The following is a 57,671-nucleotide window of genomic DNA, read 5'->3' on the forward strand; positions in this document are numbered from 1 at the left end:
TCTTCGGCAACCGAGCGGACTTCCTTCAGGTGCTCGGTGACCTCATCGCAGGTCTCGTGAATTGAATGCAGGGGCGCGCCGGAGAGCTCCAGCTGCCCGGCCGGCTCCAGGGTGATGTTGGCCATGCCCTTGGTCAGCGCGACCGGCGTCTCGCCTTCACGGGCGACGTCCCACCCGAAACGCGTGGCCAGCGTCTCGAGCAACTGGCGGATACCCGGACGGTCACCGTCGAAGGGCGGAGGGGTCAGGTCATCCGTATAGAACCCGAATTTCTCGTGCTCGGTCCCGATGCGCCATTTATCACGCGTCTTCTCGCCCGCGGCGAGGTAGGCGACCAGATCGTTACGGTCGCCGATAGGCGTGCTCTTGGCGGCGCTGGGTATGGACACGGACTTTCCTTGGACTAGGGGGCGGCGGTAACCGGATGCCGCACACATGGGGGCGCATGCCTGCCGGGAAAAGGTGCCATGCCCGGCGGCGCAGGTTAGCAAATGACTCGGGGGCCTGCTGAGGATGTCACCTTTGATGTTGTAGGTGGCCTGTTGGAGTGGCCGGGATATCCCCTGCGCGAATCGCCGCAAATGCCTTGCAGGCTCTCGGTCGCAGCTTTTCTACAATTTCTGCATCGACGTGGGTCGACGGCTCCAGGGCGAGGCAGCGATACCGATGACCGAGCGTGCGTCCGGCGGGCCGGAAGAAATCCAAGGGCTTGAGGCCAACCTTGCTTTACGCACCTCCGGGCGGCGGTTCAGTAATTACGTTGTCTACGTCGACGAGAGCGGAGACCACGGTCTCGAGTCGCTGGATCTTCAATATCCCATCTTCGTACTCGCGTTCTGTGTTTTGCAGAAAGATCACTATGCACGACGGGTCGTTCCCGAAATCGACTTACTCAAGTTCAGGTACTTCGGACATGACATCGTCGTGCTGCACGAGCGTGAAATCCGCAAGGAGCAAGGTGTCTTTCTGTTCAAAGATCGCAAAAGAAAGGAGGGTTTCCTGAATGACCTTACGAAAATAATCGATGCCAGCAACTTCGTCCTGATCAGTTGCGTGATCCACAAAACGAGGCTAAAGGAGCGCGCTGCGCTGGGACTCAATCCTTATCACCTGGCCCTCGGCGTTTGTCTCGAAACGCTGTTCGAATTCGTTCGAGAGATGCGGCAGCACGCATACCCGACGCATGTTGTCGTCGAGTGCCGCGGCAAGAAGGAAGATCACGAGCTTGAGCGCGAGTTCGGCCGGATCTGCGACGGTGCTAACCGTTGGGGCAGGAAGCTTCCTTTTGCGCTCAAGTTCGCCCATAAGAAGACGAACTCTTCAGGCTTGCAACTCGCCGATCTGGTCGCCCGGCCGATAGGACTCTCTGTACTGCGGCCGGAAAGCACCAATCGGGCATTCGAGATACTGAAGCGCAAATTCTTTTGCGGTGGCAGTGGCAGTTGCCGGAAGCTGGGCTCCGACGGCCGGGGCCCGGCGGTTCTTCCTGGCCCAGAAAGCGAAAAGCCCCGGTGAACTCACCGAGGCTATAGCGCCGACCGGGAACCCCCAATCCACTTGGACGTAGTTTAGGTCGGGCCGCAACGCCTCACAAGCGTCGTCTCTTGTCACACCACGTAGGGATAAGACTCTTGTGCTGATGAATTCGTCAGCACAGGTCCCAACAAGAAAGGCCGCCCGGAGGCGGCCTTTCGCTGGACTCGATGGGGCGCGCTTAGCGCTTCATCGAATTGAAGAACTCGTCGTTGGACTTCGTGTTCTTCATCTTGTCGAGCATGAACTCCATGGCGCTGAGTTCGTCCATCGGGTGGAGGAGCTTGCGCAGGATCCAGATCTTGGCGAGCAGGTCCGGTTCGATGAGCAGGTCTTCGCGACGGGTGCCCGAGCGGTTGATGTCGATGGCCGGGTAGACGCGCTTCTCGGAGATACGACGGGACAGGTGCACTTCCATGTTGCCGGTGCCCTTGAACTCCTCGTAGATCACTTCGTCCATCTTCGAGCCGGTGTCGGTCAGCGCGGTGGCGATGATCGTCAGGCTGCCGCCTTCCTCGACGTTACGCGCCGCGCCGAAGAAGCGCTTGGGGCGCTGCAGGGCGTTGGCATCCACACCACCGGTGAGGACCTTGCCGGAGCTCGGAACCACGGTGTTGTAGGCACGGGCCAGGCGGGTGATCGAGTCGAGCAGGATCACCACGTCCTTCTTGTGCTCGACCAGGCGCTTCGCGCGTTCGATCACCATCTCGGCGACCTGCACGTGACGCACTGCCGGCTCGTCGAAGGTGGAGCTGATGACTTCGCCGCGAACGGTGCGGGCGATTTCCGTGACTTCCTCGGGGCGTTCATCGATCAACAGCATGATCAGATGGACGTCCGGATGGTTGTACTGGATGGCCTGGGCGATGTTCTGCAACATCATCGTCTTACCCGACTTGGGCTGGGAGACGATGAGGCCGCGCTGGCCGCGGCCGATGGGTGCAACCAGGTCCAGGATGCGGCCCGTGATGTCCTCGGTCGAACCGTTGCCACGCTCGAGCTTGAACGACTTGCGCGGGAACAGCGGAGTCAGGTTCTCGAACAGCAGCTTGTTCTTCGACGCCTCCGGCGGATCGCCGTTGATGTCGTCGACCTTGAGCATCGCGAAATAGCGCTCGCCTTCCTTCGGATGGCGGACGCGACCGGTGATGTAGTCGCCGGTACGCAGGTTGAAGCGGCGGATCTGGCTGGGCGAGACGTAGATGTCGTCAGGGCCGGCCAGGTAGGACTCGTCGGCCGAGCGCAAGAAGCCGAAGCCGTCCTGCAGGATCTCGAGCACGCCTTCCGCCCAGATGCCGCCGCCCGAACGGGCGTGGGCCTTGAGGATATTGAAGACCACGTCCTGCTTGCGCTGGCGGGCGACGCCCTCGCGGACACCGAGCGACTCGGCGAACTCGAGCAGCTGGATGGCATTCTTGCGCTTGAGTTCGGTCAGGTTGATCAGGCGATCGTTGCTGCCGGCGTCGGCGTTCTCGTCGTCGTCGACCGGGTAGCCGTTGTTGTTGCGCTGGCTCTGGTAGTTGTTACCGCCGCCATTGCCACCACCCGTGTTACCCGGATTGCCACCACCGCCACCCGGGCGCTGCTGGTTGCGCTCGTTGCGCCGGCGTCGGCCGCGGCCCTCGCGCTCGACGTTGTTGGCGTTGTTCGGGTTGTTGGGGTTGTTCGGATTGGTATGACGGTTCTGCGGCTGGTTCGGGTTTTCGACCCGGCTCATCTGCTGGTTCTGGCCGCCCTGGGGCTGGCCGTTGCCATTGCCGCTGTTGCCGTCACGAGCTTCGCCAGGCGCGGGACGCGCCTCGTTGCCCTGTTGCGGGCTGCCCTGCTGGCTGGCGGGCGGCTGGTTGTTGAGCTGGAGCTCAGCCTGCGGCGCCGGCGACGGGCTGGGTGCCGGTGTCGGGGTGGGCAGGGGAGGAAGCGGCGGCACCGGCGCTGGCGGACGAGCCGCCACGGGTGCGGGAGCCGGCGCGGGAGCGCTCTTCTCTACCGCAGGTGCTTCAGCGGCGGGGGCCTTGCGGCGGGTACGGGGACGCGGTTCGGTCGCAGGCGTGTCGCCGGCGCCCTTGGCGTCAATGGGATTTTTAGTTTCGATATCAGACACGGGCAAACCTCACGGGGCGCCGTTGAAGAAAGAATGGGAGAGGGTTCGCAGCATGGGGGACAAGGCATGTCCCGGCGAACCTCTGAAGCCTAGCATCGCGTGAGGCGCGGCGTAAAGCGCCTCACGCGGCGGCTTAAGTGAAACGTACAGCTAAAGCGATCAGATCGAGGCGTCGATGAACTTGGCCAGCTGGCCCTTGCCCACGGCGCCGATCTGCGTGCCGGCGACCTTGCCGTCCTTGAAGATCATGAGGGTCGGGATGCCGCGAACGCCGAACTGGCGCGGGGTCTGCTGGTTCTCGTCGATGTTGATCTTGACGATCTTCAGCTTGCCCTCGTACTCGCCGGCGAGCTCATCGAGCACCGGGGCGATGGATTTGCAGGGACCGCACCATTCCGCCCAGAAGTCGAGCAGGACGGGGGTGTCGGAATCGAGAACTTCTGCCTGGAACGCAGAGTCGCTCGTGTGGGTGATCTTGTCGCTCACCGTGATCTCCAAAAGGGGGTGAAAGGGGGTTGGCGACCGTGACGCCAGCATCGGCTACACTAAGGAGCCCCATGTCGCGGGTCCAACCGGAACCGAAGGTCTAGGCTATTGCAGCCGGTGGCCCTCATTCCAACGCAACTAGGGGCGCGATACAAGCGATTCAAGGGCGCCGACGGGATGGTTCTCGTTGACATAGGTGAACAGGCTCCGTTCCAGAGCCCCTTCACCTATGCCAGCGGGAGCCGTCGGGTCGCGCGCCGCCGCCTCCGGCCATCGTGCGCCGGGCGCGTCGTACGGCCGCCGGCATGGCACCGGCCGCCCCCGACTCTCCCGTGACGCCGGCCGGATCACCCACCGTCCCGCGGCTCTTTCAGCTGCCGGGCCGCTGCCGCGCATTTGCGGCGCGAGACTCCAGGTCACCCACCCACCATGTCCCAAACCGTTCTCACCGACGTCTTCTACGAAAATTTCGACCTTCATCCGCTGCTTCAGCAGGGCCTCGCCGCCGCCGGCATCACCCGCACCACCCCGATCCAGGCGCTGACCCTCCCGGTCGCCCTGCTTGGTCGCGACGTGGCCGGCCAGGCGCAGACGGGTACTGGCAAGACCTTCGCGTTCCTGGTCGCGCTGATGAACCGCCTGCTCAACAACCCGGCCGCCCCGGACCGCAAGGACGCCGATCCGCGCGCCCTGATCATCGCGCCGACACGCGAGCTGGCGATCCAGATCGAGAAGGACTTTCAGGTCATCGGCAAGGCTACCGGCCTGCGCAGCGCGCTGATCTATGGCGGCGTCGACTACGACAAGCAGCGCCAGCAGCTGCGCGACGGCTGCGACATCATCATCGCCACCCCGGGGCGCCTGCTCGATTACTACAAGCAGGACGTCTTCGGCTTCGGCAGTGTTGAAGTCATGGTCATCGACGAAGCCGATCGCATGTTCGATCTCGGCTTCATCAAGGACGTGCGCTTCATCTTCCGCCGCCTGCCGGCTCGCGAGAAGCGCCAGGTCCTGCTGTTCTCGGCCACGTTGAGCCATCGTGTTCTGGAGCTCGCCTACGAGCACATGCACGAGGCCGAGAAGATGGTCGTCGAGACGGAGAATGTCACCGCCGACCGTGTTCGCCAGGTGGTCTACTTCCCCTCCAAGGAGGAGAAGCTGCCGCTGCTGCTCAACCTGCTCGAGGAGAGCAAAACCGAGCGCAGCATCATCTTCGTCAACACCAAGGCCGCGGCCGAGCGCGTCACGGACCGTCTGAAGCGCCACAATTTCCGAGTCGGTGCGATCTCCGGCGACGTGCCGCAGGTGAAGCGCCAGAAGCTGCTGCAGCGCTTCCAGGAAGGCCAGATCGACCTGCTCGTCGCGACCGACGTCGCCGCACGCGGTCTGCACATCCCCGCCGTCAGCCACGTCTTCAACTACGACCTGCCGCAGGATGCCGAGGACTACGTCCATCGCATCGGCCGTACGGCGCGCCTGGGTGCCGAGGGTGACGCGGTCAGCTTCGCTTGCGATCTTTACGCCATGGGTCTGCCGGACATCGAGACCTACATCAACCAGAAGATCCCGACCGCCTCGATCGAAGCCCGGATGCTGGTCATGCCGGCTCCGCGTCCGCGCGCCGACGGCGTGCAGGACGAGATCGACGATCCGAACGACAACGACGGCCACATCCCGACCCGCGGTGCACCGCCGGAGAAGGGTGGCCGCAGCGGCAGCCGTGATGGTCGAAGCGGTCCCCGCACCGGCGAGCGTTCCGGCAGCCGCGAGCGCTCGGGCACCGGTGAGCGCCGTCCGCGCACACCGCGTCCGGATGTTCCCGCCGTTGCCGCTTCGGTCGAAGTGCCCGTGAAGACCGTCATCGTCGCCGAAACGGTTGCCGACCTCCCGGCCGCTGCAGAGGCCATGGCCGCCGATGGCGCCCCGAAGAAGCGTCGTCGTCGTGGTGGGCGAGGTCGCGGCCCGCGCGAGGGTGTCGAGAACGGCAATGGCACAACGACTCAGTCGGAGAGCCCGAAGTCGTCGTCGGCGCCGCGCCAGGCTGACAGCCAGGCCAACCCGAACCGCCGTCCGTCGCGTCAGGTGGCAGCCAATCGCCCGTCGGCAAGCGCATCTGCCCCGGCCCCTGCCAAGTCAGGTGGTCAGGAGAAGGTCGGTTTCTTCCGCCGCATCGGTCGTTTGTTCGGCGGAAGCTGAAAGCATCGCCGATGAATCGGCTTGTGTCTTAGGACCGGCGTAGGCTTAGGGGTGAGAGCGGAGTGCGGCAAGCCCGTCATCGGCGGTGCTGCGAGCACGTGTGGGAGCTGGGGCTGCCGCACTCCCTCCACCAATAGCCCGAACAGTTGCCCGAGTCGTACCTCGAATTCACAAGCCGGGGCATGGTGGAGGTGCTCTCACTTCCGATCGTACTCCGGAGTGAAGTCATGAGCATCCATGTAGGAATCGACACCGGTAAATCCATGCTGGACGTGGGTTTTTTTCCTGGGGAGCGCTGCGAGCGCTTCGCTAATACGGCCGAAGGCCACCGTGCTTTACTGCACGTTCTGGCGCCTTTGGACGTGCCGCATATCGCGATCGAAGCGACGGGCGGTTACGAGCGAGGCATCGTCGATGCCTTGGCGCAAGCGGGTTATTGCGTCACCCGGCTGGCATCGCATCGCGCCACGGCTTACGCAAGAGCGATGGGGCGTTTCGCCAAGAACGACTCGCTCGACGCGCAGATCCTGGCGCGGATGGCCGCGCATATCACGCCGCAGCCTTATCAGACGCCGGCACCCGAGCGCGCCGACCTGGCCGAGCTGGTACGTTGCCGTTTGCAGATGGTGAGCCAGCGCGACGATAACTTCCGGCGGCTGAAGCAGACGAGGCTGACGGCGGCTCGCCAAGCGTTACAGGCCATGATCGATGCGGCCAGCATGCAAATCCGCGACCTGGACCGACAGATTGCAACGGCGACGAAGGACGTTGATCCGGCATCGCGATTGCGCGAGGTGCCGGGCGTCGGACCCGTCGTGCAAGCGACGCTGATCGCGTATTTACCCGAACTGGGCCAGCTGACACGGCAGCAGATTGCCGCCCTGGTCGGTGTGGCGCCTTACGTCGACCAGAGCGGTCGCCGCGACGGCGCCCGGCATGTGCGTGCCGGCCGCTGGATCGTGCGGCGCGCGCTGTATATGGCGGCTTGGGGAGCCATCCGAACCAAAGGCAGCGCCCTCGGAGAGCGCTACCGCGCCCTACGGGCGCGAGGAAAAGTGGCCAAGGTGGCTCTCGTCGCCTGCATGCGATGGCTGATCACGGCGATCAATGCGATGGTCCGTGACCAGGTCGGCTGGCGGCATGAGGCGGCTGTCTGAAAAAGACAGTTGCTCCCACACCGAGCCCGGTTGCCCGGGCAGCCCGAGTTGCTCAGGCAACACCGAGCCCGAGCAGCTCAGGTAACCGGGCTTCCTGTGGGAGCCGCTTCAGCGGCGATGCCCCTGTAGTAGCCGATTTATCGGCGATCAGCGCGAACCGCGACCCACCCACCGCAAAACCCACACCACTTCCCTTATCCTCTGGGGTTCAACGGGCCAACGGGTAACGCGGTGATCGGTTTCGATCTGGTGAGTAAACGGTACGAGGGCGATCACCAGGCCCTTACCGATGTGTCGTTTAGCGTCGAAGCCGGCGAGATGGCCTTTGTCACCGGCCATTCCGGTGCCGGCAAGAGCACCTTGCTCAAGCTGTTGGCCATGATCGAGCGTCCGACCAACGGCGTCGTCACCCTCGACGGCCAGAAGCTCAATACCGTACGTCCCTCCGATATTCCGCGTATCCGTCGAAAGCTCGGCATGGTCTTCCAGGATCACCGGCTACTGATGGATCGCAGCGTCTTCGCCAATGTGGAGCTGCCGCTGGTGATCGCTGGCGTGGCGCCGGCCGACCGCGGGCGCCGTGTGCGTGCTGCCCTGGAGAAGGTCGGTCTGCTCAGTTACGAGAAACAGCTGCCCGGCTCCCTCTCCACGGGTGAGCAGCAGCGTGTCGGCATTGCCCGCGCCATCGTTGCCAAGCCCGCCGTACTCATCGCGGACGAACCCACCGGCAACCTCGATCCGCAACTGGCCATGGAGATCATGGGTCTGTTTGCCGAGTTCCAGCAGGTCGGGACTGCCGTTCTCGTCGCCAGCCACGATCTGATGCTGATAAAGCGAATGAAAAAACGCGTCGTCGTCCTCGACCACGGCAAGCTCGTTGCCGATGTCCCCGCCACGGAGGTGGTATGAACGCCGTTCGCGAACAGCGCCGTCAGCCCGAGCCGGAGAAGACACGTCGCAGCGGCCCTCGTCACGTGAGCGCCTGGCGCGAGCACCACGTGTGGAGCCTGTCTATCAGCCTGCGTCGCCTGGGTGCCCGGCCGCTTGGCACCTTGCTGACGGTCGCCGTCATGGGCGTGGCGCTGGCCCTGCCGTTGGCCTTCTACCTGCTGCTGGGCAATGTTCAGCGGATGGGCGATGCCCTCGGCCGGAACCAGTCCATCAGTGCGTTCATGAAGCCCGGACAGAACGGTGCCATGGCGGAGACCGCCGCCTCGGCCCTGCGTGGCCGCCCCGAAGTCGCCGAAATCGTCGTGCGCACGCCGAAGGATGGCCTCGACGAGCTGGCGGAAGTGCAGGGGTTCTCCGGATCGCTGCAGTCGCTCGATGTGAATCCGCTTCCGTACGTTCTATCGGTGCAGCCGAAGCCGGGTCTGCCGGTCGAGCAGGTCGACCGCCTGGTCGAGGCCATGAAGGCGACACCGGGTGTCGACATGGTCCAGGACACGGGCGCCTGGCGACAGCGCCTCGATGCGCTGCTCGGCGTGGGAAGCCGGGCGGTTTCCCTGCTGGCCCTGCTCCTGGGTATTGCCGCTCTCCTGGTGGTCGGCAACACCATTCGTGTGGATATCCAGAGCCGTAGCGCCGAAATCGGCGTGCTGCTCCTCATCGGCGCCAGTCGCCCCTTCGTTCGTCGACCGTATCTTTATGCAGGCATCTGGCTCGGCTTGCTCGCGGGGATACTGGCCGTGGTCCTGGCCGTCGTCCTCGAACTGGCCATGGCCGGTCCAGTGGGGCGCCTCACCGCTGCCTACGACGGCAGTGTCAGTTTCGGCGGACTCCCCGCATGGCTGCTGCTTTCGGTACCCTTCGCTTCGGCGTTGCTCGGGTGGCTGGGCGCGCGGCTCGTCAGCGCTCGGCAAATTCGCCGCGCGGCGATGGCCTGAAGGGGAGACAGGGGTGGGATCTCACATCGGTTCGGGTGTTGCCGGCGCTGCGCCGCGAATCCTGCTGGTCGACGGCTCGAAAGTCGTCCGCCAGCTGATTTCGCGCGTGGTCGCGGCTGAAGTGCCAGGTGTGGAGATCGTCGGTGTTTCCACCGGCGCCGAGGCCCAGTCCGAACTGCAGCGCGGCGTCTTCGACTTTGTCACTGTCGCCCTGCGCCTGCCCGACATGGACGGGCTGGACGTGGCACGCTTCGTCCGCGAATCCGCCCCGCAGATCTACATGCCCATCGTGGTCGTCTCGGGTGATGTCGAAGCTCGCCTGCACCGGCGCGAACTGGGTGAGTACGTCACCGACTATTTCGACAAGTCGCTTGGCTTTGGCGCGCTCGCCGAATTCATCCGTGGCTACGTGCGACCCGAAGGCGGTGCCGAAGGCGAAGTGCTCTACGTGGAAGACAGCCGCGTGGTCGCGCTGGCCACGCGCCGCATGATGGAAAAATACGGACTCACGGTCCGGCATGTCATCAGTGCCGAGGACGCGATCGACTACCTGCGCGAAGCAAAGACGCGCGGTGAAGTCGGCGCGGACATCGTGCTGACCGACGTGAGCCTGAAAGGTGAACTCACCGGCGGCGATCTGGTGGAGTGCATTCGCAACGAGTTCGGATACGGAAAGGGCTTGTTGCCGACACTCATCATGACCGGCGATGAGAATCCGGCGAACCAGGCCGCGCTGCTGCGCGCCGGCGCCAACGATCTGGTCGAAAAGCCGGTGGAAGAGAAGTTGCTGATTACCAAGCTACTCTTCCAGCTGCGTGTTGCGCTGCACCTTCGCGAAAGGGCGGAAGGTTGAACGATCGCGTGCGGTTGGAAGCCTCGTGGAAGCAGCGTGTCGGCGATTACCTCGATCGGCCGGAGATGCTGGCGTTGTCGCAATTTCTCCGCGATGAGAAAGCGCAGGGCAAGGAGATTTATCCACCCGGCCCCGACATCTTCAACGCGTTCGGGCACACGCCTTTCGACAAAGTGCGCATGGTGATCCTCGGCCAGGATCCGTACCACGGCCCGGGGCAGGCGCATGGCCTGAGCTTCTCGGTGCTTCCTGGCGTGCGCGTGCCGCCGTCACTGCAGAACATGTTCAAGGAGATCGAGGGCTCCCTCGGTATTCCCCGCCCCGACCATGGCTGCCTCACGCCGTGGGCCGACCGCGGCGTGCTCCTGCTCAATGCGGTGCTCACCGTGGAAGCAGGGCAGGCCGCGTCACATCAGGGTAAGGGCTGGGAAGGCTTCACCGACGCTGCGATCGATGCGTTGAACCGTGAGCGCGAGGGCCTTGTGTTCCTGCTGTGGGGAAGCCACGCACAGAAGAAGGGTCGGCTGATCGACGAAACGCGCCACCTTGTGTTGCGCAGCGTGCATCCCTCACCGCTTTCGGCACATCGCGGCTTCCTGGGCTGCGGGCATTTCGCCAAGGCGAATGCGTATCTCGAGTCGCGGGGTGAGGCGCCTGTCGACTGGTCGCTGCCGCCGCGCTCCGAGCTCTGAAGTCCCCCAGATGTGACAAAGCCCGCGAGCCGAAGCTCGCGGGCCAGTTTAGGATCCGAGGCGCTTGTCATCGCGCATTCGGCCTGCCGCGGCTGCCACCCGAAGGTCTCACCGAGGTCTTGAGATCGGCTGTTGCCGACGGACAAGTGCACTTAGTTGTTGGGCGCACAACACGCAACGCGTTTGGCTCAAAAATCCATATTTTTCAGAAAAGTTCGAAGATGTAGGCGATCGCTCGACGAATGCTTTCCATCGTTGCAGCGTCCACACGATCCTGGCCGAACTTGCGATGCCCGCTACGACGAGCCGGGGCCCCCAAGCTCAGGCGCGGTCATGCTTATGGGAACCACATTTACTAGCCCGCGCCGCCCCTCCAGGGGTCGTCCAACGACCACAGCTGGTCGGATCTTGACCATCTCGGCACCCGCGACCATTCCCGCCGCAGGGAAGCGGCAGATAACAACGGTGCCGGGATCAGGCGGGAACGCGAGGGCCATCGGCCTATGGTAGGACGCGCCTCACCCCTTTAAAGCCAGTCCTCAACCCCAATAACTGTAGGTGCGACGGCCACATAGCATCGTCGACGACCTTTCCGCCGCGTCTTCCGCGGCCAAGGAACCGTCTGCCTCCTGAACCCTCTGAGACCCCCTCTGGACATCCTGGGGGTATTTCTGTACCATAGCGTACAGTTAACCGATATGAACTTCGGCATGACTTAGCACTCTCACTTCGGGACTGCTAATCTGCACACCAGTTTTCAGGAGGTTCCACACATGTCTCAGGTCCTCGCTACCCGTAACTACGGGCTCCCGAGCGTCGTTGGCAGTCTGGATTCCTACATCTCGGCGGTCCATCGCATCCCGGTGCTCAGCCTTGACGAGGAGCAGTCGCTGGCGCGCCGCTTCCGCGACGACGCCGATCTCGACGCCGCCAAGCAGCTCGTAATGTCCCATCTTCGTTTCGTGGTCCACGTGGCCCGCGGCTACAACGGCTACGGTCTGCAGCTCTCGGACCTCATCCAGGAAGGCAACATCGGCCTGATGAAGGCCGTGAAGCGCTTCGACCCGGATCAGGGCGTTCGCCTCGTCAGCTTCGCGGTGCACTGGATCCGTGCCGAAATGCACGAGTTCATCCTGCGCAACTGGCGCATCGTGAAGGTCGCTACCACCAAGGCCCAGCGCAAGCTGTTCTTCAACCTGCGCAAGAGCAAGAAGCGCCTGGGTTGGATGAACGCCGAGGAAGTCCGCGTGGTTGCCCAGGATCTGGGCGTGCCCGAGGCGACGGTCCGCGAGATGGAGTCGCGCCTGTCCGGCCGCGACGTTGGTTTCGAGGCCCCGGCTGACGCCGACGATGACGACAAGCCGGCTCCGGCTGCCTTCCTCGTCGACGAAGGTGCGGATCCGTACGACAACCTCGCCGAGGAAGACGCGAGCAAGAACTCGATGGGTGCGCTGTCGTCGGCCCTCGGTAACCTGGATGCACGCTCGCGCGACATCATCCAGCGCCGCTGGCTCGCTGAAGACAACAAGGCCACGCTGCAGGATCTCGCGGACGAATACGGCGTTTCCGCCGAACGCATCCGTCAGATCGAAGCGAACGCCATGAAGAAGATGCGCGTCGCCATCGCCGCCTGAGTGCGTCGTTGGGCGTAAGATCCGGAACGGCCCCCTTCGTGGGGCCGTTTTCCGTTGTTTCTCCTACGGAGTACAGAGGATGCCCAGGGCCCTGGTCATCGAAGATGACGAAGTCACCGCACGCGACATTGTCGCGGAGCTGGGCGCGCACGGCCTCACGGCCGAGTGGGTCGCCAACGGAACCGACGGGCTCGCCCGTGCGCTCGAAGACGGCTTCGACATCATCACCCTCGACCGCATGCTCCCGGGCATGGACGGCATCGATGTCGTGCTCGCCCTGCGCGAGCGCTCCGTGGACACGCCGGTGCTGATGATCAGCGCGCTGTCCGACGTGGATGAGCGCGTCCGCGGCCTTCGCGCGGGCGGCGATGACTACCTGACGAAACCCTTCTCGCCTGACGAACTCGCCGCGCGTGCCGAGGTGCTCCTGCGCCGGCGCCAGCCGAATGCCAACAGCAACCGGTTGCGCGTTTCCGATCTCGAGCTCGACCTGGTTCGCCACAACGCCCTGCGCAACGGCCAGCCACTGACCTTGTTGCCTACCGAATTCCGCCTTCTCGAATTCCTGATGCGTAACGCCGGCCAGGTGGTGACGCGCCAGATGATCTTCGAACACGTGTGGGGTTTTCATTTCGATCCGGGTACCAACGTGATCGACGTTCATATCGGCCGCCTCCGTCGAAAGATCGACGGCGCCGGCCAGGTGCCGCTCATCCGTACGGTGCGCGGCTCGGGGTATGTCATTGCGCCCGCTGATTGACGCCTGGCGTTCCGCCACCTCGCGCCTGATTCTCATCTACGGCGCGCTCTTCGCCATCTGGTGCGTGGTGCTGCTGGGCGTTGTCCAGTGGGAAGCGTCGCGCTACCTCTCGAACGTCGTGGACGGCATGCTTGCCGCGCGCATCCATTACCTCGAAGGCACCGATCCTCAGCGGCTTCCCGCTACGGTGGAAGCGGCCAGTCAGATCGACGTACAAGGCTTCATGTGGGTCGGCCTGTTCGACCCGCAGGGTAAGCGGCTGGCGGGTAATATTGCGGCGGTGCCGCAGGACCTCGCCGAGGAAGGTGTCGTCAAGTCGATCCGCGCCAGTCTCGTCGACCCCACACGCAATACGCCGACGCGCGTGCGGGGCGTCACTCGCGTCCTGCCCGACGGCGACCGGCTGGTCGTTGCCAAGGAAAGCGCGACGATCGATGGCGTCGGCGCGATCATTCGTCGCGGCCTGCTCTGGGGTCTTTCCCTGACCCTCATCCCTGGCGTGCTCGGCGGCATCCTGATTGCGCGAGGCCCCGCGCGGCGCATCCGCGCGATCCAGCGGGCCATGGAACCGATCCGCGAGGGCGACCTCAGTGTGCGCCTTCCGGTGACGCGAGGTGGCGACGAGGTCGACCTGCTTGCCTCCACGGTAAACACGACACTGGGGGAAATCGAACGCCTGCTGGGCGAAGTCAAGGGAGTGACGGACAACATCGCGCACGACCTCCGTACGCCGCTGACACGGATGCGCACGCGGCTCTACCGTCTGCAACAGCAGTTCGACGGCAAGCCGGAAGGCGACCAGCTGGACGCCTGCGTGGCCGAGATCGACACCGTGTTGTCCCGTTTCAAGGCCTTGCTGCGGGTCTCCGAACTGGAAGACCGCCAGCGCAGCGCCTGCTTCGAGACCCTCGATCTGGGCGATGTCCTGCGTAACGTCCATGAGTTCTACGCCCCGCTGGCCGAAGACCGCAGCCAGGTGTTCGAGCTCGAGGTCGGCAGATTGCCTCCGTTGCGCGGCGATCCGCAGCTCATGTTCGAGGCGTTCGCCAATCTCGTGGGCAATGCCATCAAGTTCACCCCCGATGGCGGTGCCGTGCGCCTTGTAGCCAGCACCGATCCGACGGGCGATGCGCGTGTCGATATCGCCGATACGGGCCCGGGCATTCCGCCGAACGAGCGCGAGGCGGTATTCCGCCGGTTCTATCGCAGCGACGAGACGCGGACCAAGCCGGGGTGTGGCCTCGGGCTGGCGATCGTCAGCGCCATCGTGCGCCTGCACGGCTTCTCGCTTTCGGTCGGTGGTACCGAGAAAGGCGCGGTCTTCTCCGTGGTGTGTCCGGCCACCTAAATAAATCTTAACTACGCCGCAGGAAGGTACGGGCGCAAAATTCGCCGCGACGCAACATCGCGCTCGGAATCCGTCCCTCATGATTGGCATCGTCCGGATCGCACTCTCGCGACCGTATACATTTGTCGTTCTCGCTCTGCTGATCCTCATCGTGGGGCCGCTTGCGGCCATGCGTACGCCGACCGATATCTTCCCCGACATCAAGATCCCCGTGATCGCCGTGGTATGGCAGTACAACGGCCTGCCGCCCGACCAGATGGCGGGCCGCGTGTCCTCTCCGTTCGAGCGTGTGCTGACCACCACGGTGAACGACGTGGAGCACATCGAAGCCAGTTCGATCAACGGCTTCGGCATCATCAAGATCTTCTTCCAGCCCACCGTGGACATCCGGACGGCCAACGCGCAGGTCACCGCCGTGGCACAGACGCTCCTGCGTCAGCTGCCCGCCGGCACCACGCCGCCGCTGATCCTGAACTACAACGCGTCGACGGTACCGATCATCCAGCTGGCGCTATCGGGTGAAGGGCTGACCGAGCAGAACCTCGGCGACCTGGGCCTCAACATCATCCGCCCGCAGCTCACCTCGGTAGCGGGTGCGGCGATCCCGTTCCCGTTCGGCGGCAAGGTCCGCCAGGTCCAGATCGATCTCGATCCGCCAGCCATGCAGGCGCGCGGGTTATCGGCGCAGGACGTGGCCAATGCGCTCGCGGCGCAGAACCTGATCACGCCGGTCGGTACGCAGAAGATCGGCCAGTACGAGTACACGCTTCAGCTCAACAACTCGCCTTCGGTGGTGGAGGAGCTGGGCAACCTGCCGATCAAGAGCGTCAACGGCGCCACCGTGTTCATTCGCGACGTAGCTCACGTGCGCGATGGCTCGCCGCCGCAGACCAATATCGTGCACGTCAACGGTGACCGTTCGGTGCTGATGACGGTGCTGAAGAACGGTTCCGCGTCGACGCTGGCGATCATCGCGGGTATCAAGGAGCGCGTGGTGGCGATGAAGGATTCGCTGCCGCCGAACCTGAAGATCGCACCCATCGGCGATCAGTCGCTCTTTGTAAGCGCGGCGATCGAAGGCGTGGCGCGCGAAGGCATCATCGCCGCAGCGCTCACCAGCCTGATGATCCTGCTTTTCCTCGGTAGCTGGCGCTCGACGGTGATCATCGCCACGTCGATCCCGCTGGCGATCCTCGGCTCGATCGCCGCGTTGTCGGCGTTCGGCGAGACGATGAACATCATGACGCTCGGCGGCCTGGCGTTGGCCGTGGGTATCCTCGTCGACGACGCGACGGTGACCATCGAGAACATCAACTGGCATCTCGAGCAGGGCAAGGACGTCGAAACCTCGATCCTCGATGGTGCGGCGCAGATCGTCACCCCGGCCTTCGTCTCGCTGCTGTGTATCTGCATCGTGTTCGTGCCGATGTTCTTCCTCAACGGCGTGGCGCGCTTCCTCTTCGTGCCGATGGCCGAAGCCGTGATGTTCGCCATGATCGCCTCGTTCATCCTCTCGCGCACCCTGGTGCCGACGATGGCGAAGTACCTGCTTCATCCGCATTCGCACGACGATCCGCATGGCGAGGGCAAGAAGCCGTCGCGGAATCCGCTGGTTCGTTTCCAGCGTGGGTTCGAAAAGCGTTTCGAGGCGATTCGCGCCAGCTACCATGGTCTTCTCGAGCTGGCACTTCAGCATCGCAAGGTATTCACGATCGGCTTCATGGCCTTCGTGGTCCTCACCTTTGCGCTGGTGCCGATGCTGGGTCGTAACTTCTTCCCGGCCGTCGACTCCGGCCAGATTCTGATGCATGTCCGGGCACCGGTCGGCACGCGTGTGGAAGAAAGCGCGCGCATCTTCGCCCAGGTGACGAACTCCGTGCGACGCATCATCCCCAAGGAGGAACTGGGCACCATCGTCGACAACATGGGCCTTTCGTCGTCGGGCATCAACAACACCTACAACAACACCGGCACTATCGGCTCGCAGGATGGCGACATCCAGATTGCGCTGAATGAAGGCCACGCGCCGACGGCGGATTACGTTCGCCAGTTGCGCGAGAAGCTCCCGCGCGAATATCCGGGCACGACGTTCTCGTTCCCGCCGGCGGACATCATCAGCCAGATCCTCAACTTCGGTTCACCTGCCCCGATCGATCTGCAGGTGCGTGGCCCGAACCTCGCTGCCAATTTCACCTATGCCGATCGCTTGCTGCGGGAAATCCGTCGCGTGCCCGGCGTGGCCGACGCACGTATCCAGCAGTCGCAGGCGAGCCCCGGCTTCAATGTGGACGTGGACCGCAGTCGTGCGCAGGAAGTGGGTATCACCGAGCGTGACGTGACCAACAGCCTCGGCGTGAACCTCGCGGGCTCGAGCCAGATCGCACCGACCTTCTGGCTGAATCCGAAGAACGGCGTGTCGTATCCCATCGTCATGCAGACGCCGCAGTACAGCCTCGATACCTTGCCCGATCTTGAGAACGTGCCGATCAGCGCGAGCGCGGGGCAGGCCGGGTCGCAGATCCTCGGTGGTATTGCACACGTATCGCGGACGTCGACCAATGCCGTCGTAAGCCAGTACAACATCCAGTCCATGGTCGAAATCTACGCGACCACGCAGGATCGCGACCTCGGCGCCGTCGCTGCAGACATCCAGAAGATCATCGAAGCGAACAAGAAGTTCCTGCCAAAGGCATCCACTACAGCGCTGCTTGGCCAGGTGCAGACGATGAACGATGCCTTCTCGGGACTGATCTTCGGTCTGCTCGGTGCGATCGTGCTGATCTACCTGCTGATCGTGGTCAACTTCCAGTCCTGGAGCGATCCGTTCGTCATCGTGACGGCGTTGCCCGCCGCCATCGCGGGGATCATCTGGATGTTGTTCGCCACGCATACCACCTTGTCCGTTCCGGCCCTCACCGGCGCGATCATGTGCATGGGCGTGGCAACGGCCAACTCCATCCTCGTGGTGAGCTTCTGCCGCGAGCGCCTTGCCGAACTGGGCGATGCGACCGCTGCGGCACTGGAAGGCGGATTCGTCCGTTTCCGTCCGGTGCTGATGACCGCCCTGGCGATGATCATCGGTATGGCACCCATGGCCCTCGGCCTGGGTGAGGGCGGCGAGCAGAACGCGCCGCTCGGCCGTGCCGTCATTGGTGGCCTGATCTTCGCCACCACGGCCACGCTGTTCTTCGTCCCGATTGTTTTCAGCATGATTCACGCCCGTCGTGACCACCCGTCCAACAGCCCGGCGCATCCCGGGGAGCCTGTCCATGTCGCATGAACCCTTGCACACTCCGCCGCCGCGCCGACTCCGTCTGGCCGGCATCATCGCCGGCGTCGTGGTCCTCGCGATCGTCGTAGCCGGTGTCGCCACGCGCGCCAACGACTCGCGCAAACTTCGCGAATGGACCGACGACCAGGCCACGCCGACGGTTAACGTGGTCTCGCCGCAGGGCGGTCAGGGCGGTGGCGATCTCAATCTGCCCGGCCGTTTGCAGGCCTATGCCCGTGCGCCGATCTTCGCTCGCACCAGCGGCTACCTGAAGTACTGGAAGGCTGACATTGGCCAGAAAGTGAAGGCGGGCGAAGTCCTCGGCGAGATCGAAACACCCGACCTCGACCAGCAGCTGCTTCAGGCCAAGGCGGACCTGGCCAGCGCGCGTGCCAACGAGTCACTGGCGCAGACGACCGCCAAGCGCTGGAAGGACATGCGCGACTCCGATTCGGTTTCCAAGCAGGAAGTCGACGAGAAAACCGGTGACTACGATGCCAAGCACGCGCTCGCCACGGCGGCGCAGGCCAACCTCGAACGCATCCAGGCACTGAAGGGCTTTGCCAAGCTCACGGCACCCTTCGATGGCACGGTGACGGCGCGCGAGACCGATGTGGGCGCCCTGATCAATGCTGGTGGCGGCGGGCAGGAGCTCTTCGTGGTGTCGGATACGCGCAAGCTGCGCATGTACGTCAACGTGCCGCAGAACTACGCGCCGGCGATCAAGGCGGGTGAGTCGGTGAAGCTCACGGTGCCGGAGTATCCGGGACAGACCTTCACGGGCAACATCGAAACCTCGTCCGCGGCGATCAATGCCGCCTCCGGCACGACGCTTGTGCAGGTCGCGGTGGACAACGCGGATGGCAAGCTGCTTCCGGGCAGCTACGCCAGCGTTACCTTCGATCTTCCGGCGAACGCGACGTTGTTCAGCGTACCGGCCAGTGCGCTGGTCTATGACGAGAAGGGCCTCCGTGTCGCTCTTGTCGACCAGGCGAACAAGGTCAAGTTCAAGGATGTCACGATCACCCGCGACTTCGGCAAGACGATCCAGTTGGGGTCGGGACTCGCCGCCGGTGACCGCCTGATCGAGAGCCCGCCCGATGGCCTGGCCGACGGTGACACCGTGCGCATCAATGCGCCGAAGAAGAAGGCGGAAGACGACCATGCTCCGAAGGCCTGATTCCGCAAGCGGCCTGCGCACGCTCAGGGCCGGCACGCTGGCTGCGCTGGTGTCGGTGGGTATCTCCGCTTGCTCGCTCGCACCGACCTATAAGGTGCCCGAGGTGCCGGCTGCCGAGCAGTACGCGAACGCCAACTCCCCGTGGACGGAAGCGAAGCCTGCGGATCACCTCGACCGCGACGCCTGGTGGAAACTCTACGGCGACTCGCGGCTGGATGACCTGCAGACGAAGCTGATCGCGAACAATGCGAGCCTCGCCGCGGCGCTGGCGCACTACGAGCAGTCCGAGGCGTTTACCCGGCAGGTGCGCTCCGCGCTCTTTCCCACACTCGGGTTGAACGGGAACGGGCAGCGCGATCGTGAGTCGGATACGCGTCCGCTGCGTGGCACCACCTCGCCTGCCGTGTACAGCTCGTACACGATTGGCGTGCAGGCGGATTACGAAGTCGACCTCTGGGGTCGGGTGCGTGACACCGTTGCTGCCGGAACGGCTGAGCAGGCGGCTGCCGCGGGCGACCTCGCCTCGGTGCGCCTGAGCCTGCAGGCGCAACTCGCCGATAGCTATCTGCAGCTCAACGGGCTCGACCGCCAGGTCAAGGTGCTCAACGACAGCATCGTTGCCTTCAGTCGCGCCCTCGAGCTGACCCAGTCGCGGCATGAAGGTGGTATCTCGTCCGGCCTCGATGTTGCGCGCGCCCAGACGCAGCTTTCCAACGCGCGTTCCCAGCTCACGCAGGCACAGGCGCAGCGTGCGCTGATCCAGCACGCCATCGCGGTTCTGGTTGGCGACTCGGCTTCCACGTTCACTCTCGCGACCAATGACGCAAAGGTGACGGTGCCGACCATCCCGCTCGACGTGCCGTCGGTCATCCTCCAGCGTCGTCCCGACGTGGCGGCGGCGGAGCGGCGTACCGCCGAGGCGAACGCGCGCGTGGGTGTGGCTCGCTCCGCGTACTTCCCGCAGCTCACGCTGGACGCGCAGGGTGGCTGGCAGAGTTCGGCATGGGGAAGCATCGCCACCGCGCCGAATCGCTTCTGGTCGATTGGTCCCACCCTGCTACTGAGCGTGTTCGATGGCGGTCGTCGCAAGGCCGTCGTCGATGCCGCCAAGGCAGCGACGGACGAGGCGGGCGCGAAGTACCGCGACGTGGTGCTCAACGCCTTCGCCCAGGTGGAAGACAACCTTGTCCTGCTGCGCGACCTGGGCACGGCACTGACCGACCAGCGTGCCGCGGCCGACGCGGCGCAGCGCTCCGTCGATCTGTCCCTCGACCGATACCGCAATGGCGCCGTCGGGTACCTCGACGTGGTGCAGGCGCAGACGGCGGCCCTCGACGCGCAGCGCAGCGTGATCGACCTCGAGACCCGCCAGTTGCGCGCCAGTGTCCAGCTCATCCGCGCCCTCGGCGGCGGCTGGTCACAAGCCTGACTGTGGGAGCCGATTCAGCGGCGACTAGGAAATGTGGGAGCCGCTTCAGCGGCGATCAGGACATGTGGGAGCCGCTTCAGCGGCGAAAAGCCAACGAAGCGGCGACGCGGCAATCGCCAATCGCCGCTAAAGCGGCTCCCACACGAGCCCTCCGCGGGCGCCGTACACTCGGCGCCATGCTCACCATCCTCGAACGACAGAAGCTCGCCCAGCTGACCGACGGCTCGCCGTCGGCGTCGGTTCGTATCGATCGCCTCGATCGTGCCATCGGTCTGCTGGTCGACCACGCAGGTGAGATTGCCGAAGCATTGCGCGAAGACTTCGGGCACCGTTCGGTGCAGGGCTCCCTCATTACCGACGTCGTCGGCGCCATCGAGCCACTCAAGCACGCGAAGAAGCATGTGCGGCGCTGGATGCGACGCGACGCGCGCAGCGTCTCCCCTGCCGCGCTCGCCTTGCTGGGCGCACGCGCCTGGGTCGACTACCAGCCCAAGGGCGTGGTTGGCCTGATCTCGCCGTGGAACTTCCCGTTCAACCTCACCTTCTCGCCGCTCGCCGGCATTCTCGCCGCTGGTAATCGCGCGATGATCAAGCCGTCGGAGTTCACGCCGCAGTGTTCGGCGTTGATGCGGAAAATGATCGCCAGCGCATTCGATGAGAACGAGCTCGCGGTGGTCACGGGCGGCAGCGATGTCGGCGAGCGGTTCTCGGCCCTCCCTTTCGATCACCTCCTCTTTACCGGCGCGACGTCCGTTGCGAAGCATGTCATGCGTGCGGCGGCGGAGAACCTCGTACCCGTCACGCTGGAACTCGGTGGTAAGTCGCCCGCCATCATCGGTCGCGACGCCGACCTCGATCTTGCCGCGAAGCGGCTGATGTTCGGCAAGACACTCAACGCGGGGCAGGTATGCATCGCGCCCGACTATGCACTGGTGCCACGGGATCGCGTTGAAGCCTTCGTCGACGCCTTGCAGCGCGCAGTGACTGGCATGTTCCCGACAGTGGACGGTAACCCCGACTACACGGCCATCATCAATGCTCGTCATCACGAGCGCCTGCTCGGTTATCTCGACGATGCAAAGACAAAAGGCGCGGTACTGCGCTCCCTGGGCCCCGTTGGCGAGACCATCGGCGACCGGCGCATCGCACCGACGATTGTCCTTGGCGCCAACGACACGATGAGCGTGATGCAGGACGAGATATTCGGGCCCATTCTTCCGTTGGTCCCCTATGACGGCATCGATGCCGCCATCGCGCACATCAATGCGCACGCGCGTCCCCTCAGTCTTTATTACTTCGGTAACGACCACGCTGAACAGGAAAACGTACTCGCGCACACCGTCGTCGGTGGCGTGACCCTCAACGACACGATTCTCCACCTGACCATGGACGATCTGCCGTTTGGCGGTATCGGCTCCTCAGGCATGGGGGCGTATCACGGTGTCGATGGTTTTCGCATCTTCAGTCACGCGCGCTCGGTCTACAAGCAATCCCGCTTCGACATCTCGGCGATGCTGCGCCCGCCGTACGGCAAGACGATCGAACGGCTACTGAGCGTCAAGCTCCGCCGCTGAAGCGGCTCCTACAGAAAGAAAAAGGGGCCGTGAGGCCCCTTTTTCGTAACACCCTGGAAAGCGAGCCTTACAGCTTCGCGCCCAGCAGTTCTTCAAGCTTGCGCTGGTCGACCGCGAACTTGCGGATACCTTCGCCGAGCTTGTCGGTGGCCATCGCGTTCTCGTTGTGGCCCCAGCGGAACTTGGCTTCGTCGAGCTTCGCGGGCTTGTCTTCCTTCGCGCCGGAGTCCTTCAGGGCGACCGGCAGGTCGTCGGTGTTCTCGTCCAGTTCCTTCAGCAGTTCCGGTGCGATCGTCAGGCGGTCGCAGCCGGCGAGGGCCTGGATCTGGCCGAGATTGCGGAAGCTGGCGCCCATGACGACGGTCTCGTAGCCATGCAGCTTGTACCAGTCGTAGATGCGACGCACCGACTGCACGCCCGGATCTTCAGCCGGCGCGTAGGTCTTCTTGTCGGTGTTGGCGACATACCAGTCGAAGATGCGACCGACGAACGGCGAGATGAGGAACACGCCGGCTTCGGCGCAGGCCACAGCCTGTTCGAAGCTGAAGAGCAGGGTAAGGTTGCAGTTGATGCCTTCCTTCTGCAGCTTCTCCGCGGCGCGGATGCCTTCCCACGTGGAGGCGAGCTTGATCAGGATGCGTTCTTTCTTGATGCCGAGTTCGTCGTAGAAGCCGATCAGGCGCTTGGCCTTGTCGATCGAGGCATTCGTGTCGAACGAGAGGCGTGCATCCACTTCGGTGGACACCTTGCCCGGGACGATCTTCAGGATCTCGCGGCCGACCAGAACGGCGAGGCGATCGCCGGCGTCGACCAGCTGCTGTTCGCGGTTGTTGCTCTGACCCTTGGCCCACTGCACGGCCTCGTCGATGTAGCCCGAATAGGTCGGGATACCGGCTGCCTTCAGCAGCAGCGACGGGTTGGTGGTCGCGTCTTCCGGCTTGTACTTGGCAATGGCCGAGATGTCGCCGGTATCGGCTACGACGGTGGTGATCTTGCGCAGTTGTTCGAGCTGAGTGGTCACGTTGGGGTTTCCGTTACCTGGGAGACCCCTATTGTCGCGCCGATTGCCCCTCGCGTGTAGGCATCCAAAGGTTTCGGTTCAGCAACGCGGCTTTCTGTCAGTAAAGATCGATGGGATCGACGTCGAGCGACCAGCGCACCTTGCGTGCTTCGGGCAGGCCGATGAGCGCGTGCTGCCACGGCCGCAGGAACGCATGGAGGCGGGCGCGCGAGCTCGCCTCGACCAGTAACTGGCCCCGGTGGCGGCCGGCGCGTAGCGGCATGGGTGCGGGCATGGGGCCGGCAATGCGCAGGTCGCCGGGTGGTCCGATGGCGATGTGCGCCTGGCCCAGGAAAGCATCGACCTCGGCACGGCCCAGCGCGTCGGCGCGAAGCAGCACCTGGTGGGCGAAGGGCGGCAGGTCCAGCAGCCTGCGCTCCTCGAGCAGCTCGGTCGCCACCGCGCCGTAGCCGCCGCGCAGTAGTGAGTGCAGCATTGGGTGATCCGGGTGGTGCGTCTGCAGCAGGACGCTGCCCGGCTTGCTTGCGCGCCCGGCGCGTCCCGCCACCTGGACCACAAGCTGGGCAAGGCGCTCGCTGGCGCGGAAATCCACGCTGTGAAGGCCTTCGTCGACACCGACAATGGCTACCAGGGTGAGATTGGGCAGGTCGTGTCCCTTCGCCAGCATCTGCGTGCCGACGAGGATCGCCGGTTTGTCTTCGCGAAGACCATCGAGGATCTCGCCGAAGGCATCGCGTCGGCGCGTGGTCTCACGGTCGATCCGGACCACGGGCACCTCGGGGAAACGAGCCGTAAGCGCTTCTTCAAGACGCTCCGTGCCCTGGCCCTGCGGGCTGATGTTGGCCGACCCGCACGACGGGCAGGCGGCCGGCACCGCCATCGTGTTCTCGCAGTGGTGGCAGATGAGCCGACGTCGCCCGGCATGCAGGGTCATGGGCCGGTCGCAGCGCGGGCAGTCCGCGTGCCAGCCGCAGTCATAGCAAAGGAGCACCGGGGCGTAGCCACGGCGGTTGCGGAACACCAATGCCTGTTCGCCGCGTCCGACACACGCGGCCACCGCGTTCATCAAGGTGGGCGACATGCCGTGGTCGAGACGCTGGGCCCGCATGTCGACGATCTGCACGCGGGTGGACTGGGTGGCGCCGGGCCGTCCTCGCAGAACCAGTCGCTGATAGCGACCCGCTTCCACGTTGCCCAGCGTCTCCAGCGACGGCGTGGCCGAGCCCAGCACGACGGGCACGCCGTGGGCGCGCGCACGAACCAGGGCGAGATCGCGGGCGTGGTAGCGAAAACCTTCCTGCTGTTTATACGAGGCGTCGTGCTCCTCGTCGACGATGATCAGGCCGGCATGGGGCAGGGGCGTGAACACGGCAGAGCGCGTGCCGAGCACGACCTTGGCGCTTCCATTTCGTGCCCGTAGCCACGCGCGGGCACGATCGCCCTCGGCAAGGTTGGAATGCAGCACCTCGATGGTCACGCCGAGACGCTCGCGAAGACGGCGTACCGTCTGCGGCGCCAGGCCGATCTCGGGAACCAGCAGCAAGGTCTGCTTGCCGTCCGCCAACGCGCGCTCGATCAGGGCCAGGTAAACCTCGGTCTTGCCGCTACCGGTGACCCCGTCCAGCACGTAAGGCTGAAACCGACCGAACCCTTCGCCCATGGCGGCGACCGCGGCGGCTTGCTCGTCGCTGAGCGCCGGACCGGGCGCCGGGCTGGCGGGCAGGGACGTCTCTTCCAGCTCCATCTTCTCGACCAGCCCCGCCTCGACCAGGCGGCGCGCCGCTGCGCGCCATTCGGGCAGGGCGAAGCCGAGTTCGTCGGCAGCGCGCGGGCCATCGACGAGTGCCTCGAGCAAGGCCGCCGAGCCACCTTTGCGGCTGCGGGCATCGCGTGCGCTGCGACCCTGCGTGGTCAGGGCCCAAACCTCCCGGCCGGTCGCAGGCAAGGGTCGGGGCTCACGCAGCGCCAGGGGCAGGGCATTGGCGAACGCCTCACCGGGGGCGCCGGCCCAGTAATCCGCCGCCCAGGCCAGGGTGGCCAGCAATTCAGCATCGAGCAGGGGCGCGTCGTCGAGCACCTCGCTCACCCGCTTCAGGCGCTTCACGCCCACGGCCGCCTCGGCGTCCGGATCGATCACCACGCCGACCATCTCGCCACGCCCGAACGGGACGCGCACGCGCGACCCGGCCTGCGCGATACCTGACTCGGGCGGCAGGTAATCGAACAGGGTCAGGAGAGGCACCGGTAGGGCGACACGGAAGACGGCGGTCATGCGACCCCTAGTTTAACGACCTATGCCGATTTCGCTGGTCAATGATTGACCAGCCCACCATAGGCTTGGGCTGATATGAGATCCCCCAAAAGAGGAATCGGCGGTAAGTGCCCGCCCCGAAGGGGGTTTCCGTGTTATCCACAAGTCCTGTGGATAAGTCTGTGGATGAGCTCCGGATGGAGGGCATCCAAGGCGCATGGTTGGGCCCTTCGCCTTAGCTTGGGTAGATTTTAACCAGACTGAAATATAACGCTAAATCAATTACTTAAAAATGCGTCGCCGACTCCGTTCATCTGCCGTCTATAAAACCTTGACAAAAGCGAAGGGCTCCTCCGGCCTGTGCACAACCCGCTGTCGGCTAGGAAAAAATCTTAGTGAGTCATGCCGATGACGAAGGCCATGGCGATGGCGGCAATAAGCAGCCAGAAATAGACGCTGCCTATCAGCCAATACTTCAGGATAGTCATCGGCCATCCCTGTCGATAGATGCGCTTCTGCATGACCAGCAGGTAGATCGGTATCCACACCCACATGGCGAACTGCACGAAACCAATGGCGGTTGCCGCGAAGGCGACATGGGGACGAAGGGCCTCCCGGGCAAAGCTCAGCAGCATCAGGGCCAGCAACGAGATGAAGATAAAGGCATGGCTGTGCAGGCTGACGATGAGATGTTCCATGTACAGGCGGCGCCGGAACACATAGAAGAGCTTCAGCACCAGGGCGAACACCGGGATCATGAAGAACATGGCCTGCGGCAGCACCGAGAAAAAGCTGTCCAGGATGTGCCGGAAAGCTTCGGCCTTTCCCGGGCCGCCATTGAGGACGGGAATCAGGTTGGCCCTGAAATGCTCAAAGGCAAGGTTGAGCCGGTTGTTCAGCGCATCGGGCAGCCAGCCGATGTCGATCTTCGGATGCTCGCCGAACCAGCGGTTCACGTGTTCCTCGCCCCGGCCCAGTTCCTCCTTCGGCGCCGCTTCGTCTGCCTCCGCCGTGATCGGCGGCGCTTTCAGCTGCGTGAGGCGGGCGTTCGCCGCCTCGCGAATCAAGCCCGCCGCTGCGCCCAGTCCCGCCTTGGCGGCGCCCGGTAGGGCCGGATCCTTGCGGGCCGTGCGAACTTCGCGAATCTGGTCGTCATAGAGCGTATGGACGTCGTCGGCGTCCTCGGCGCTCGCGAAGGCGTCGATCGAGTCGCGTGGCGCCACGCCATCGTGCGTGCCGACCTTGAAGTCGCCAATGGCCAGGTGCATGAAAAAGAAGGCGAGCAGGCAGAACACGAACATGAGGCGGAACGGCGCGATATAGCGCACGCGCCGCCCGGAGAAATATTCGAGGGTGAGAAATCCCGGCTTCGTATAGAGCGGCGGCAGGGTATGCACGATGCGTTCGTCGAGGTGGAAGAACAGGTCCCCCGCGTCCTCCAGCATGTGCGACACCGGCTGGATTACGCTTTTCACGGACTGACCGCAGTCGTGACAGAAGGCGCCCTGGAGTGCCGATGTGCAATTGGCGCACAGCAGAACGGGCGACGGCTTCAGTTCGTTCATCCTTACAACCCCGTGTTTTCCCCTTACGAATTCGGATGATGGCATGGGAGGTGGCTACAATGGGCGGCCCTCCCTGCGTGTCCTTCCCATGTCCTTCGACCGTGCCCGCGCGCGTCGCGAGATCGGCGCCACCGTCCGGCTGGCCCTTCCGATGATCTTCGCGCAGCTTTCCGCCATGGCGCCCAACGTCGTCGACGCGGTCCTCGCCGGGCATCAGGGCGCGCATACGCAGGCCTCGGTGGTCACCGGCGTGAACATCTGGGTGCTCGCGCTCGTCTTCGGCCTTGGCACGATGATGTCGGTGCCGCCGACCGTGGCGCAGCTCGACGGCGCGGGTCGCCGCGGTGAGGTCGGCGCGATCTTCCACCAGGCCCTCTATATTGCCTGGGTGCTCGGTGCCCTCATGACGTTCGCCGTGTGGCACGCCTCGCCGTTGATGGCGCTGTTCGGTGTCGTCGAGTCGATGCGCGCCGACGTGACAGCCTTCCTGCACGCGATCTGCTTCGCGGCGCCGGCGCTGACGACCTATTTCGCCCTGCGTGGCCTCTCCGAAGGCCTCTCGATGCCGCGCCCTTCGATGTACTTCAGTTTCGGCGGGCTGCTCATCCTTGCCCCGCTGGGCTACGTGCTCATGTACGGCAAGCTGGGTTTCCCGGTGATGGGCGCGCGTGGCAGCGGCATCGCGACGGCCATCGTGCTGTGGCTGGAGACGATCGGCTTCGCTATCTACGTGTTCAACCATCGCAATTACCGCGACCTCAACCTGCGCCAGCGCATGGCAAGACCGGATGCGAAGAAGATCGGCCAGCTCCTCAACATCGGCCTGCCCATGGCGGTCACCCTGTTGATGGAGGCGGGCATGTTCGTCGCCGTGGCCCTGATGATCGGCCGCCTCGGCGAAACGGTGACGGCGAGCCACCACGTGGCGCTCAACGTCGCATCGGTCGCCTTCATGGTTCCGCTGGGCCTGTCCATGGCCATCACGGTTCGGGTCGGTAACGCGGCCGGCCGGCGGGACATCAAGGGCGTGCGCTACGCCGGCATGTCGGGCATCGCCCTGGTCCTGGTCACGCAGTTCGTCTCCTCGGGCACCATGCTGTTGCTGCCAGGTCCGATCGCCAGCCTCTACACGAACGACCCGGCCGTGGTTGCCATGGCCTCCCAGCTTTTGATCCTGGCCGGCTTCTTCCAGTTTTCCGATGGGATCCAGGTCGCCTCCAACGGTGCGCTGCGCGGCCTGAAGGACACCCGCGTGCCGATGGGTATCACCATGTTCGCGTACTGGGGCGTGGGCGTGCCTGTGGGCTGGTGGCTGGCCTTCCCGCGCGACCTGGGTGCGCGCGGCATGTGGATGGGCCTGATTGCCGGACTGAGCATGGCGGCTGTCCTCCTTTTCCTGCGTTTCTGGCGGAGCAGCGCCACGGGCCGGTGGCCGGAAGACGCCGGAACCGGGCCCCTGCCAATCCACACGTGATGCCGTCGCCCCGACGCGCTACGCTCGACACAACCTTCGAGGAACCCGCTTAGATGCCGGACCGTCACGACGTCACGCCGCCACCCCTGCCTTATCGTTCGCAGCCCGTTCCGCCGCCCCGGCGCGGGGGCGGGTTCGGCCGGTTCATGCGCGGCCTTGGCCGGGGAATCAACATCACCCGGCTGGTCATCATCAATGCGATCTTCTTCGGCATTCTTGCGATCTTCCTGATCGCGGTTCTCGTCGGCGGCCATGTCAACGCGGTCGACGACAAGACGGTGCTGGTGCTGGCGCCCGAAGGGGCCCTGGTCGAGCAGTACAGCGCGGACGCGCTATCGCGAGCCTTTGCGAAGATGTCCGGCGACGGCGTGAAACAGGTCCAGGTGCGCGACCTGGTGCGCGCCATCGATGCGGCCGCGAAAGACACCCGGATCAGCCAGATCGTGCTGCGTACCGACAAACTTCAGGCGGGCGGCTTTGCCGCGCTGCGCGAAGTGGGTGCGGCACTGGATCGCTTCCGCGCCGCTGGCAAGCCGGTGCTCGCGTGGGGCGTGAGCCTGGACCAGGGTCAGTACTACCTCGCCGCCCACGCAGACAAGCTTTACATCGACCCCCAGGGCGGCGTGATGGCCACGGGTCTCGCCAATTACCGTCTGTTCTACAAAGACCTGCTCGACAAGCTCGGCATCGACGTCCACCTGTTCCGCGTCGGTCAGTTCAAGAGTGCAGCGGAGCCGTTCATCCTCGATCATGCCTCGCCCGAGTCGAAGGAAGCCGATGCGTACTGGCTCGGCGGTTTGTGGACGACGTGGATAGAAGAAGTGGCGAAGATGCGCCATATCGTCCCAGCCACCCTGCGCACCGATGTGGACGGTCTTGCCGAACGCGTGCGCGATGCCAACGGCAGCCTCGCGGATCTGTCCGTGCAGGAGAAGCTTGTCGACGGCATCGCCACGGAGCAGCAGTTCGTGAACATGCTGCGCGAGAGTGGCGTGCCGGCGGGCAAGAAGGACCAGGGCTTCCGCCAGGTCCAGCTTGACCGCTATCTTGCCGACCGCGGACTCTCCACGGCCGACATGTTGCAGACCGGCAAGGGCGTCACCGTCGTCGTGGCCGAAGGCGAGATCACCGGCGGCAAGCAGGCTCAGGGAAGCATCGGTGGCGATACTACGGCGGCATTGATCCGCACCGTGCGTTCCGACCCCCGCACCAGCGCGCTCGTCCTGCGTGTCAACTCGCCCGGTGGCGAGGTGTACGCCGCCGAACAGATCCGTCGCGAAGTCGAACTCACACGCGCGGCAGGTATTCCGGTGATCGTCTCGATGGGCGATGTCGCCGCTAGCGGTGGTTACTGGATTTCGATGAATGCCAACCGCATTTATGCGGAGCCCAACACCATCACCGGTTCGATCGGCATCTTTGGCATGTTCTATACGGTGCCGGATACCCTCGCAAAGATTGGCGTAAAGAGCGATGGTGTCGCGACAAGTTCGCTTGCCGGGGCGTTCGACATCACGCGTCCCCTCGATCCGAAAGTCAGCATTCTCATCCAGAGCATCATCGACAAGGGCTACCGCGATTTCGTCGGCAACGTGGCCAAGGCTCGCGGCAAGAATTTCGCGGCGATCGACGCGATCGCCCAGGGCCGCGTATGGACGGGCCAGCAGGCGCTCGACCGCGGCCTTGTCGACAAGATCGGCAGCCTCGACGACGCCATTCGCGACGCTGCACAGGAAGCGAAGCTCGGTACGGACTTCAAGGTGCGCTATGCCGAAAAGCCGATGGGTGCCTTCGAGCGCTTCCTGACCAATGTCGGCGACAGCACGGAAACCCACGTGGCGTTGTCGTGGGGTCTGCGTCTACCGAGCTGGGTCGCCGAGCTGCCGCGCCTTGCGCCGGAGTTCGCACTGTTCCGCACGGCTGAGGCAGGCAAGCCGCACGTTTACGCGTATTGCTTCTGCTCACCGCGTTGAGGCAGCGGCAACGATGAAGCGTGCTTCCCACCCTTCCGGCGCCGCCGCCCGTTCGTGGCGGGTGGCTTGCCTGGAGGACGACGCGCAGCTCCGGGAAGGGATCATCCTGCCGGGGTTGCGCTACTACGGGTTCGACGTTTCAGGGGCGGGCACGGCGGCCGAACTCTATCGGATGATGATCGGTCAGAGTTTCGATATGGTCGTGCTGGACATCGGCCTGCCGGATGAAGACGGCCTCAGCGTAGCCGCGCACCTTCGGCAGGTGTCCTCCGCCGGCATCGTGATGCTGACCGGCAACAGCACGCGCCAGGATCACCTCCAGGCGCTCAGTAACGGTGCGGACGCTTTCCTCGCAAAGCCCGTCGATGTCGAGACGCTCGCGGCCACGCTCAACAGCCTCGCGCGTCGTCTCACCCGTTCGTCGTCGCCACCCATGACCAGGGCAGGTTGGCAACTTGATACCAATGACTGGTGCCTGGTCGCCCCGGGCGGAAAGGAAATTTCCCTCACCGCACCCGAACGCTGCACCCTGCGGATCCTGGTCGGCGCGGAGGGGGAAGCGGTGTCGCGGGAAACCCTGATCGCGGCGCTGGCGACCGATGTCTACGACTTCGATCCCCATCGCCTCGAGATGATGGTGCATCGCCTTCGGCGCAAAGCGCAGGAAACCACAGGGGAGCCGTTGCCCTTGCTGACATCGCGCGGAAAAGGCTACCTGTTCGTCAGTGCGCCATAGAGGCGCACGGCAGTCGCAGCACAAACTCGGTGCCGGCGCCCGGCGCGCTGACGACCTCCACTGAGCCTCCTGCTGCTTCGATCATGCTGGCTACGATCGACAGCCCGAGGCCTGTACCGCTGCCGGTTGGTTTGGTGGTGTAGAACGGCTCGAAAACTTTCTTTCTGACCGCTTCGGTCATGCCGACGCCGTTATCCGCGAAGCGCAGCGTCGCCTCGTGACCCCGCTCGTCAACGGACAGGCTAACGTCGAACGTGCCGCCCCCGGGCATGGCGTCGCGCGCGTTCGCGGCGATATTCAGGATCATCAGCTCGAATTGCCCGCGGTTGAGGCGCAAGGAAACCGGTTGTTGCGGACGTGCAACGTTAAGCGTTGCATAGCGACCCAGCAGCTGGCGGAGCATCGGCTCCAGTTCACCGAGTACTTCATCGGCGTCGAAGACATGAAGTTCATCGGCATCGTGACGGCTGAAATTAAGTAACTTGCGGCTGATCGACAGCGCACGGATGGCGGCCAGTTCGATGCCCTCCAGGGCAATAAGCAAGGCAGTCGTACCGCGGTCGGCAAGCTCTTCGCGCTGTGACGCATAACCAAGCACCACGTTGAGCACGTTGTCGAAGTCGTGAGCCACGCCGCTGGCAAGTCGGCCGACGGCGTCCATCTTCTGCGAATGGATCAGCTGGCTCTGCGTGCGCGCACGTTCCTCCATTTCGCGTTCCAGTCGCATGTTGCTTTCAGCGAGGGCGCGTGCGCGCTCTTCGGCCTGGCGCAGCGCCGTGCGCAACGCAGCGATGGCGCGATCGAGAATCAAGGCGACGATGCCGTAGGCGAGTGCGAGCATCGGCAGCGTGCGGAATGCACCCCAATGGCCGTGCAGCGGACCGCCAAGCCATAACTCGTCGGCAAGCTGGCCCAGCGCGAAGATGCCTACCAGCGACGCATAGCTGACCCAGAGGGCGCGCCGGCCGAGCACGATGCCGCCAGCCGCCATGATGAGGACCGGAAGGGGATCGGGCGGGGAAAGGCGGTAGCCACCGGTGGCATAGGCAGCGGCGGCAGAAGCGAGCAACACGCCCATGAACGTCCAGACCGCCCAGGCAAACCGGCCACGGCGGATGAGCATCACGCCAAGCCATGCCGCCGACAGGATTGCGGCATCCGTTACGAAATCGATCCAGTCGAAGGTCTTCCACAGTGTCATGGGAAGAGTCGGACCGATCGAGGCTGCGTAAATACGAACGAGGGGCACGGCGATGCCCACAGCGATCAGGAGCCACTGCATGAACGGCGCGCTGAGTCGCTCGACCGGGTCGTTAGTCGGCGCCCGGGCAAGCCACTCCCGCATGGAAGAGAAAGCCCGCATACGCTTCCAGCACCACTGAGAAAAGATTGCCGCCCCATTCTTGCCCGCGCCGCCTTCGTGAGCAAGCGTGAGGTTCGTGAGATTCGCAAGATACGTGGATAACCGTGCGTGTTTTTCTCGTGACGCTGGACGACGCTCGACGCTGGTTCCATCGCATGGGGACGGATAGACGTCCCTTTCATTCATTGTCGGCCAGCAGGGTGCGCGTCCGGGTCCAGGTGACTCCGGAGGTGCTGAGGGGCACGAAGTGCATCCGGACGGTCTCGGGGAGATACCGCAGGTGAACACGATTTTCAGCAAGGTCTGGAGCTGCGCGCTCGGCGCAGTCGTCGTTGCATCGGAACACGCGCGAGCGAGGGGTAAGGGGAACACCCGGTCGGCGCGCACGTCTGCGTGCCTTGTCCTCGTCGGCCTCGTGACGTGTGTGCCAGGTGCCGCCAGTGCGTGCGGCAGTCCGCTGTGGGCAGGCGGCCCGGCCACGGCGGCGACGGACGTTACGTTGTGCGCCGCATCGGTGACCACGGGCACGAACACGGCCATCTCCGACACAGCGCCGTATCTGGCTCTGTCCGATGCGGATCCGGCGACGTCGACGCCTGCCAGTGTAGGCGGCTACGCCGATGTCGCGCTCGGTGTCGGCGCCGGCACGACGGGATCCAACGGCGTAGCGGTCGGCATGAATGCGCAGGCGTTGACCGACGGCGCGACAGCTGTCGGCGCTGGCGCGACGGCCGCGGGTAGTGGCGCCCTCGCGATCGGATACGGCGCGAGCGCCTTGGGGGATAGCTCGACGGTCGTCGGTTCTGGCTATGCCGACGTGCTTTCCGCGGGAAGTATCGTGATCGGCAGCGGGGCCGAAACGGTCGATCCTTCCGCAACCGAGGGCGCTACCAACGACATCGTCATCGGCACCGGTGCCGTGGCGTATAAATCGACGAGTTCCGTCGCCATCGGTTTTAACGCCGCTTCGGCACAGAACACCATCGGTGGCGTAGCACTCGGCATGGGTGCGGTGACTTACGGAAATGGATCGGTGGCGGTCGGCTCCGGCACGTATTCCATCGGTAACGCGTCGCTTGCGATCGGTGGCTGGCTGGACGCCAACGGCGACGGTCAGCTGCCGCGATCCAGCACGCCGGGCGGCGAGAAGACATGGGCCTACGGTTATGCGAGTAACGCCGTGGGCGCCGCTGCGATTTCCTTCGGCGACTACAGCACGGCCATCGGCACGCTTGCCTACGCGGGTGGCTCCGAGGACACGGGTTCGGGCGAACTATCCGGTTCTGTGGCTGTCGGTTACCGGAGTAGTGCAAAGGGTGACGGCAGCGTCGCGGTGGGACGCGAAAGCGAAACGCAATTCGACGGCGCGACCGCCGTGGGTTTCGGTAGTGTCGGTTACGGTCAGGACAGCGTGGCCGTCGGCCACGGCGCCATTGCCGGCTGGACCAGCGACATCGCCATCGGCACAAATGCACAGGCGCGCGGCGGTAGTGGAACAGAGAACCTCGCTATCGGCCTAGGCGCCACGGCGGGCAACCCCGATGCCGACGTGACCGATCCGAACCAGAACGTCGACGATTCGATGGCCATCGGCACCGCAGCCCATGCCAGCAAGACGCAGTCGGTCGCGATCGGCACGAACGCGATATCGGCGGGCGCTCAGAGTGCATCGCTCGGTGCCGGCTCGGATGCCGAAGGGGATTACTCGGCAGCGCTTGGCTCAGGCTCCTACGCCATCGGCGTTGGGGCAAGCGCGATCGGCGGGAGCGCTGTCGCCACGAACGACTTCTCGACGGCCATCGGATTCGGTAGCGCGGCGCTGGCCGACAATGCCGTGTCGATCGGTGCAGGAAGCCAGGCGCTGAACATGAACTCCGTGGCGCTGGGTTCGGGGTCGGTGGCTGACCGCGACAACAGTGTTTCGATCGGCAGCGTGGGTGCGGAGCGCCAGCTTACCAATGTGGCCGCGGGTACCAGCAATACCGACGCGGTCAACATGCAGCAACTCAATATCGCGTTGGCCCAGACCGGCGCCGGGAGCGCGTCAAACTCGCAGGCTATCGACGCACTGGGCAATGCGTTGGGGGTTGCCCTCGGTGGCGGAGCGGCGATGACTCCGGCCGGATTCGAAGCGCCGTCGTATTTGGTCCAGGGTGCCTCGTACTACGGCGTGGGTGGCGCGGTCAGCGCACTCGACAGCGCACTCTCTCAGATGGGCCAGCGCCTCGATCAGATGGGTTTCGTCGGCGGCGCCGGGCAGGCCACGGGATCGGGGAAGGGGATGGCCATTGGCGACGGCAGCATCGCGACGGATGGCCGTGACACGGCGGTCGGCAACCACGCGACGATCGGCGCCGACGGCAGCACGGCGTTGGGTAGCAACGCGACGATCGGTGCAGCGGCGACCAACTCGGTCGCTATCGGCGCCGACACCAACGTGGCAGCGCCTTCGGGCACGGCGCTGGGCCAGGGATCGCAGGTGACGGCATCGAACGCCGTCGCCTTGGGCGCGGGTTCGATCGCCGACCAGGCCAACACGGTGTCGGTTGGAACAGTGACCAATCAGCGTCGGATCACGAACGTGGCAGCCGGTACCGCGCGCACTGACGCGGCCGTTACCGGGCAGATCGACGACGCGCTGGCGACCGCAAAAACCTATGCCGATGCTGGTGATCAGGCAACCCTGCAGGCCGCCAAGGCCTACACCGACCAACAGGCCGGTGGCGGAGCCGCACTTGATAGCTTCCGGAGCCAGGTGAGCGACCAGTTCAGCAAGGTCAATCGGCGCCTCGACCGCGTCGGCGCCATGGGTACGGCCATGTCACAGATGGCGATGAACACATCCGGCCTCTCGGGTGAGAACCGCGTCGGTGCCGGCGCCGGCAGCTACGGCGGACAGTCGGCCGTTTCGGTGGGTTACCAGCGCGGTTTCAGCAACAACCGCGCAAGCATCTCCATCGGTGCATCCGCCTCTGGCTCTGAGTCGTCCGTCGGTATTGGTGGCGGCTTCAGCTGGTAATCCCCTCATTGCTTCAAGGATCAGAGATATGTTTCCCATGAAAACCTTTCGCCTCGGCGCACTCGCCGCGGCCATGATTTTTCCGGTACACGCAACGGATACGCAGGTCGTCCCAGTCGTTTCAGCCAAGGTCCGCAGCGTGGGCATGCCTGACACCGGCAAATACGATCGCTTCATCGTGACCTATGCGCCGGGCAGCGCCGCGCACGCGAACCACGTACTCATCGAGCAGGGCGTCGCCGCCGCCGCATCGCGTGCCCAGCTGGACATGCGTTCGGCGAAGGCAGGTGCGCTGGCGCCGAGCACCATGAAGTGGCAGCGCAAGCTCGCTATCGGAGCCGACCTGGTGCGTACGCCGCGCAAACTTTCGCGTAGTGAGTCGCTCGCCCTGATGCAGCAGATTGCTTCCGATCCGTCGGTTGTCCACGTCGAAGCCGACGTCATGCTACATCCGGTGGCCGACACCAAAGCACCAGGTATCCTGCCGACCGGCGTCACCACGAGTACACCGAACGACCCGATGTATACGCAGTTCCAGTGGCACATGCGCGCTGGCGACGGTAGCGCCACCACGGTAGGGAGCGACACGACCGCCGTTGCAAACAAGGGTGGCAGTGACGCCTCCGCCGCGTGGGCGATGGCGGACGGCTCGGGCGTCGTGGTCGCCGTGCTCGACACGGGCATAACGCACCATAGCGATCTCAATCTGGATCTTGCCGGCGAAGGCTATGACTTCATCGATGACGCCCTGGTTTCCGGCCGGACGACGGACGGCCGTGTCCCAGGTGGTTGGGACACCGGCGACTGGACGACCACCGACCCCTGGTTGAGTGAATGCACCGATGCATCGAACCCGCCCGAGGCCAGTAGCTGGCACGGCACGCATGTGAGCGGCACGATCGGCGAGCGCAGTAACAACGGCATCGGCATGGCCGGTGTCGCGCCGGGTGCACGGGTGCTTCCGGTCCGCGTGCTGGGCCATTGTGGTGGCTACACGTCTGACATCGCCGATGCCATCGTCTGGGCTTCCGGCGGCCACGTCGACGGCGTGCCCGATAACGCCAATCCGGCGCAGGTGATCAGCATGAGTCTCGGTGGCTCCGGTGTCTGCGATGCCAGTGACGTCACCAGCACGGCCATCGCAGGCGCCAATGCGCGCGGCACGGCGGTAGTCGTCGCAGCAGGCAATAGCAACGACGACGCGGCGGGATACTCGCCGGCGAGCTGCCCCGGCGCGATCGTGGTCGCTTCGGTCGGTATCACCGGAAGGCGTGCGTTCTACTCCAACTTTGGTCCCATAGTGACGGTGGCGGCACCCGGCGGTGGTATCTATGCAAACGATGCAAACACCGGCAGCAGCACGGTGGATGCGGGTTTCGTCTGGTCCACGCTAAACAGCGGCGCCACGGTGGAAGACCAGGCTGCCTATGGCGGCATGGCCGGAACGTCGCAGGCGACACCGCACGTGGCCGGCACCATCGCCCTGATGGTAGGCGCGGTGAAAGACGCGGGCCACGCGCCACTCACGCCCGACCAGATTCGCCTCGCGCTGGTCAACTCCTCGCGTAGCTTCCCTCTCACGCCTGACCATCCGATCGGCATCGGTATCGTCGACGCAAGCGCCGCAGTGCGGGCGGCCATCGCTTCGGACACACCCATCGCGTCGGTGGTGCTGGGCAATGGAGCGACAATGACCGGTCAGGCCGGTAAGGCCGGCACCTCGGTGCTGTATCGCCTCGATGTGCCGGCGGGTGCGCGCAATCTGGTGTTCCGCACCTTGGGTGGCACCGGCGATGTGTCCCTCTATGTGAAGCGCGGTGTGCCACCGACGGATAACGGGAACAACGCAGACTTTCAGTCGGCGAAGCCGGGTAACAACGAGTCCGTGGTCCAGACCTTGCCGGCGGGTGGTACGTGGTACGTGCGCGTAGCCGGCGTCAAGGATTACGCAGGCGTGAGCGTATCGGGTAGTTACACCGCCAATTGACGACGGGCGCGGTCGCGGCGTGGGAGTGTGACTACTGCTCCTGCGCCTCGACGGCCTGCTGCTGGCGCTTCGCCTGGTCGTCCACGGTCTTCTGAACGTCCTGCGCTTTTTTCTTCTGGGCTTCCATCGAATCCCAGGGCGTCGATACGCGTGCCTGGGGCGCGGGCGGTGTTGCCGGCGTTGGCGCCGCCGGTTTCGAGCAGGCGGCGCAGGCGAGGGCGAGTGCGAGTGCGAGCGGCAGGGTGGTGCGGATCATGGCGATTCCTCGGCGTGTCCCGGCGAGTCTCGCGCGCGCAGCACGTCAGCGCAATCGGGTGCCGTAAAAACCGTTAGCCCGTTCCACCTCCATCTTCCACCCGAACAGCTCGGAAAGGCGGCCCTCAGCGAGGAGATCCTCTTTCGCGCCCTGGTCGAAGAGACGGCCATCCCGAAGCATGACCACGTGCTCGATTTCCGGAACGATTTCCTCCACGTGATGCGTCACCAGCAGGAGCGTCGTCCCTTCCCGGGCCAGTTCGCTGAGCAGGTCCAGGAAGCGCCGTCGCGTGCCCGGGTCCAGTCCGGCGCAGGGTTCGTCGAGAAGCAACGCACGCGGTCGGTGGACCAACGCCCGCGCGATCAGGACCCGACGGACCTCACCCGTCGACAGCGTCGAAACGTCGCGCCCGGCGAGGCCCTCTGCACCGACACGCTCGAGTGCCTCGACGGCAAGACCACGCATAGTGTCATCGACGACATGGTCCAGCCCGAGCGTCATCGACGCGAAGAAACCGGAAAGCACGGCGTTCAACGCGACCTCGTTGCTGGTTTCGAACTCGCGACGCAGATCGGACGACACCACGCCCAGCAGGGAACGCAACTCGGCGACGTTCCATCGATCGCGCCCGAAGATCCGCACCACCGGTGAGCGATCCTCGTGGACGAGGGGATATAGCCGCCGCTCGATAAGCTTGACCAGGGTGGATTTTCCCGATCCGTTCGGTCCGAGAATCGCCGTGTGCTGGCCGGGCGAGATCGACAGGGAAAGGGCGTCGAGCAGCCTGCGGTCGTCTCGCAGCACAGTGGCTCGGTCGATCGAGAGCAAAGCTTCGAGATCCGTCATCCGCCCATCCTGTCGCAAGCGACGACGATGCTCAACCCTTCGTGCTGACGTGGGCACGCTGTACGATTCACGTACCGACGGAGACCGACCCATGCACCCACGACTCAGCAGCTGGCGCCTCGATGGGCGCACCGCCCTCGTTACCGGGGCCAGCAAAGGTATCGGCTACGCGTGCGCGCGTGAGCTGGCGGTCCTCGGGGCCGATGTGTTGCTCGTGGCCCGTGACGAACTCCAGCTGGAAGAAGTTCGTGACGAGCTTGCCGAAGAGTGCCCCGACGTCGAAATCCTTGCCATGGCGGCCGACCTCGCCGACGAGGAAGATCGCCTTGCCGTGTTCGACTGGGTAGCGGATCTCGAGGTGAATCTGTCGATCCTGGTGAATAATGTCGGCGGTAACACCCCGCGCGCGACGCTCGATTATGAGCCCGAGGAATACCGGCAGCTGTTCGAACTGAACGTCTTCTCGGCTTACGAAATGTGCCGCTCCGCGTACCCGCACCTCGTGCAGCACGCAAACGCGGCCATCGTGAACATCGGCTCGGTATCCGGCATCACGCATGTGCGCACCGGTTCGCCTTATGGCATGACCAAAGCCGCGCTGCACCAACTTACGCGCAACCTCGCCGTTGAATGGGCGGAGGACGGTATCCGCGTCAACGCCGTCGCGCCCTGGTACATCCGCACGCAGCGCAGTGAGCCGGCGCTCGCGAACGCGGAGTATCTCGAAGAGGTGCTCGACCGCACGCCGATGGGACGCATTGGTGAACCCGAGGAAGTGGCTGGCGCCGTGGCTTTCCTGTGCATGCCTGCATCCAGTTACGTCACGGGCGAGATCGTCGCGGTCGACGGTGGATTTCTTCGTTACGGCTTTTAGCGGCAGGACTGCAACTGGTCGCGCAAACGCGCGTCCTTCGCATCCAGCGGTGCGCGGTCACTCTTGAAGGCGTTGCGGATCTGTCGCTGCGTGGCGTCAGACTCGTTACGCAAGGCCTGACAGGTTTCTGCCGGGCTGAGCTCGCGGCACTGGTCCTGCACCCAGACGTAGTTGCTGGAGGCTATCGCGCCGACGTTCCCTTTGCCCCGGTTGAGTTCTGGCGCCGACGCCACGGCCGAATTCGGATTCCCGTAGGTGTCGGAAAGCGATCCGCTGGCGACACCGAGCACGCCCAATGGTGCGAGATAGGGTTGGGGGTTGCCGTCAGCACTGGTGTAGGGCTTTCCGTCCGTTGCGCGAATACAGCCGAACATGCGGGGCGGCGGAGCTAATGGCTGCGGCGGTGGGGAGGCATCGGCTGTCGCTTCCTCACGCTGCGGTGGGCCGGGCATGGGCGCCACCCGACCGCTCGCCGGTGCAGAGTCCTGAAGCTGCAGCGTTTCCTGCCGCTGACTGCTCGCGCAGGGCGTCTGCTGGTAGATCGTCTGTCCACCTGTCACGCACTTGTAGACGGTCTCCGCACGGGCGCCATCGGTGGCCGCAAGGGCCAGCGCCGCGAGTGCGAAGACTGTCTGGCGCATGCTCAGAAGTCCGCGACGTGGTCTTCGGAGGCGAAGCCGAGGGTCATGGCACCTTCACCCACGTTCACCATGCCGGTGATGCCCATCGGACTTTCGAGGATCTCCACGCCGGCATCGCCGCAGACGCGGGTAAGCGCGTGGTAACCGGTCAAGGCGCGCATTTCCTCGAGGTCGCCACCGTAACTGAGCGACAGCGATGGAACGAGCAGGCCGGCCTGGACACGCTTGGCCGCATAGTCGAACAGCACCTGGGCACCATGATCGAAGCCGCGTACCTTGCCGACCGGGCCGGTCTCGCCGCGATGAGCGCGAAGGATCGGTTTGATATCCAGCGCCGTACCCAGCATGGAACTCATGAAGCTGACGCTGCGGTCACCCTTGCTGCGGGCGCGCGAGCGAAGATAGTTCAGGTCGCGCGGCAGCATGTAGCCATACGAGCAGTCGGCGATGTGGGCGACCCGCTCACGCACCTCGGCCGGTGATTTGCCGGCCTGGATCATGCGCACAGCCTCGGCGACCACCGGGCCGGAGCCGGCGAAAATGTTGCGCGTATCGACAACGCGCATCAGGAAGGGACCGGTGATGCCAGCCGCCTCACGGATGGGTCGGTAGTTCTTCAGGATGGCAAAGCTGGCCTTGATCACGTTGTCGTGGATGGGGCTGCGGGTGGCCATGATGGTCAGGCAGACGACGCAGTCGTAGTCCTTGACCAGTCGGTCGAGGAACAGGTTCTGCACGTCTTCCACCGAGCTCGGCTCGGTTTCGGCCGAGTGGCTCTTGCTACCCATCTTCTGGTCGCGGAAACGCTGGATCTCCACCGGGTCGCGGTCATCCTTGAACTTCTGGCCGTCGACCTTGACGGTGATCGGCAGCACGGCGATGCCGTTGCGCTCCAGGAAATCCTGTGGAACATCACAGGCCGCATCAATCGCTACACCGATTCGCATCGGGTACTACCCCCGTCGAAGGCCAAAGGCCCAGCGGCACCCGAAACGCCCGCTGCGTTCCATCTCGCCCCGCTTGGGCCGGATGCTACACTTGCCCGAATGAATTTGGCACTCCGCCGGCGTGGCGTCGCCGGTAACCGCGCCGACGGGTTCCCCATGAAAACCAAGAACGAGATCGTCTCCAACTGGCTGCCCCGCTACACGGGCACCCCCCTGGAGGGCTTCGGACAGCACATCCTGCTGACCAACTTCGGCCATTACGTCGAACGTTTCGCCCTCGACCACGGTGTCGAAGTGCGCGGCCGTGACCGGCCGATGCCCAACGCCACGGCCGACGGCATCACCCTGATTAACTTCGGCATGGGCAGCCCCAATGCCGCCACGGTCATGGACCTGCTCAGCGTCATCGCGCCGGAGGCGGTCCTTTTCCTCGGCAAGTGCGGCGGCCTGAAGAGAAAAAACGCAATCGGCGACCTGATCCTGCCGATTGCGGCGATCCGCGGCGAGGGCACCTCGAACGACTACCTGCTGCCCGAGGTGCCGGCCCTCCCGGCCTTCCAGCTCCAGCGCGCCGTGTCCACGATGATCCGCGACCTCGGTCATGACTACTGGACAGGTACCGTGTATACGACCAATCGCCGGGTCTGGGAGCACGACGAGGCCTTCAAGGACTACCTGCGTCGCACGCGCAGCATGGCCATCGACATGGAAACCGCGACGATCTTCGCCGCCGGGTTCGCCAATCACATTCCCTGCGGCGCGCTCCTGCTGGTTTCTGACCAGCCGATGATCCCCGAGGGCGTGAAGACCGAAAGCAGTGACGCAGTGGTCACCGCGAACTTTGTCGAACGTCACATCAAGGTCGGCATCGAAGCGTTGAAGCTCGTTCGTCGTCACGGCCGCAGTGTGAAACACCTCCGTTTCGAAGACGACTCCATCGACTGACCCGCGGAGCCGCGCCCCCAAGCATTGTGCGCCGTGCACTTGTGGGAGCCGCTTCAGCGGCGATGGGTGCTCGCCCCCGCTTCACCGACAAGGAAGCAAATGAAACCGCGCGACCTCTTCCTGGGCATCCTCGTTACCCTCATCTGGGGCAGCAACTTCTCCGTGATCGAGGTTGGCCTGCGCGACCTCGATCCCTTCCTGCTCACCGGATTGCGCTTTGCGTTTACGGCCTTCCCGCTGATTCTCTTCCTTCCACGTCCACGAGACGTGCCGATGGCTTCGCTTGCCACCTACGGCGTGTTGTTCGGTGTCGGCCTGTGGTGGGTGGTGAACCTGGCGATGTCGAAGGGCATGTCGCCCGGACTGTCGTCGCTGGTACTGCAGTTCAGCGCGTTCTTTACCGTCATCCTCAGTGCCGTCCTGCTTCGTGAACGCATGCGCACGCCGCAGTTGGTGGGCATGTTGGTCGCAGCGGCCGGACTGCTGGTCGTCATCCATGCCACGACAGGCACATCGACGACGCTGGGTGTCGTGCTCGTATTGCTCGCAGCGATCAGCTGGAGCGTCTGCAACCTGATCGTGAAACGACACAAGCCAAAAGACATGATCGCCTTCATCGCGTGGTCAAGCGTGTTCTCCGCGCCTGTGCTGTTCTTGCTGACCTACGTGAGCGAAGGTGCGGCGCCATTCATTGCCTTGTCCCACGGCGTGACCTGGGCAGCGGCGTGCTCGGTACTGTTCCAGGCATACGTCACGACCGTGTTCGGTTACATGGTCTGGAACAACCTGATGAAGAAGTACCCGGCGGCGAGCGTTGCGCCGCTGTCGCTGATCGTTCCAGTGTCGGGCATCGTGACGTCGTACCTGGCATTCGATGAGCACTTCGCGACTGCTGTCTGGGCAGGCGCGGCGGTGATGTTGGCAGGCGTGGCGATCTTCGTCTGCGCGCCGTACCTCCGTTGGAGACAGGCCGCCGACGCTCCTCTGTAGGAGCCGATTTATCGGCGATGGGTGCTCGCGACAAGCTGGCCCGCTGCCGCGGGATCGCCGATGAATCGGCTCCCACAGGGAGAAAAAGCAAAAAAAGGCCGCTCCATCTGGAGCGGCCAATATCCGGGGAAATGCTTGCTGTTTTTGTTATGCGATATGGCTAAGCGTTTTCGTTACAGCGTGAAGTCGTAGCGGGCTCCCAGGCGGATGGTCCGGGGGTCCGAGAACGAACGAGCGCGCTTGTACTGCGGATCCGGCGTGCCACTGTCGGTTTCGCCGTACTCGTAGTACTGCGTCACGCGCTGCTTGCCGAGCGCGTTGAATGCGTCGGCCGACAGTGTCAGCTTGTGGTCGGCGAAGGCCGGCTTCCAGGCGACGCTGAGATCGACGTTGTACGTCCACGGCGTGCGGCCGAAGGTGCCGCGCTTGGCGGGCTCACCGTTGCAGTAGAAGTAGGCAGCGCCGTACTGGTTCGGATCGCCGCCGACGGAGTCCGGGCGGGTGCCGATGCAGCTGACGGGGTAGCCCGAAGCGATACGCGTGACCGTCGAGAACGCCCACTCATCGTTCGGCGCATACGTGCCGTAGATACGCAGCTGGTGCTTCTGGTCGCTCGGCAGATCGCCGTTGGTGTTCTCCATGATGGCCGGGAAATCCCAGCTCTCGGTGGTCGAGACGTCGGCCTGGACGATATTGGAATCGAGCTGGCCTTCGGAGTTACCGTAGCTACGCGAGTAGGTGTAGTCGATCTTCGCGTACCAGTGGTCGCTGAACTGGTGTTCGGCGTACAGGTCGAGCATGTAGTAAGCACGCTTCGCACGCGGCTCGCCGATGTCCGCGGCGGTGAGCGGAACGCTCAGGTACTCGCCGGGAGCGGGGGACACGGTAAAGGTGTTCGCGCGGCCCGGGTTATACAGCCAGCAACCCGTACTACGTGCGATACCGGCCGCCACCTCGTCGCTCAGGCCGTTCTGATCGCCCCAGGTCTGGATGGGCGACGAGTCGCAGGTGTCATCGATCAGGCTGCGCAGGCGACGGTACATGGTCTTGGCGCCGACGACCCAGTTGTTGTCCAGCTGCTGGTCGAAACCGAAGATGTACTCGTCCTGGTAGTACGAGTGCAGGCCCTGCGCCGAAACGGTCTTCGCATCCGGCGGGATGCCATTCGCGCCGTTCTTGTTGAAGTTACCGGAGTACGGACCCGAAACCAGTCCGGTGGGCTCGCCCGTGGTCGGATCGATACCGGTGAAACCGAAGAGCTGCGACGGGTAAGTCGACGGACCGGCGCCGCGGATGGCGACGGAGGTCGGCAGGCCGAGATGGTAGCGGCCCGCGTTGGCGTAGACCTTCAGTGAGCTGTCACCGTAGACGTCCCACGACGCACCCAGGCGCGGATCGAGCTGGTGGCGCGCGCTCGCATAAGCCTCGCCCGCACCGTTGAAGTTGGTGAACTGCTCGTTACGCAGGCCGATGTAACCGTGCCAGCGATCCGTGATCTGCCAGTTGTCTTCGACGAACTGCGAACGCTGGTTGGTACGGGCCGAGGTGCCCGTGCTCAGCGCTGTCTGTTCGACGTAATAGCCGTTCGCGAAGTTAGCCGCGTTGTAGAGGCCCGGGTCGAGACCGAGGGCAGACAGGCGGCTCCTGATCGCCGTGCCATCGGCGACATCGTTGTAGACATAATTGGTGCCACCCGTGGGCAGCGCACCGGATGTCGCACGCAGGACATAGTTATCGACACCGCCACGAAGGTCGTGATCGCCGATGCGATATTCGATGTTGGCGCTCCAGCCATGGCTGCTGTCTTGCGCGCCGGGCAGGAGGAAGGTGGAGCCACCGACCGTGCAACCGGTTTGCGGGTTGTTGGCGAAGCCCGCGCGCTTGTCGGTAATGGTCGGGCACGCCTGACCCGTAGCCGAGTCGATGTCCTGGCTGTGGTCGGAGTGCGAACGGCCGTACATCGCATTGACCGTCAGGTCATCGGTGATGTAACCGGTGTAGTGACCGATATAGGTGTTACCGCCCGGCGTCGCATTGGTCTGCGTGCCGTTGTAGTTCTTGGTGTAGACATGGCCAAGATACGCACCCTTACCGGTGTCGTAGCTGTAGGCACTGATCGACTGGTCTTCTGTCTCGGTGTCGCCGATGCCGGTGAACTCGAGGATGTTGTTGTCGGTGATGTTCCAGTCGATCTTGGTCAGCCAGCGCTTGGTCTTGGAGCTATCGTGCTCGTCGTCGCTGGTCGTGTTCGGCCCGGTGTAGTCGCCGGTGTTCTTGATCCAGTCCGCGGCGGCGAAGAAGAACAACTTATCCTTGATCAGCGCACCGCCGATGGAGCCGGAGTACTGCAGGTTCTCGTTATTACGCAGGGCATACGTGTTGCCCTTCTGGTACTTGGTGCCATCGCGCAGATCGATGTCGCGCGGCTGCTGGTTCAGACCATCCGGCGACCAGAATACCTGGACGTCACCCTTCCACTCATTGGTGCCGCGCTTGGACACGACGTTGATCACGCCGCCGGTGGAACGACCGTATTCCGCGCCGTAGCCGCCGATCAGCACCTGTTCCTGATCGATCGCGTCGTACGGCAGCTGGCGCGAACTCACGCCGGTAAGCGGGTTGGTGGCCTGGAAACCGTTGATGTAATAAGCATTCTCGGACGCCGAGGAGCCGCCGAAGGAGAGCGCATTGCCGTAGCCGCGAACCGCAGGCGTGGTGCCCGGGGCGAGCAGGGCGATCGAGCTGATCGAGGTGCGGGCGATCGGCAACTTGGACAGCTGGTCGGCAGTCAAGACGGTGCGTGAGTCGACCGAGCTGACGTCGATGCTGGGCAGGGTGTTGGCAGTAACCTGGACGCTGCCCAGGCTGGTCGCGTCGGCGGCGCCGGCGGCAGCTGCGGCGAAGGAAACATCGGTACCCTGGCTGATCTGGGTCTGCACGCCCTTGTGCGAATCGACAGCCGTGCCGTTGTGCATCAACGTCACGGTATAGGTACCGATCGGCAGCGAATTGGCGCGATAACGGCCACCGGAATCGACGCTGATATCGCGGCGAAGGCCGGTATCGGTGCTCTCGATATGGACGACATCACCAGGCGTGGCGGAGCCGAAGATGGCGCCGGTGGCGTTGCTCTGGGCCAGCGCCGAACCGGCACCGCCGATGGATACGGCGAAGGCGACGGCAAGCGCGAGCTTGCGGCGTGCCGGCGCGGCTGAACGGGTTACGTACTGCATGAAACCTCCCTCCTGAAAAAACGCGTGACGAATAAACGGGATGAGTTCGTCCGCATCCGCGCGGCACGCGGATGTTCCGCCGGAAAGCCCGGCAGGCGGAGAACCAATAGGAACTGTTGTTCGGCCGCGCGCCTCTTACCGGGCGAACGGCGTCACGTCGTCAATCGAAAGGGGTGCGCGCGATGGCGTGGTGTGGCATGTCTGTTGCTCCCCAAAAAGTCGTGCAAGACGTCATCCATGGCGAAAGTCGCACCCGCTCATCATGTCCCCTGAGGCGAGCTAACGACGGCACCGAAGCGGCGCGTGAAAACAACGTAAAGTACCGCCGCACCTAGGAACAATAGGAAAAAGTCCTAAGCAACTATTTACGAGGCAAGTACTTGCGGGGCCGCACGTCGCCCGCGGTGTATTTGCGAGGCGATCGCAAAAAGGGACGCTTCTTTGTGGGAGCCGATTCATCGGCGATAGGGCTCGCGTCATCCTGGCCCGCTGCCGCGGGATGGCCGATGAATCGGCTCCCACACGGAGAAGAAGCAAAAAAAAGGCCGCTCCATCTAGAGCGGCCAATATCCGGGGAAATGCTTGCTGTTTTTGTTATGCGATATAGCTAAGCGTTTTCGTTACAGCGTGAAATCGTAGCGGGCTCCCAGGCGCACGGTGCGCGGATCGGAGAACGAACGGGCGCGCTTGTACTGCGGGTTGGGATCGCCCGCAGCGGTTTCGCCAACTTCGTAGTACTGGGTGACGCGCTGCTTGCCGAGGATGTTGAACACGTCGGCCGACAGCGTCAGCTTGTGGTCGGCAAAAGCCGGCTTCCAGGCCGCGCTGACGTCCACGTTATACGTCCACGGCGTGCGACCGAAGGTGCCGCGTGTCGCGGGCTGGCCGTTGCAGTAGAAGTAGCTGTTGCCGTACTCGTACGGGTCGCCACCATAGGCTTCCGGACGGGTGCCGATGCAGCTGACCGGGTAGCCCGAAGCGATGCGGGTAACGGTCGAGAACGCCCACTCATCCGTCGGCGCATAGGTGCCATAAATGCGCAGCTGGTGCTTCTGGTCGTTGGGCAGGTTGCCGTTGGTGTTTTCCATGATGGCCGGGAAATCCCAGGTCTCCGTGGTCGACACGTCGGCCTGGACGATATTGGAATCGAGCTGGCCTTCGGAGTTACCGTAGCTACGCGAGTAGGTGTAGTCGATCTTCGCGTACCAGTGGTCGCTGAACTGGTGTTCGGCGTACAGGTCGAGCATGTAGTAAGCACGCTTCGCACGCGGCTCGCCGATCTGGTCCGCAGTGAGCGGGACGCTCAGGTACTGACCGTCAGCTGGCGATACGGTAAACGTGTTCGCGCGGCCCGGGTTGTACAGCCAGCAACCCGTGCTGCGGCCGATACCTGCCTTCACTTCGTCATGAAGACCGTTCTCGTCGCCCCATTCCTGCAGCGGTGCCGAGTCGCAAGTATCATCGATCAGGCTGCGCAGGCGACGGTACATGGCCTTGGCGCCGACGACCCAGTTGTTGTCCAGCTGCTGATCGACACCGAAGATGTACTCGTCCTGGTAGTACGAGTGCAGGCCCTGCGCCGAAACGGTCTTCGCATCCGGCGGAATGCCGTTCGCGCCGTTCTTGTTGTAGTTCGCGGAATACGGACCATCGACAAGACCGGTCGGGACGCCCGTGGTCGGGTCGATACCCGTGAAGCCGTAGTACTGCGACGGGAAGGTAGACGGGCCAGCGCCACGGATGGCGACGGAGGTCGGCAGGCCGAGATGGTAACGACCCGCATTGGCGTAGATCTTCAGCGAGCTGTCACCGTGGACATCCCACGATGCACCCAGGCGCGGATCGAGCTGGTGGCGCGCGCTGGCGTAGGCCTGGCCCGAGCCGTTGAAGTTGGTGAACTGCTCGTTACGCAGGCCGATGTAGCCGTGCCAACGATCAGTGATCTGCCAGTTGTCTTCGATGAACTGCGACCGCTGGTTGGTGCGGGCCGAGGTGCCTGTGCTCAGTGCCGTGGATTCGGCATAGTAGCCATTGGCAAAGTTGGCAGGATTGTAGAGCGCAGGATCAAGACCGAGGTTCGTCAGGCGGCTCTTGATGGACGAGCCGTCGCCAACATCGGCGTAGGTCCAGCCGGTACCACCGGTCGGCAATGCGCCCGAGGTGGCGCGCAGGACGTAGTTGTCGACACCGCCACGGAGATCGTGATCGCCGATGCGATACTCGATATTGGCGCTCCAGCCGTGGCTGCTGTCTTGCGCGCCGGGCAGGAGGAAGGTCGAGCCACCGACCGTGCAACCGGTCTGCGGGTTGTTCTTGAACTCGGTACGGTTATCGGTAATGGTCGGGCAGTTCTGGCCGGTCGCCGACGTGATGTCCTGGCTATGGTCGGAGTGCGAACGGCCGTACATCGCGTTCACGGTGAGGTCGTCGGTGATGTAGCCGGTGTAATGGCCGATATAGGTGTTACCACCCGGCGTCGCGTTGGTCTGCGTGCCGTTGTAGTTCTTCGTGTAGACGTGGCCCAGGTAATCGCCGCGACCGGTGTCGTAGCTATAGGCGCTGATGGACTGGTCGTTCGTCTCGGTGTCGCCGATGCCGGTGAACTCGAGGATGTTGTTGTCGGTGATGTTCCAGTCCAACTTGGTCAACCAGCGCTTCGTCTTGGCGACGTCATGCTCGTCGTCGCTGGTCGTATTGGGACCGGTGTAGTCGCCGGAGTTCCTGATCCAGTCGGCTGCGGCGAAGATGAACAACTTGTCCTTGATCAGCGCGCCGCCAATGGAGCCGGAGTACTGCAGGTTTTCCTGGTTGCGCAGGACGTAGGGGTTGCCACGCTGGAACTTGGTGCCATCGCGCAGATCGATGTCACGTGGCTGCTGGTTGAGGCTGTCCGGCGAGAAGAAGACCTGGACGTCGCCCTTCCACTCGTTGGTACCGCGCTTGGACACGACGTTGATCACGCCGCCGGTGGAACGGCCGTATTCGGCGCCGTAGCCGCCGATCAGTACCTGCTCCTGGTCGATCGCGTCATACGGCAGCTGGCGCGAGCTCACGCCGGTCAGCGGGTTGGTGGCCTGGAAACCGTTGATGTAGTAGCCGTTCTCGGAAGCCGACGAACCGCCAAAGGAGAGCGCGTTGCCGTAACCGCGAACCGCGGGCGTCGTACCCGGGGCGAGCAGGGCGATCGAGCTGATCGAGGTGCGGGCAATGGGCAGTTTCGAGAGCTGGTCGGCGGTCAGCACGGTGCGCGAGTCGACCGAGCTGACGTCGATGCTGGGCAGCGTGTTGGCGGTGACCTGGACACTGCCGAGGCTGGTCGCGTCGGCGGCGCCGGCGGCGGCAGCGGCGAAGGAAACGTCGGTACCCTGGCTGATCTGGGTCTGGACGCCCTTATGCGAATCGACGGCCGTGCCGTTGTGCATCAGCGTCACGGTATAGGTGCCGATGGGCAGCGAGTTGGCGCGGTAGCGGCCGCCGGCGTCGACAGTGATGTCGCGGCGCAGGCCGGTGTCCGAGCTCTCGATGTGGACAACGTCACCGGGTGCGGCGGAGCCGAAGATGGCGCCGGTGGCGTTGCTCTGGGCCATGGCCGCGCCGGCACCGCCGATGGATACGGCGAAAGCCACGGCAAGCGCGAGCTTGCGGCGCGGCGGCGCGACTGAACGGTTTGCGTACTGCATGGAACGTCCCTCCTGAAAAAACGCGTGACGAATAAACGGGATGAGTTCGTCCGCATCCGCGCGGCACGCGGATGGTCCGCCGAGCGAACGACGGGCGGAGAACCAACTGAAAGAATTTCGTTCGGCCGAACGCCTCTTACCGGGCGAGCGGCGTCACGTCGTCAATCGAAAGGGGTGCACGCGATGGCGTGGTGTGGCATGTGACTTGCTCCCCAAAAAGATCATGCAAGACGTCATCCATGGCGAAAGTCGCACCCGCTCATCATGTCCCCTGAGGCGAGTTGACGACGGCGCCGAAGCGGCGCGTGAAAAGAACGTAAAGTATTGACGGCATTCGTAACAATAGGAATAAGTCCTAAGCAGGTAATTGCGAGCCGAGTCGCAAAAACATACGACGCCAGTGCCATTCGTCTTGCCTCCTTCGGCATGCGCCGTTTACCGTCGGCGGATGGACTTAGTCATCACGATCCTCATCCTCCTTCTCGTTGTCGCGCTGTCCGGCGCCATGGTCCGGATCCTTCCTGTCCGGCTTCCCTTGCCTATCTTGCAGATCGGCCTCGGGGCCCTTCTGGCGAGCCCGCTCGGCATGGAGGTGGAGTTCGATCACGAGCTCTTTTTCCTCCTCTTCATCCCGCCGCTTCTGTTCGCCGACGGCTGGCGCATTCCCAAGCGCGAGCTCTTCCTGTTGCGCGGCCCTATCCTCGCGCTGGCCGTGGGCCTGGTCTTCTTCACGATCCTGGGTGTCGGTTACTTCGTTCACTGGATGATTCCCACGGTGCCCCTGGCCGTCGCGTTCGCTTTGGCCGCCGTGCTCTCGCCGACGGACGCCGTCGCGGTGACCTCGATCACCGGGGCAACGCCGATACCTTCGCGGCTGATGCACGTGCTCTCGGGGGAGGCCTTGCTCAACGACGCATCGGGCCTGGTCGCCCTGCAGTTCGCCGTGGCGGCGGAGCTCACAGGGACCTTCTCGCTCGGCAAGGCGTCCATGGACTTCGTGGTGATGGCCCTTGGCGGCGTCCTGGCCGGCGTGCTGGTCAGCTACACGTTCGGGATCTTCCGTCGTCGCCTGGTCCGCTGGAGCGGTGAGGTGGACCCGGCAAGCCAGGTCGCGTTACTCCTGCTTCTCCCGTTTGCCGCCTACCTGCTCGCCGAGCACTTCGGTGTGTCGGGCATCCTCGCCGCAGTGGCTGCCGGCATGACGATGAACTACACCGACGTGCTCAAGGGCGGCTATGTCGCCACGCGCATGCAGAACGGTGCGGTGTGGTCGATGGTCGAGTTCACGTTCAACGGCCTGATCTTCCTGCTGCTCGGCCTCCAGCTTCCCGGCATCGTCGACGGGGCGAAGGGCGACCTCGCACAGGCCGGGGGCGGCGAGCTCTGGTACCTGCTTGCCTACGTCGTCGCGATCACACTGGTTCTGGTCATCCTGCGCTTCATCTGGGTGTGGGTGTCGCTGCGCTTCGTCCTGATGCGTGCGCTGCACCGTGGCGAGAAGCGTCCCAAGGTCGGCACACGCATGGTCTGGACATCGGCACTGGCCGGTGTTCGCGGGGCGATCACCATGGCGGGCGTGCTTTCGCTGCCGTTGATGAAAAGCGAGGGTGTGCCGTTCCCCGTGCGACACCTGATGATCCTGCTCGCCAGCGGGGTCATCCTGTGCACCCTTGTCATCGGGGCGATCGGCCTGCCGCTCGCGGTAAAGGGGCTGAAGCTTCCCGGCGAGGATCCGCGTGTTCGCGAGGAGCGCAAGGCACGCGCCCTCTCCGCCGAGGCGGCACTGCGCGGCATCGCCGACGAACAGCAGCGCGTGGACGACAGTGGCGACGGCAATGCGATAGCCCTGGCGTCGCGCGTGGCCTCTCGTGTCATGGCTGATTACCAGCAGCGCCTCGAGGCGGCCGGCGAGGAGGGTGATCTTCCGGACAAGGCGCGCGCGGAGGCGGGGACGGAGCGCGTCATGCGCCTGGCGGCGCTGCGCGCCGAGCGAAGGGAGCTGTACAACCTGCGTCGCAGCCACGAGATCAATGACGATACGTTACGTACGTTGATGCGGGAGATCGATCTCGCGGAGGCGTCGCTGACGAGCCTGCACTCGGGTTGATACCGGGAATGTCAGGACGCCGGGAGCATCGCCGATGAATCGGCTCCCACAGGTGCGAGGTCGTGCTCTGTGTGGGAGCCGATTCACCGGCGATGGGTGCTTGCACTACAAACCGAAAAACGCCTCAGTGGTCCGCACGCTGGACTCTGTCAGCGCTTCTCTCGACTCCCCCCGGTCACGGGCCACTTCGTCTCGAATGTGCGCCAGGTACATCGGCTCGTTGCGGCGATCCTTCGGCATCGGCCGGATCGTCCTCGGCAGGAGATAAGGGGCGTCGGTCTCGAGCATCAGCCGGTTTGCGGGGATGAGCTTAACCATCTCACGCAGATGCGCGCCGCGACGTTCGTCGCAGATCCACCCCGTGATTCCGATGTGGCAATCGAGGTCGAGGTAGTCGCGCAGGGCTTCTTCGGTGTCGGTGAAACAGTGCACCACCGCCGCTGGAACGCGATCGCGGTAGCGCTTCAGGATGGCAAGAAAGTCGTGGTGCGCGTCGCGCTGATGCAGGAATAGCGGCTTCCCGGCCGCGACGGCGATTTCCAGCTGCCGTTCGAAAACCACCCGCTGCACGTCGCGGGGCGAGTAATTCCGGTTGTAGTCGAGACCGGTCTCGCCGACGGCGCGGACTTCTGGCTCACCTGCAAGCTGGCGCAACAGGGCGTCGGTGGCGTCGTCGTATTCGACGGCGTGGTGAGGGTGTACCCCCGCCGTCGCAAAAAGGCGTCCGCCACTGGCGCGCGCGAGCGATAGGGCGTGCTCGCTTCCTTCCCGTGAGGCACCAGTCACGACCATCCGGCCCACGCCATGGGCACTCGCGCGGGCCAGTACTTCGTCAAGATCTTGACGAAAGGATTCGTGGGTCAGGTTGGCACCGATATCGATCAAGTCCATGATTTCTTTCGCTTTGAGACAAGGGTGTGAACGTGAAGGCCAAGCGTTATTGGCGTGCAACGCTATGAATTAGAACGTCAATCGACACTGCAAACGTGCCGCGGCGGGGTTTCCGCACTATGCCTTTTGGCGTTCAAAAACTTACCGCCAAAATATTGACGTTCGTATTTTCCTACTGTTAGGTTCCAGAGACGGACGTCAAGAAGACGACTCTCAGGGAGTACTCAGATGGATCTCAAACGAGCAGCAGGGAAGGGGGCATGCCAATGGTAAACCGCGCCACCGCGAGGACGCTCGTCGACTCGCCGACGCCGGGTTTTACCGCGCCATAAAGGTTTTTGGATTTTGCGTTGAGGGGAACGTCGAATCCTTCAAGTGTTTGCGCCGGCGAGGGGGCCTTCGTCGGCTGGCGTGCAGGGAGGGGTCCCGGCGCCGCACTAGGGAGGTATGCGTAATGACTTCACGAACACTGGCACAGGCCGTGGGCCTTGTGCTGACGGGCATCTTCACTGTCGCGGGAGCGGTGCACGCCGCGGAAACCCCTTCGACCCAGACCACGCCGCACGTCCGCTCTGTCCAGGCCGGGCAGCAGGTCGCTATCGATCCGGTGACCGGCAAGGTCCGCGCGCCGACCGACGCTGAGCGGGCCGCGTACTCCAAGGCGTTCCAGGCTCGGCAGAGCAGGGTTTCATCGTTCTCCACGCAACCGCGCACCAACGCCGATGCGAAGAGCACGATTCGCACGGTCAACCTCCACAGCGGCGCAAAAGCCACGGGCATACGCCTGCCACAGGAGCGCATGAGCAGCGTTGTCGCCACACGCGCGGCGGACGGCTCCGTAAGCATCCACCATGACGACCACGGCGCCCAGGTTGCGCCCAAGGCACCGGAGGTAACCCGATGATCCGCCGCGGCCTTCTCTACTCAGCCCTTCTTACAGCCGGTCTGTTCGGCGCCGTGAGCGCCAGCGCCGCCGAGATCAAGATCGTCAACCAGGACGTCGGTACGGGCCAGGGTCTCGACGACCACACCCCGGCCACCCCCGTCGGGGGCAACCCGGGCACGACCTTCGGTCAACAGGCGCTCAATGTCTTCCTGTTCGCGGCGGACATCCACGGCTCGTACATGAAGAGCAACGTCACCATCGTTAACAACGCGACGTTCGAACCACTCGAATGCGACGCCACCGGCGGCGTGCTCGGATCGTCCGGTCCCCTGGAGGTTTTCACTTTCGACGCCGCCAGCCTTCCCGCGGGCGCCAAGGCGAACGTCTGGTATACGGTCGCGGAGGCCAACTCGCTGGCTGGCGAAGACCTGAGCCCGACCGAGGCCGATATCCAGAGCCAGTTCAACGGCGCACTGGGTAGCCCCGGCTGCATCGAAGGCTCGTCGTGGTACATGGGCCTGGATCACAAGGTCGGCCCCGGGCAGATCGACTTCCTCAACGTCGTGCTGCACGAGATGTCGCACGGTCTCGGCTTCCTCGACCTTACGGACCTGACAACCGGCGAAGACTTCCCCGGCGGTCCTGGCTCGTTCCCGAACATCTATGGCTTCTTCGTCAAGCATAAGGGCGTGCTCTGGGACAACCTGACAAACGCAGAACGCGTGACGGCAGCGCTCGACGACGGCAACCTCGCCTTCTCCGGCGCGACCGTGATCGCCGAGGCACCGCTCGCGCTGTCGCAGCCCGACGTATTCCGCGTCACCGCCCCGGCCGCCGCCGCCGGTGATTACCTCTATGCGCAGGCCGCTTTCGGTCCGACGGCCTCCGCGTCGAACTTCTCCGGTGCTGTCGTGCAGGCTGTGCCCAACGATGGTTGCGCCGCGATCACCAACGCGTCCGCTGTCGCCGGGAAGATTGCGCTGATCGACCGGGGTACCTGCGATTTCACGGTGAAGTCGCTCAATGCCCAGGCTGCCGGTGCGAAGGCCGTGCTTCTGGCCAACAACCAGCCCGCCGCGGTTTCGCCGGGTGGCACGCCTGCCTCGCCGGTGACTATCCCGGTGATCCTGGTGAACCAGGTCGATGGCAATACGCTTAAGGCCAATCTCGCCGGCCTCACCGGCGCCGTCGGCAAGGGCACGGGTCTGGCGGGCACGAACGCCGACGGCGTGCAGATCTACGCTCCGGCAGTCCTCTCGCCGGGTTCGTCGTTCTCGCATTACGACACGCGCCTGACGCCGAACGCGATCATGGAGTACGCCATCAGCCAGGATCTCCGCGGCGAGATCGATCTCGACCTGGGCCCGGCGTTGTTCCAGGACATCGGCTGGGGCATCGACCGCAGCAACCAGCTGTTGCTCACCTGCGACACGGGCATTCCGAGACTCGTGCCGGGCGGCATGATCATCGGTGCCAACGTGTTCGCCAACGCGAAGATCCTCGCCGGCAACGCTGCCAACGTGGGTACGTATCGCGCAGGCGTCAGGGCGTACGAGGGACAGCTTGCGACCGACGGTCTGATCACGGCCGGCCAGGCATCGAGCCTCAACGCCTGCCTGTCTGATGCGGAGACGCAGAAGCAGTACGACGCATGGGGTCCCGCCGCTGCACCGCCGGCCATCGTGCTTGGCAACAACACCGCGCTGAACAACCAGAAGGGTGCCGCCGGTGCGACCTCGGCGTACCAGCTCACGGTGCCGGCCAACGCGAAGACGCTCACCCTGCGCACCTACGGTGGCTCGGGTGATGTGTCGATCTCGGTGACCGACCCGAAGGGTGTGGTGAAGGCACAGCCCAATCGTCCTGGTAACAGTGAGCCGTTCACGGCCACCAAGCCTGCGGCCGGCGTGTGGACGCTGACCGTCAAGGGTGAAAAGGCGTACTCCGGCGTGAGTGTGCTGGGCGCTTACACGCTCTGAAGCATGACCCGAAAGAGGCCCCGGTTCGCCGGGGCCTCGACCTTTGCGTGGCCCGAATCGCGGGCAGGGGATTTCATCTGGGGAGGAAGGTTACGTGAACACCATCTACAGCAAGGTTTGGAACAAGTCGCTCGGTATCCTGGTCGTGGCATCGGAACTGGCTCGAGCAAACGGTAAGGGAAGCACCTCCCGACGCCTGCGCGCCGCGATGGCCGCATTGCCACTGGCTGCCGGCGTGATGCTGGCGCTGGGCAGTGCACCGGCGCAGGCAGGCAACGTGTGCGGTGGTTATCTTCTCGGTATTCAGGGCAAGGCGCCGGTCGCCAAGGGCGACGACGCCTTCGCATGCGGCACCTCGAGCAAGGCTGCCGGCGACTACAGCACGGCGGTCGGTACGGCAGCGATCAGTAGCGGCAACTACAGCGTCGCGCTGGGACAGAATGCACAGTCGTCCGGTGCCTGGTCGACAGCGCTGGGCCAGAATGCCCGCGCCACCGGCACGGACAGCGTCGCGATCGGCGAATCGTCGTTCGCCAGTGGGTCGGCCAGCTCCGCCTTCGGAACGGACTCAAGCGCCACGGCGAAGAACTCCGTCGCCCTCGGCGATGGTTCGGTCGCCAATCGCGCTAACACGGTCTCCGTAGGCAAGGTCAACGAAGAGCGCCAGGTGGTGAACGTTGCCGATGGCACGCAGGCCACCGATGCGACCAATAAGCGGCAGCTGGATAAAGTTTCGTCGTCGGTGAGTGGCGTATCGACACGGGTGGACACGTTGTCGACGAGGGTCGATGGCGTATCGACGCGGGTCGACAAGCTTGCAGACGACACCAGTGATGCCGCGCATTACTTCAAGGCGAACGGCAACGGTGACGGCAGCGATGACGCGCAGGCCACGGGCCAGTTTGCGACGGCATCCGGTTCGGGTGCTTTCGCGGGCGCCGATGGTGCGACCGCAACCGGCAGCGGTGCGGTGGCAACCGGAGCGAACGCGACAGCCAACGGCTACGGCAGCGTCGCTACCGGGCAGAACAGTGCCGCGTTCGGTGCCGGTGCCCAGGCCAATGGCCCGGGGAGTGTCGCTGTTGGCGGCGTTGCTGTGGACGCGGACGGCAATCCGCTGATCACGAACGCCGGCGTGCCGGTCGACACCGGTGCAACGAGCGCAGGCGTGGGCGGTACGGCAGTCGGCGCGAGCGCGCAGGCGGGTGGTTTTGCGGCGTCGTCGTTCGGCGTGGGTGCCTACGCTAGCGGCGCTCAGTCGACCGCCGTCGGTGCCGTGGCAAACGCCCTTGGCGATTTCTCCACCGCCAGTGGCTCACAGGCCACGGCAGCCGGAGACCAGTCCGTTGCTAACGGTTTTGGCTCGACCGCCTATAGCGCAGGTTCAACGGCGATCGGTGCTGGCGCCAGTGCATCAGGCGCAGGCAGCGTGGCCATCGGCAACTTCGCGGAAACCGGCTTTGGCCTGTTTGGTCTGGAAAGCGCGAACGCGGTGGCCGTCGGTACGAACAGCTGGGCGCTGGGTAACAACGCCACGGCGCTCGGTGCGAACGCATGGGCCCTGGGTGAGAACTCCGTGGCGCTGGGTGCGGATTCGCAGGCCGATCGTGACAACACGGTCTCGGTGGGTACGGCGGGACATGAGCGTCAGATTGCGAACGTGGCTGCCGGTACGGAAGACACCGACGCGGTGAACAAGGGCCAGCTCGATTCGTCGGTGAATGGCGCAACGCGTTACTTCAAAGCCAATGGCCTGAATGACGGCAGCGACGATGCCCAGGCCACCGGTCAGTTCGCGACGGCGTCGGGGTCGGGTGCTTTCGCTGGCGCCGACGGTGCTACCGCGACCGGTAGCGGTGCAGTGGCCACGGGCGTGAATTCAACAGCCAATGGCTTCGGCAGCGTAG

General features: G+C 64.3%; 41 protein-coding genes (2 of these 41 cut by a window edge). 26 read left to right on the top strand and 15 right to left on the bottom strand.

The annotated features are described in order from the left end of the window. Nucleotides 1-389, bottom strand: partial view of a glutamate--cysteine ligase gene (locus ACVWWJ_RS02480; protein WP_159890144.1) — the beginning only. Its footprint begins 982 nt before the window's first position; only the first 389 of its 1,371 coding nucleotides appear in the window; the start codon lies at nucleotides 387-389; its stop codon lies off the left edge, out of view. A 277-nt stretch (nucleotides 390-666) separates the two neighbouring features. Here ACVWWJ_RS02480 and ACVWWJ_RS02485 point away from each other — a divergent pair, with 277 nt between their 5' ends. Then, nucleotides 667-1,515 carry a DUF3800 domain-containing protein gene (locus tag ACVWWJ_RS02485; protein WP_456966649.1) on the top strand — a complete coding sequence of 283 codons (849 nt, stop codon included), beginning with the start codon at nucleotides 667-669 and terminating at the stop codon, nucleotides 1,513-1,515. A 199-nt stretch (nucleotides 1,516-1,714) separates the two neighbouring features. On the opposite strand, the gene rho is transcribed toward ACVWWJ_RS02485, so the two are convergent. Together rho and trxA are read right to left on the bottom strand one after the other, a co-directional pair. Then, nucleotides 1,715-3,634: a transcription termination factor Rho gene (gene rho / locus ACVWWJ_RS02490; protein ID WP_456966650.1), complete on the bottom strand. Its 1,920-nt coding sequence runs from the start codon at nucleotides 3,632-3,634 to the stop codon at nucleotides 1,715-1,717. Between the two features lie 159 nt (nucleotides 3,635-3,793). Continuing rightward, nucleotides 3,794-4,120 (bottom strand): thioredoxin TrxA, encoded by a 327-nt coding sequence (gene trxA / locus ACVWWJ_RS02495; RefSeq protein WP_159891067.1) that lies wholly within the window; start codon nucleotides 4,118-4,120, stop codon nucleotides 3,794-3,796. Between the two features lie 429 nt (nucleotides 4,121-4,549). Here trxA and ACVWWJ_RS02500 point away from each other — a divergent pair, with 429 nt between their 5' ends. The 6 genes from ACVWWJ_RS02500 to ung all read left to right on the top strand — a co-directional run bounded on the left by ACVWWJ_RS02500 (nucleotide 4,550) and on the right by ung (nucleotide 10,904). Further along, a complete protein-coding gene (locus ACVWWJ_RS02500; RefSeq protein WP_456966651.1) occupies nucleotides 4,550-6,316 on the top strand; it encodes a DEAD/DEAH box helicase in 1,767 nt (588 codons plus the stop codon). A gap of 227 nt (nucleotides 6,317-6,543) precedes the next feature. Continuing rightward, entirely contained in the window at nucleotides 6,544-7,473 is a 930-nt protein-coding gene (locus ACVWWJ_RS02505; RefSeq protein ID WP_456966652.1) for an IS110 family transposase, read from the top strand. A 231-nt stretch (nucleotides 7,474-7,704) separates the two neighbouring features. Continuing rightward, nucleotides 7,705-8,382: a cell division ATP-binding protein FtsE gene (gene ftsE / locus ACVWWJ_RS02510; protein WP_159891063.1), complete on the top strand. Its 678-nt coding sequence runs from the start codon at nucleotides 7,705-7,707 to the stop codon at nucleotides 8,380-8,382. Next, nucleotides 8,379-9,359 (top strand): permease-like cell division protein FtsX, encoded by a 981-nt coding sequence (ftsX, locus tag ACVWWJ_RS02515; RefSeq protein ID WP_063571480.1) that lies wholly within the window; start codon nucleotides 8,379-8,381, stop codon nucleotides 9,357-9,359. The genes ftsE and ftsX overlap by 4 nt, the downstream gene beginning before the upstream one ends. Nucleotides 9,360-9,372: 13 nt before the next feature. Next, nucleotides 9,373-10,212, top strand: a complete 840-nt coding sequence (locus ACVWWJ_RS02520; protein WP_200851595.1) for a response regulator — start codon at nucleotides 9,373-9,375, stop codon at nucleotides 10,210-10,212. Beyond that, nucleotides 10,209-10,904 (top strand): uracil-DNA glycosylase, encoded by a 696-nt coding sequence (gene ung, locus ACVWWJ_RS02525; RefSeq protein WP_456966653.1) that lies wholly within the window; start codon nucleotides 10,209-10,211, stop codon nucleotides 10,902-10,904. Before ACVWWJ_RS02520 ends, ung begins: the two co-directional genes overlap by 4 nt. Before the next feature lie 296 nt (nucleotides 10,905-11,200). Here the strand turns inward: ung and ACVWWJ_RS02530 are convergent, their stop codons facing one another. After that, complete coding sequence (locus ACVWWJ_RS02530) at nucleotides 11,201-11,401, bottom strand: type II toxin-antitoxin system PemK/MazF family toxin (RefSeq protein ID WP_456966654.1); 201 nt, start codon at nucleotides 11,399-11,401, stop codon at nucleotides 11,201-11,203. Between the two features lie 276 nt (nucleotides 11,402-11,677). Between ACVWWJ_RS02530 and rpoH the strand changes: the two genes are divergently transcribed. From rpoH to ACVWWJ_RS02565, 7 genes are all read left to right on the top strand, one after another. Further along, complete coding sequence (gene rpoH / locus ACVWWJ_RS02535; RefSeq protein WP_159891057.1) at nucleotides 11,678-12,538, top strand: RNA polymerase sigma factor RpoH; 861 nt, start codon at nucleotides 11,678-11,680, stop codon at nucleotides 12,536-12,538. Nucleotides 12,539-12,617: 79 nt separating this feature from the next. Then, a complete protein-coding gene (locus ACVWWJ_RS02540; RefSeq protein ID WP_159891055.1) occupies nucleotides 12,618-13,298 on the top strand; it encodes a response regulator transcription factor in 681 nt (226 codons plus the stop codon). Further along, nucleotides 13,276-14,646, top strand: coding sequence for a sensor histidine kinase (locus ACVWWJ_RS02545; protein ID WP_456966655.1), 1,371 nt, complete (start codon nucleotides 13,276-13,278; stop codon nucleotides 14,644-14,646). Before ACVWWJ_RS02540 ends, ACVWWJ_RS02545 begins: the two co-directional genes overlap by 23 nt. A gap of 79 nt (nucleotides 14,647-14,725) precedes the next feature. Beyond that, nucleotides 14,726-17,926 carry an efflux RND transporter permease subunit gene (locus ACVWWJ_RS02550; RefSeq protein WP_456966656.1) on the top strand — a complete coding sequence of 1,067 codons (3,201 nt, stop codon included), beginning with the start codon at nucleotides 14,726-14,728 and terminating at the stop codon, nucleotides 17,924-17,926. Continuing rightward, entirely contained in the window at nucleotides 17,916-19,097 is a 1,182-nt protein-coding gene (locus ACVWWJ_RS02555) for an efflux RND transporter periplasmic adaptor subunit (RefSeq protein WP_456966657.1), read from the top strand. Before ACVWWJ_RS02550 ends, ACVWWJ_RS02555 begins: the two co-directional genes overlap by 11 nt. Beyond that, nucleotides 19,081-20,526 carry an efflux transporter outer membrane subunit gene (locus tag ACVWWJ_RS02560; protein WP_456966658.1) on the top strand — a complete coding sequence of 482 codons (1,446 nt, stop codon included), beginning with the start codon at nucleotides 19,081-19,083 and terminating at the stop codon, nucleotides 20,524-20,526. Before ACVWWJ_RS02555 ends, ACVWWJ_RS02560 begins: the two co-directional genes overlap by 17 nt. Nucleotides 20,527-20,702: 176 nt before the next feature. Then, nucleotides 20,703-22,100: a coniferyl aldehyde dehydrogenase gene (locus ACVWWJ_RS02565; RefSeq protein WP_456966659.1), complete on the top strand. Its 1,398-nt coding sequence runs from the start codon at nucleotides 20,703-20,705 to the stop codon at nucleotides 22,098-22,100. Between the two features lie 67 nt (nucleotides 22,101-22,167). Here ACVWWJ_RS02565 and tal read toward each other — a convergent pair whose 3' ends face one another. From tal to ACVWWJ_RS02580, 3 genes are all read right to left on the bottom strand, one after another. Beyond that, entirely contained in the window at nucleotides 22,168-23,121 is a 954-nt protein-coding gene (gene tal / locus ACVWWJ_RS02570; protein ID WP_456966660.1) for a transaldolase, read from the bottom strand. Nucleotides 23,122-23,218: 97 nt separating this feature from the next. Beyond that, nucleotides 23,219-25,393 carry a primosomal protein N' gene (locus ACVWWJ_RS02575; RefSeq protein ID WP_456966661.1) on the bottom strand — a complete coding sequence of 725 codons (2,175 nt, stop codon included), beginning with the start codon at nucleotides 25,391-25,393 and terminating at the stop codon, nucleotides 23,219-23,221. Nucleotides 25,394-25,764: 371 nt separating this feature from the next. Further along, nucleotides 25,765-26,847: a DUF3667 domain-containing protein gene (locus ACVWWJ_RS02580; protein ID WP_456966662.1), complete on the bottom strand. Its 1,083-nt coding sequence runs from the start codon at nucleotides 26,845-26,847 to the stop codon at nucleotides 25,765-25,767. 178 nt (nucleotides 26,848-27,025) lie between these two features. Here ACVWWJ_RS02580 and ACVWWJ_RS02585 point away from each other — a divergent pair, with 178 nt between their 5' ends. Genes ACVWWJ_RS02585 through ACVWWJ_RS02595 form a run of 3 tightly spaced genes read left to right on the top strand, consistent with a single transcriptional unit; the run spans nucleotide 27,026 to nucleotide 31,120 of the window. After that, on the top strand, nucleotides 27,026-28,411 hold the full coding sequence (locus ACVWWJ_RS02585; RefSeq protein WP_159891037.1) for an MATE family efflux transporter: 1,386 nt from the start codon (nucleotides 27,026-27,028) through the stop codon (nucleotides 28,409-28,411). 53 nt (nucleotides 28,412-28,464) lie between these two features. Further along, a complete protein-coding gene (gene sppA / locus ACVWWJ_RS02590) occupies nucleotides 28,465-30,384 on the top strand; it encodes a signal peptide peptidase SppA (protein ID WP_456966663.1) in 1,920 nt (639 codons plus the stop codon). A 13-nt stretch (nucleotides 30,385-30,397) separates the two neighbouring features. Next, the gene (locus ACVWWJ_RS02595; protein WP_456966664.1) at nucleotides 30,398-31,120 is read left to right on the top strand and encodes a response regulator transcription factor; all 723 of its coding nucleotides are present in this window, start codon (nucleotides 30,398-30,400) and stop codon (nucleotides 31,118-31,120) included. Here the strand turns inward: ACVWWJ_RS02595 and ACVWWJ_RS02600 are convergent. Beyond that, nucleotides 31,107-32,483, bottom strand: a complete 1,377-nt coding sequence (locus ACVWWJ_RS02600; RefSeq protein WP_456966665.1) for a sensor histidine kinase — start codon at nucleotides 32,481-32,483, stop codon at nucleotides 31,107-31,109. The two genes, ACVWWJ_RS02595 and ACVWWJ_RS02600, sit on opposite strands and share 14 nt — an antisense overlap. Nucleotides 32,484-32,763: 280 nt before the next feature. Here ACVWWJ_RS02600 and ACVWWJ_RS02605 point away from each other — a divergent pair, with 280 nt between their 5' ends. Both ACVWWJ_RS02605 and ACVWWJ_RS02610 read left to right on the top strand, forming a co-directional pair. Next, nucleotides 32,764-35,502 carry an ESPR-type extended signal peptide-containing protein gene (locus ACVWWJ_RS02605; RefSeq protein ID WP_456966666.1) on the top strand — a complete coding sequence of 913 codons (2,739 nt, stop codon included), beginning with the start codon at nucleotides 32,764-32,766 and terminating at the stop codon, nucleotides 35,500-35,502. Between the two features lie 37 nt (nucleotides 35,503-35,539). Beyond that, entirely contained in the window at nucleotides 35,540-37,489 is a 1,950-nt protein-coding gene (locus ACVWWJ_RS02610) for a S8 family serine peptidase (RefSeq protein ID WP_456966667.1), read from the top strand. Nucleotides 37,490-37,520: 31 nt separating this feature from the next. Here ACVWWJ_RS02610 and ACVWWJ_RS02615 read toward each other — a convergent pair whose 3' ends face one another. Then, complete coding sequence (locus tag ACVWWJ_RS02615) at nucleotides 37,521-37,745, bottom strand: hypothetical protein (protein ID WP_456966668.1); 225 nt, start codon at nucleotides 37,743-37,745, stop codon at nucleotides 37,521-37,523. Between the two features lie 45 nt (nucleotides 37,746-37,790). Then, nucleotides 37,791-38,591: an ABC transporter ATP-binding protein gene (locus ACVWWJ_RS02620; RefSeq protein ID WP_456966669.1), complete on the bottom strand. Its 801-nt coding sequence runs from the start codon at nucleotides 38,589-38,591 to the stop codon at nucleotides 37,791-37,793. Nucleotides 38,592-38,682: 91 nt separating this feature from the next. Here ACVWWJ_RS02620 and ACVWWJ_RS02625 point away from each other — a divergent pair, with 91 nt between their 5' ends. Continuing rightward, nucleotides 38,683-39,465 carry an SDR family oxidoreductase gene (locus ACVWWJ_RS02625; RefSeq protein WP_063572325.1) on the top strand — a complete coding sequence of 261 codons (783 nt, stop codon included), beginning with the start codon at nucleotides 38,683-38,685 and terminating at the stop codon, nucleotides 39,463-39,465. Here the strand turns inward: ACVWWJ_RS02625 and ACVWWJ_RS02630 are convergent. Both ACVWWJ_RS02630 and ACVWWJ_RS02635 read right to left on the bottom strand, forming a co-directional pair. Then, nucleotides 39,462-40,106, bottom strand: coding sequence for a DUF4124 domain-containing protein (locus tag ACVWWJ_RS02630; RefSeq protein ID WP_456966670.1), 645 nt, complete (start codon nucleotides 40,104-40,106; stop codon nucleotides 39,462-39,464). The two genes, ACVWWJ_RS02625 and ACVWWJ_RS02630, sit on opposite strands and share 4 nt — an antisense overlap. Nucleotides 40,107-40,108: 2 nt before the next feature. After that, entirely contained in the window at nucleotides 40,109-41,053 is a 945-nt protein-coding gene (locus ACVWWJ_RS02635; RefSeq protein WP_200851592.1) for a DegV family protein, read from the bottom strand. Nucleotides 41,054-41,209: 156 nt separating this feature from the next. Between ACVWWJ_RS02635 and ACVWWJ_RS02640 the strand changes: the two genes are divergently transcribed. Both ACVWWJ_RS02640 and ACVWWJ_RS02645 read left to right on the top strand, forming a co-directional pair. Further along, nucleotides 41,210-41,998 (top strand): AMP nucleosidase, encoded by a 789-nt coding sequence (locus ACVWWJ_RS02640; protein WP_456966671.1) that lies wholly within the window; start codon nucleotides 41,210-41,212, stop codon nucleotides 41,996-41,998. 99 nt (nucleotides 41,999-42,097) lie between these two features. Then, nucleotides 42,098-42,988, top strand: a complete 891-nt coding sequence (locus tag ACVWWJ_RS02645; protein WP_456966672.1) for an EamA family transporter — start codon at nucleotides 42,098-42,100, stop codon at nucleotides 42,986-42,988. A gap of 173 nt (nucleotides 42,989-43,161) precedes the next feature. Here ACVWWJ_RS02645 and ACVWWJ_RS02650 read toward each other — a convergent pair whose 3' ends face one another. Together ACVWWJ_RS02650 and ACVWWJ_RS02655 are read right to left on the bottom strand one after the other, a co-directional pair. Further along, nucleotides 43,162-46,221, bottom strand: coding sequence for a TonB-dependent receptor (locus tag ACVWWJ_RS02650; protein ID WP_456966673.1), 3,060 nt, complete (start codon nucleotides 46,219-46,221; stop codon nucleotides 43,162-43,164). A gap of 620 nt (nucleotides 46,222-46,841) precedes the next feature. Further along, nucleotides 46,842-49,901 carry a TonB-dependent receptor gene (locus tag ACVWWJ_RS02655; protein ID WP_456966674.1) on the bottom strand — a complete coding sequence of 1,020 codons (3,060 nt, stop codon included), beginning with the start codon at nucleotides 49,899-49,901 and terminating at the stop codon, nucleotides 46,842-46,844. A gap of 448 nt (nucleotides 49,902-50,349) precedes the next feature. On the opposite strand from ACVWWJ_RS02655, the gene ACVWWJ_RS02660 reads away from it, so the two are divergent. Continuing rightward, nucleotides 50,350-52,008 (top strand): Na+/H+ antiporter, encoded by a 1,659-nt coding sequence (locus ACVWWJ_RS02660; RefSeq protein WP_456966675.1) that lies wholly within the window; start codon nucleotides 50,350-50,352, stop codon nucleotides 52,006-52,008. 105 nt (nucleotides 52,009-52,113) lie between these two features. On the opposite strand, the gene ACVWWJ_RS02665 is transcribed toward ACVWWJ_RS02660, so the two are convergent. Next, nucleotides 52,114-52,899 carry a TatD family hydrolase gene (locus ACVWWJ_RS02665; protein WP_159891015.1) on the bottom strand — a complete coding sequence of 262 codons (786 nt, stop codon included), beginning with the start codon at nucleotides 52,897-52,899 and terminating at the stop codon, nucleotides 52,114-52,116. 454 nt (nucleotides 52,900-53,353) lie between these two features. Here ACVWWJ_RS02665 and ACVWWJ_RS02670 point away from each other — a divergent pair, with 454 nt between their 5' ends. The 3 genes from ACVWWJ_RS02670 to ACVWWJ_RS02680 form a co-directional block, all read left to right on the top strand. Further along, on the top strand, nucleotides 53,354-53,803 hold the full coding sequence (locus ACVWWJ_RS02670; RefSeq protein ID WP_456966676.1) for a post-PEP-CTERM-1 domain-containing protein: 450 nt from the start codon (nucleotides 53,354-53,356) through the stop codon (nucleotides 53,801-53,803). Further along, complete coding sequence (locus ACVWWJ_RS02675; RefSeq protein ID WP_456966677.1) at nucleotides 53,800-55,764, top strand: PA domain-containing protein; 1,965 nt, start codon at nucleotides 53,800-53,802, stop codon at nucleotides 55,762-55,764. Before ACVWWJ_RS02670 ends, ACVWWJ_RS02675 begins: the two co-directional genes overlap by 4 nt. Nucleotides 55,765-55,858: 94 nt before the next feature. Further along, a protein-coding gene (locus ACVWWJ_RS02680; RefSeq protein WP_456966678.1) for an ESPR-type extended signal peptide-containing protein crosses the window boundary here: on the top strand, nucleotides 55,859-57,671 show its 5' portion. The gene runs 4,946 nt beyond the window's last position; the window shows 1,813 of its 6,759 coding nt (coding positions 1-1,813); its start codon is at nucleotides 55,859-55,861; the stop codon falls past the right edge of the window.

Source organism: Luteibacter sp. HA06, from assembly GCF_054061215.1.

Coding starts and splice junctions, on each gene's coding strand:
- ACVWWJ_RS02595 (WP_456966664.1), top strand. CDS start 30,398: ATGAAGCGTGCTTCCCACCCTTCCGGCGCCGCCGCCCGTTCGTGGCGG.
- ACVWWJ_RS02655 (WP_456966674.1), bottom strand. CDS start 49,901: ATGCAGTACGCAAACCGTTCAGTCGCGCCGCCGCGCCGCAAGCTCGCG.
- ftsX (WP_063571480.1), top strand. CDS start 8,379: ATGAACGCCGTTCGCGAACAGCGCCGTCAGCCCGAGCCGGAGAAGACA.
- ACVWWJ_RS02485 (WP_456966649.1), top strand. CDS start 667: ATGACCGAGCGTGCGTCCGGCGGGCCGGAAGAAATCCAAGGGCTTGAG.
- ACVWWJ_RS02610 (WP_456966667.1), top strand. CDS start 35,540: ATGAAAACCTTTCGCCTCGGCGCACTCGCCGCGGCCATGATTTTTCCG.
- ACVWWJ_RS02600 (WP_456966665.1), bottom strand. CDS start 32,483: ATGCGGGCTTTCTCTTCCATGCGGGAGTGGCTTGCCCGGGCGCCGACT.
- ACVWWJ_RS02645 (WP_456966672.1), top strand. CDS start 42,098: ATGAAACCGCGCGACCTCTTCCTGGGCATCCTCGTTACCCTCATCTGG.
- ACVWWJ_RS02575 (WP_456966661.1), bottom strand. CDS start 25,393: ATGACCGCCGTCTTCCGTGTCGCCCTACCGGTGCCTCTCCTGACCCTG.
- ACVWWJ_RS02530 (WP_456966654.1), bottom strand. CDS start 11,401: ATGGCCCTCGCGTTCCCGCCTGATCCCGGCACCGTTGTTATCTGCCGC.
- ACVWWJ_RS02585 (WP_159891037.1), top strand. CDS start 27,026: ATGTCCTTCGACCGTGCCCGCGCGCGTCGCGAGATCGGCGCCACCGTC.
- ACVWWJ_RS02500 (WP_456966651.1), top strand. CDS start 4,550: ATGTCCCAAACCGTTCTCACCGACGTCTTCTACGAAAATTTCGACCTT.
- ACVWWJ_RS02565 (WP_456966659.1), top strand. CDS start 20,703: ATGCTCACCATCCTCGAACGACAGAAGCTCGCCCAGCTGACCGACGGC.
- ACVWWJ_RS02620 (WP_456966669.1), bottom strand. CDS start 38,591: ATGACGGATCTCGAAGCTTTGCTCTCGATCGACCGAGCCACTGTGCTG.
- ACVWWJ_RS02640 (WP_456966671.1), top strand. CDS start 41,210: ATGAAAACCAAGAACGAGATCGTCTCCAACTGGCTGCCCCGCTACACG.
- ACVWWJ_RS02615 (WP_456966668.1), bottom strand. CDS start 37,745: ATGATCCGCACCACCCTGCCGCTCGCACTCGCACTCGCCCTCGCCTGC.
- ACVWWJ_RS02670 (WP_456966676.1), top strand. CDS start 53,354: ATGACTTCACGAACACTGGCACAGGCCGTGGGCCTTGTGCTGACGGGC.
- ACVWWJ_RS02635 (WP_200851592.1), bottom strand. CDS start 41,053: ATGCGAATCGGTGTAGCGATTGATGCGGCCTGTGATGTTCCACAGGAT.
- ACVWWJ_RS02545 (WP_456966655.1), top strand. CDS start 13,276: ATGTCATTGCGCCCGCTGATTGACGCCTGGCGTTCCGCCACCTCGCGC.
- ACVWWJ_RS02675 (WP_456966677.1), top strand. CDS start 53,800: ATGATCCGCCGCGGCCTTCTCTACTCAGCCCTTCTTACAGCCGGTCTG.
- ACVWWJ_RS02625 (WP_063572325.1), top strand. CDS start 38,683: ATGCACCCACGACTCAGCAGCTGGCGCCTCGATGGGCGCACCGCCCTC.
- ACVWWJ_RS02540 (WP_159891055.1), top strand. CDS start 12,618: ATGCCCAGGGCCCTGGTCATCGAAGATGACGAAGTCACCGCACGCGAC.
- sppA (WP_456966663.1), top strand. CDS start 28,465: ATGCCGGACCGTCACGACGTCACGCCGCCACCCCTGCCTTATCGTTCG.
- ACVWWJ_RS02650 (WP_456966673.1), bottom strand. CDS start 46,221: ATGCAGTACGTAACCCGTTCAGCCGCGCCGGCACGCCGCAAGCTCGCG.
- ACVWWJ_RS02660 (WP_456966675.1), top strand. CDS start 50,350: ATGGACTTAGTCATCACGATCCTCATCCTCCTTCTCGTTGTCGCGCTG.
- rpoH (WP_159891057.1), top strand. CDS start 11,678: ATGTCTCAGGTCCTCGCTACCCGTAACTACGGGCTCCCGAGCGTCGTT.
- ACVWWJ_RS02505 (WP_456966652.1), top strand. CDS start 6,544: ATGAGCATCCATGTAGGAATCGACACCGGTAAATCCATGCTGGACGTG.
- ACVWWJ_RS02630 (WP_456966670.1), bottom strand. CDS start 40,106: ATGCGCCAGACAGTCTTCGCACTCGCGGCGCTGGCCCTTGCGGCCACC.
- ACVWWJ_RS02550 (WP_456966656.1), top strand. CDS start 14,726: ATGATTGGCATCGTCCGGATCGCACTCTCGCGACCGTATACATTTGTC.
- ACVWWJ_RS02560 (WP_456966658.1), top strand. CDS start 19,081: ATGCTCCGAAGGCCTGATTCCGCAAGCGGCCTGCGCACGCTCAGGGCC.
- ACVWWJ_RS02665 (WP_159891015.1), bottom strand. CDS start 52,899: ATGGACTTGATCGATATCGGTGCCAACCTGACCCACGAATCCTTTCGT.
- ACVWWJ_RS02555 (WP_456966657.1), top strand. CDS start 17,916: ATGTCGCATGAACCCTTGCACACTCCGCCGCCGCGCCGACTCCGTCTG.